38 protein-coding genes and 2 pseudogenes (1 of these 40 running past the window's edge) are annotated in these 56,261 nt (G+C 40.4%); 10 read left to right on the plus strand and 30 right to left on the minus strand.

The window, feature by feature from the left end:
• On the minus strand, positions 1-508 hold the start of the coding sequence (locus LEP1GSC185_RS08060) for a Kelch repeat-containing protein (protein WP_008589298.1). The gene continues 914 nt to the left of window position 1, outside the view; 508 of the gene's 1,422 nt are visible here — the first part of the coding sequence; its start codon is at positions 506-508; the stop codon falls past the left edge of the window.
• Positions 509-743: 235 nt separating this feature from the next.
• Here LEP1GSC185_RS08060 and LEP1GSC185_RS08065 point away from each other — a divergent pair, with 235 nt between their 5' ends.
• From LEP1GSC185_RS08065 to LEP1GSC185_RS08080, 4 genes are read left to right on the plus strand one after another with little or no spacing between them, the layout of a single operon-like run.
• On the plus strand, positions 744-1,079 hold the full coding sequence (locus LEP1GSC185_RS08065) for an ArsR/SmtB family transcription factor (RefSeq protein WP_008589324.1): 336 nt from the start codon (positions 744-746) through the stop codon (positions 1,077-1,079).
• Between the two features lie 2 nt (positions 1,080-1,081).
• Positions 1,082-1,558: an SRPBCC domain-containing protein gene (locus LEP1GSC185_RS08070; RefSeq protein ID WP_008589293.1), complete on the plus strand. Its 477-nt coding sequence runs from the start codon at positions 1,082-1,084 to the stop codon at positions 1,556-1,558.
• An 11-nt stretch (positions 1,559-1,569) separates the two neighbouring features.
• Positions 1,570-2,463 carry an alpha/beta fold hydrolase gene (locus LEP1GSC185_RS08075; protein WP_008589336.1) on the plus strand — a complete coding sequence of 298 codons (894 nt, stop codon included), beginning with the start codon at positions 1,570-1,572 and terminating at the stop codon, positions 2,461-2,463.
• Between the two features lie 60 nt (positions 2,464-2,523).
• Positions 2,524-2,994 (plus strand): ankyrin repeat domain-containing protein, encoded by a 471-nt coding sequence (locus LEP1GSC185_RS08080; RefSeq protein ID WP_008589292.1) that lies wholly within the window; start codon positions 2,524-2,526, stop codon positions 2,992-2,994.
• Positions 2,995-3,243: 249 nt separating this feature from the next.
• Here LEP1GSC185_RS08080 and LEP1GSC185_RS08085 read toward each other — a convergent pair whose 3' ends face one another.
• Together LEP1GSC185_RS08085 and LEP1GSC185_RS08090 are read right to left on the minus strand one after the other, a co-directional pair.
• Entirely contained in the window at positions 3,244-6,222 is a 2,979-nt protein-coding gene (locus tag LEP1GSC185_RS08085; RefSeq protein WP_008589283.1) for a SpoIIE family protein phosphatase, read from the minus strand.
• A 325-nt stretch (positions 6,223-6,547) separates the two neighbouring features.
• The gene (locus tag LEP1GSC185_RS08090; RefSeq protein WP_008589329.1) at positions 6,548-7,399 is read right to left on the minus strand and encodes an NmrA family NAD(P)-binding protein; all 852 of its coding nucleotides are present in this window, start codon (positions 7,397-7,399) and stop codon (positions 6,548-6,550) included.
• A gap of 129 nt (positions 7,400-7,528) precedes the next feature.
• Here LEP1GSC185_RS08090 and LEP1GSC185_RS08095 point away from each other — a divergent pair, with 129 nt between their 5' ends.
• Both LEP1GSC185_RS08095 and LEP1GSC185_RS08100 read left to right on the plus strand, forming a co-directional pair.
• The gene (locus LEP1GSC185_RS08095; RefSeq protein ID WP_008589311.1) at positions 7,529-8,434 is read left to right on the plus strand and encodes an AraC family transcriptional regulator; all 906 of its coding nucleotides are present in this window, start codon (positions 7,529-7,531) and stop codon (positions 8,432-8,434) included.
• A gap of 112 nt (positions 8,435-8,546) precedes the next feature.
• Positions 8,547-11,711, plus strand: a complete 3,165-nt coding sequence (locus LEP1GSC185_RS08100; RefSeq protein ID WP_008589286.1) for a SpoIIE family protein phosphatase — start codon at positions 8,547-8,549, stop codon at positions 11,709-11,711.
• 36 nt (positions 11,712-11,747) lie between these two features.
• Here LEP1GSC185_RS08100 and LEP1GSC185_RS08105 read toward each other — a convergent pair whose 3' ends face one another.
• The 3 genes from LEP1GSC185_RS08105 to LEP1GSC185_RS08115 all read right to left on the minus strand — a co-directional run bounded on the left by LEP1GSC185_RS08105 (position 11,748) and on the right by LEP1GSC185_RS08115 (position 14,018).
• Entirely contained in the window at positions 11,748-12,509 is a 762-nt protein-coding gene (locus tag LEP1GSC185_RS08105) for an ABC transporter permease (RefSeq protein ID WP_008589309.1), read from the minus strand.
• Positions 12,506-13,441, minus strand: coding sequence for an ABC transporter ATP-binding protein (locus tag LEP1GSC185_RS08110; RefSeq protein WP_008589301.1), 936 nt, complete (start codon positions 13,439-13,441; stop codon positions 12,506-12,508). The genes LEP1GSC185_RS08105 and LEP1GSC185_RS08110 overlap by 4 nt, the downstream gene beginning before the upstream one ends.
• Positions 13,442-13,694: 253 nt before the next feature.
• On the minus strand, positions 13,695-14,018 hold the full coding sequence (locus tag LEP1GSC185_RS08115) for a DUF2834 domain-containing protein (protein WP_008589322.1): 324 nt from the start codon (positions 14,016-14,018) through the stop codon (positions 13,695-13,697).
• Positions 14,019-14,393: 375 nt separating this feature from the next.
• On the opposite strand from LEP1GSC185_RS08115, the gene LEP1GSC185_RS08120 reads away from it, so the two are divergent.
• Positions 14,394-15,833 carry a RecQ family ATP-dependent DNA helicase gene (locus LEP1GSC185_RS08120; RefSeq protein ID WP_008589333.1) on the plus strand — a complete coding sequence of 480 codons (1,440 nt, stop codon included), beginning with the start codon at positions 14,394-14,396 and terminating at the stop codon, positions 15,831-15,833.
• A 73-nt stretch (positions 15,834-15,906) separates the two neighbouring features.
• On the opposite strand, the gene LEP1GSC185_RS08125 is transcribed toward LEP1GSC185_RS08120, so the two are convergent.
• Both LEP1GSC185_RS08125 and LEP1GSC185_RS08130 read right to left on the minus strand, forming a co-directional pair.
• Positions 15,907-17,883 (minus strand): sensor histidine kinase, encoded by a 1,977-nt coding sequence (locus tag LEP1GSC185_RS08125; RefSeq protein ID WP_008589331.1) that lies wholly within the window; start codon positions 17,881-17,883, stop codon positions 15,907-15,909.
• 66 nt (positions 17,884-17,949) lie between these two features.
• Positions 17,950-18,891, minus strand: a complete 942-nt coding sequence (locus LEP1GSC185_RS08130) for an LA_2444/LA_4059 family outer membrane protein (RefSeq protein ID WP_008589315.1) — start codon at positions 18,889-18,891, stop codon at positions 17,950-17,952.
• Between the two features lie 236 nt (positions 18,892-19,127).
• On the opposite strand from LEP1GSC185_RS08130, the gene LEP1GSC185_RS08135 reads away from it, so the two are divergent.
• Positions 19,128-19,484 (plus strand): LA_3696 family protein, encoded by a 357-nt coding sequence (locus LEP1GSC185_RS08135; protein ID WP_232298396.1) that lies wholly within the window; start codon positions 19,128-19,130, stop codon positions 19,482-19,484.
• Positions 19,485-19,628: 144 nt separating this feature from the next.
• Positions 19,629-20,585: an NAD-dependent epimerase/dehydratase family protein gene (locus LEP1GSC185_RS08140; protein WP_008589285.1), complete on the plus strand. Its 957-nt coding sequence runs from the start codon at positions 19,629-19,631 to the stop codon at positions 20,583-20,585.
• Between the two features lie 10 nt (positions 20,586-20,595).
• Here LEP1GSC185_RS08140 and LEP1GSC185_RS08145 read toward each other — a convergent pair whose 3' ends face one another.
• Positions 20,596-20,940, minus strand: coding sequence for an ArsR/SmtB family transcription factor (locus LEP1GSC185_RS08145; RefSeq protein WP_008589282.1), 345 nt, complete (start codon positions 20,938-20,940; stop codon positions 20,596-20,598).
• Positions 20,941-21,105: 165 nt separating this feature from the next.
• On the opposite strand from LEP1GSC185_RS08145, the gene LEP1GSC185_RS08150 reads away from it, so the two are divergent.
• Positions 21,106-22,455 (plus strand): hypothetical protein, encoded by a 1,350-nt coding sequence (locus LEP1GSC185_RS08150; RefSeq protein ID WP_008589317.1) that lies wholly within the window; start codon positions 21,106-21,108, stop codon positions 22,453-22,455.
• An 85-nt stretch (positions 22,456-22,540) separates the two neighbouring features.
• Here LEP1GSC185_RS08150 and LEP1GSC185_RS08155 read toward each other — a convergent pair whose 3' ends face one another.
• The 21 genes and pseudogenes from LEP1GSC185_RS08155 to LEP1GSC185_RS08260 all read right to left on the minus strand — a co-directional run bounded on the left by LEP1GSC185_RS08155 (position 22,541) and on the right by LEP1GSC185_RS08260 (position 56,250).
• A complete protein-coding gene (locus LEP1GSC185_RS08155) occupies positions 22,541-23,416 on the minus strand; it encodes a hypothetical protein (protein WP_008589299.1) in 876 nt (291 codons plus the stop codon).
• A gap of 2 nt (positions 23,417-23,418) precedes the next feature.
• On the minus strand, positions 23,419-24,828 hold the full coding sequence (locus tag LEP1GSC185_RS08160; protein WP_008589340.1) for an MBOAT family O-acyltransferase: 1,410 nt from the start codon (positions 24,826-24,828) through the stop codon (positions 23,419-23,421).
• Between the two features lie 58 nt (positions 24,829-24,886).
• Complete coding sequence (locus tag LEP1GSC185_RS08165) at positions 24,887-26,101, minus strand: adenylate/guanylate cyclase domain-containing protein (RefSeq protein ID WP_008589313.1); 1,215 nt, start codon at positions 26,099-26,101, stop codon at positions 24,887-24,889.
• The gene (locus tag LEP1GSC185_RS08170) at positions 26,098-27,174 is read right to left on the minus strand and encodes an ATP-grasp domain-containing protein (RefSeq protein WP_008589280.1); all 1,077 of its coding nucleotides are present in this window, start codon (positions 27,172-27,174) and stop codon (positions 26,098-26,100) included. The genes LEP1GSC185_RS08165 and LEP1GSC185_RS08170 overlap by 4 nt, the downstream gene beginning before the upstream one ends.
• Positions 27,174-27,719, minus strand: a complete 546-nt coding sequence (locus LEP1GSC185_RS08175) for a hypothetical protein (RefSeq protein ID WP_008589281.1) — start codon at positions 27,717-27,719, stop codon at positions 27,174-27,176. Before LEP1GSC185_RS08175 ends, LEP1GSC185_RS08170 begins: the two co-directional genes overlap by 1 nt.
• A 99-nt stretch (positions 27,720-27,818) precedes the next feature.
• Positions 27,819-28,583, minus strand: a complete 765-nt coding sequence (pstB, locus tag LEP1GSC185_RS08180; protein ID WP_008589287.1) for a phosphate ABC transporter ATP-binding protein PstB — start codon at positions 28,581-28,583, stop codon at positions 27,819-27,821.
• A 34-nt stretch (positions 28,584-28,617) separates the two neighbouring features.
• Complete coding sequence (gene pstA / locus LEP1GSC185_RS08185) at positions 28,618-29,562, minus strand: phosphate ABC transporter permease PstA (protein ID WP_008589296.1); 945 nt, start codon at positions 29,560-29,562, stop codon at positions 28,618-28,620.
• 24 nt (positions 29,563-29,586) lie between these two features.
• A complete protein-coding gene (pstC, locus tag LEP1GSC185_RS08190) occupies positions 29,587-30,669 on the minus strand; it encodes a phosphate ABC transporter permease subunit PstC (protein WP_008589303.1) in 1,083 nt (360 codons plus the stop codon).
• Between the two features lie 61 nt (positions 30,670-30,730).
• The gene (locus LEP1GSC185_RS08195; protein ID WP_008589291.1) at positions 30,731-31,570 is read right to left on the minus strand and encodes a phosphate ABC transporter substrate-binding protein; all 840 of its coding nucleotides are present in this window, start codon (positions 31,568-31,570) and stop codon (positions 30,731-30,733) included.
• 173 nt (positions 31,571-31,743) lie between these two features.
• On the minus strand, positions 31,744-32,199 hold the full coding sequence (locus LEP1GSC185_RS08200) for an LA_3150 family lipoprotein (protein ID WP_008589288.1): 456 nt from the start codon (positions 32,197-32,199) through the stop codon (positions 31,744-31,746).
• A gap of 19 nt (positions 32,200-32,218) precedes the next feature.
• Positions 32,219-33,895 (minus strand): hypothetical protein, encoded by a 1,677-nt coding sequence (locus LEP1GSC185_RS08205; RefSeq protein ID WP_008589289.1) that lies wholly within the window; start codon positions 33,893-33,895, stop codon positions 32,219-32,221.
• A gap of 210 nt (positions 33,896-34,105) precedes the next feature.
• On the minus strand, positions 34,106-35,434 hold the full coding sequence (locus LEP1GSC185_RS08210; RefSeq protein WP_008589320.1) for a spinster family MFS transporter: 1,329 nt from the start codon (positions 35,432-35,434) through the stop codon (positions 34,106-34,108).
• A 173-nt stretch (positions 35,435-35,607) separates the two neighbouring features.
• Positions 35,608-36,198: an energy transducer TonB gene (locus LEP1GSC185_RS08215; RefSeq protein WP_008589302.1), complete on the minus strand. Its 591-nt coding sequence runs from the start codon at positions 36,196-36,198 to the stop codon at positions 35,608-35,610.
• The gene (locus LEP1GSC185_RS08220; RefSeq protein ID WP_008589306.1) at positions 36,195-36,614 is read right to left on the minus strand and encodes an ExbD/TolR family protein; all 420 of its coding nucleotides are present in this window, start codon (positions 36,612-36,614) and stop codon (positions 36,195-36,197) included. Before LEP1GSC185_RS08220 ends, LEP1GSC185_RS08215 begins: the two co-directional genes overlap by 4 nt.
• Positions 36,615-36,617: 3 nt before the next feature.
• Positions 36,618-37,037 carry an ExbD/TolR family protein gene (locus tag LEP1GSC185_RS08225; protein WP_008589295.1) on the minus strand — a complete coding sequence of 140 codons (420 nt, stop codon included), beginning with the start codon at positions 37,035-37,037 and terminating at the stop codon, positions 36,618-36,620.
• 33 nt (positions 37,038-37,070) lie between these two features.
• A complete protein-coding gene (locus tag LEP1GSC185_RS08230) occupies positions 37,071-37,889 on the minus strand; it encodes a MotA/TolQ/ExbB proton channel family protein (RefSeq protein WP_008589338.1) in 819 nt (272 codons plus the stop codon).
• A 175-nt stretch (positions 37,890-38,064) separates the two neighbouring features.
• Positions 38,065-40,122 carry a cellulase family glycosylhydrolase gene (locus LEP1GSC185_RS08235; RefSeq protein WP_008589327.1) on the minus strand — a complete coding sequence of 686 codons (2,058 nt, stop codon included), beginning with the start codon at positions 40,120-40,122 and terminating at the stop codon, positions 38,065-38,067.
• A gap of 2,400 nt (positions 40,123-42,522) precedes the next feature.
• Positions 42,523-43,374, minus strand: a pseudogene (locus tag LEP1GSC185_RS20140) (RHS repeat-associated core domain-containing protein); the annotation flags it as partial.
• 716 nt (positions 43,375-44,090) lie between these two features.
• Positions 44,091-44,567: a hypothetical protein gene (locus tag LEP1GSC185_RS08250; RefSeq protein ID WP_010514891.1), complete on the minus strand. Its 477-nt coding sequence runs from the start codon at positions 44,565-44,567 to the stop codon at positions 44,091-44,093.
• Positions 44,557-51,995, minus strand: a pseudogene (locus tag LEP1GSC185_RS20145) (SpvB/TcaC N-terminal domain-containing protein). The gene LEP1GSC185_RS08250 and the pseudogene LEP1GSC185_RS20145 overlap by 11 nt, the downstream one beginning before the upstream one ends.
• Before the next feature lie 76 nt (positions 51,996-52,071).
• Positions 52,072-56,250: an LIC12048 family lipoprotein gene (locus LEP1GSC185_RS08260; protein WP_275450192.1), complete on the minus strand. Its 4,179-nt coding sequence runs from the start codon at positions 56,248-56,250 to the stop codon at positions 52,072-52,074.
• Positions 56,251-56,261: the final 11 nt, after the last annotated feature.

Consider the following 56,261-nt stretch of genomic DNA (forward strand, 5'->3'; position numbering starts at 1 on the left):
AAAGCCAAAGATTTCCAGAGGAGTCTACCCAAGTAGTGCCGCCCATTCTGGCTCCTGGAGTATTTGTAGGATCGGTAACACCTTTCGTTCCATAGATACCGTTTGCATTGACTGTGTTGGATCCTTTTACCCAAGTCCAATTAGTCCCATCGAATTTCCAAAGATCGTTCAATCGTCCGAAACCTGTCCCTGGATCCCTTCCCGTACCGCCGAATAACCACAATTGATTGGAGGAATCTGTCCATTGCATTGCGTCCTGGCGTCCACCGGGAAAATTTGCTGGGTCTGTGATTCCTTTTGTGCCATAGACACCTATACCATAACCGCCGCCTACTGTATCGGAAGATCTTCCGCTGATCCAAGTCCATGTGGCTTGAGAAATACTCTGAGTCCCACCTAATAATGCGAGTAAGCCAAGAGAGTTATTTCCTCCTCCTTCCGAGCAGGAGAGAAGGGATATAACGAAAATAGAATATAGAATTTTTGTTTTTCGAATAGAAGAAATCATACGCATGTTCCCAAAAGAAATGAGACAATAATATCAGATCTTCCTGAAGAGTGGTATTCGTACTAATACGAATTCTGTTACGTAAATAAGTAGTTATACGGTAATTTACGCTCTGTGCTAAACCGGATCAATTCTTCAGAATATCCCCCGTTCCTTTTCGAGAGGAGTCCGAATTCGCGGAATAATACTTAAGTAAACGCTTGACTATTTATTGCCCTCGATTATACTTAAGTAAATGCTTAACAATTCTTCCCTGGACAGGATCTTCTATGCTTTGTCGGATCCGACTCGGCGCGATATCGTAGAAAGACTGAGTAAAAAATCCGCTTCAGTAAGTGAGCTCGCCGGTCCTCTGGATATGAGCATGGCTGCGGTAGTCCAACATATACAAATTTTGGAAGAAAGCGGCTTAATCAAGACCCAGAAGATAGGTCGTGTTCGTTCTTGCAAGGTGGAGATGAACTCATTGGAACTGATCGAAAGCTGGGTCCAGCAACGCAGAAAATTCTGGGAAAGGAATTTGGATCGATTGGGAGAATTTTTAGAAAGATCGGAAAAAGGAAAGAAGTAACTATGGAAACACTGAAAGTCGCTCACGAAATTTTTAGCATAGAAAGGATATATCAATCAGATCCGGAATCCGTGTATTCTGCATGGAGTAATGCAGAAGTTAAGGCGAACTGGTTCATAGGTCCTGGAGATTGGTCGGTAGTACAAAGGAAATTGGACTTCCGAATTGGCGGAGAAGAAATATTGCATGGTCGATTTCCTAATGGAAAAGAGACCTTATATAAAGCCAGATTTTCCGATCTTATTGAAAATCGAAGGATCGTTTTCGTTTACGATATGATCTTAAGCGGAAAGATACACTCAGTATCCATTGCTTCCGTAGAAATCGAAAAAGTAGACTCTTCCAACACAAAATTAATATTTACCGAACAGGTTGCATTTTTGGACCAAACGATCGGTAGAGAAGGTGTTGCATCCAGAAAGGAAGGCACCTTGGCCCTTTTGATAAGATTAAGCGATTATCTCGAAAAGGTCAAATAAGGAGAATTAAGATGAAATTTTTTATATCAGTATATTCTATTTTTATACTATTTACGATTGGGAATTGTTGTTCCACCGGACAATCTTTTCAACTCCGCGAAACACTTCCTGACATCACATCTGAACCTATTGAAAAAGGACTCGCTCCTATTAGAGATATCCAGATGTATTATGAGATTCACGGCAAAAAAGATGGTATTCCACTTGTTCTACTGAATGGTGGAGGCTCTACGATAGAAGTGACTTATAGTCGGATTCTTCCCCTTCTTGCACAAAATCGTAAGGTGATCGCTCTGGATGAACAGGGGCATGGAAGAACGAGTGACAGAAATGCGCCTGTTAGTTTCGAAACTTCTGCAGAAGATGTAGTTGCTCTTTTGAAATTTCTAAAAGTGGAACAAGCTGATATTTTCGGTTTTAGTAATGGTGCAAGCGTTGCTTTAAATGTCGTGATCCGACATCCGAAATTAGTGCGTAAACTTGTATTCGCTTCTTCTATCACAAAGAGAGAAGGGGCCTATCCAATGTTTTGGAATTTTATGAAGAACGCTACTTTTGAAAATATGCCTCAAGCATTAAAAGATGCTTTTCTGAAAGTAAATCCTGATCCTAAAAAATTGTATACTATGTATGAGAAAGATGCTGCTAGAATGCGCAACTTCAAAGATCTTAGCGATAAAGATGTTAGAACTGTAGGAATTCCAACTTTGATCCTACTTGGGGACAGAGATGTTCCAAAGCTGGAGCATGCTGTTGAGATGGTTCGAATGATCCCTAAGGCCAGGCTGTTGGTCTTACCTGGTGGACACGGAGATTATCTGGGAGAGGCGATCATGTCTCAAGGAAAAGATCGATACCCCGAATTAACCTCCGCTTTGGTCCAAGATTTTTTGGATTCTCCGTAAAGATAAGATCAAAATCCGGATCTGAACAGTCTATCTTTCAAATATAGAACGGAAATTAGTATGCTAGATTGGATTAAAAACTGGATTGAAAATCGAAAGACGATACAAAGAGGAAAAGAACTATTTTCTAAGATCCAAAACGGAGACAAACAAGGTTTCAGAAAAATCTTAGATCTGATCCCTGATAAAGGTGAATTGAAAGAATGTACAAAGGGGCTTCTCGGCTTTTGCGCTTCTGAGATCCAAGATCCGTTTTATCTGGAAACCTTGTTGAATGCAGGTCTTGACCCGAACCTTCCGGATGGGAATGGGATCTTTCCGATTCATAAAGCTGTGGAAAACGGTAAAGTAAAACCTGTTCAGATCTTATTGGAACATGGTGCAGATCCTAACGTTTCCGATCCGAGAGGTGTGACTCCATTACATATTTCTTATAGTTATGACGGGCTTTCAGAGATCTCGGAACTTCTAATCTCCAATGGCGCGGACACGGAGAAGAGAGATAATTTAGGCAAGAGATATTTAATGTAATTCTTTTCCTGATCTTTAGGTCAGGGGGAAAATTTTTGGAAGTTAATAACTTTTTTTCGAGATAAATCGAAAGAAGGCCTTCTTGTTCTTCTTCCATATTCTATAGGGATATGTATGTTTTTATTAAAGGTGGAAGCGTGAGGGCTTCCACAGAAGTTGCGGGTATAAAAATGATCAGTGCAATTGAATATTCTCACTTCAATAGATTCCGGCTTTTATAAAAGAATGTGTCATTGAAAACGGGAGTATTTAGGATTCCATTTCTAAAAGTTTTTTCAACTTCCGAATATTCTTATTCTCCGGATCTATCTCTTCGGCGGACTTTGTGAAACCGATGGCCTCTTCTCTATTTCCTAAAAGTCGATTTAGATCGGAAAGATGTACAAGGTTTTGTACATTCATGGGTTGCATTCGATTTACCATCATCGCCGCTTCCAAAGATTGCGCTAAGTTACCGATACGTTTTTCTGCAATGGATAGATAATACCAAAGTTCTGCAGTATCCGGGTCTTGGCTTAGATACTTACTCAGTACTTTAACCGCTAACGGATAATCCTTTTCTTTAAAACTAATCAATCCGAGTAGCTTGTTCAATTTTTGGTTATTATTGTCTGTCGCATACGCATCCAGAAGTATGGAGATCGCTTTTTGCGCTTCTCCATTTCGATACAATTCTTTTCCTTCTTTGTAAAGATTTTGTAGAACTACCTTATCTGCGAAGTCATTTCGATCTTCTCTCTGTTCAATCACAGGTGCGTTCACTTCCTGAAATCCGATCCTTAGGATAGAGAGATCATCTATTACTTCTCCTATATTTCTGATATTGTTCTCAATGGATTTGATATCTCCATGAGATCTTTCGACAACATCTAAAAATACGTTTTCATCTTCGTTGATGATCCTTTTGCCATTGTTTATGGATAACAAAAGATCGTCTCTTCCGTCGGAGGCTAGAATGATCAGATCTCCAGGATGAAGTTGGAATTTTTTCACCTTAAATTCGAATTCTGAATCCAATCCTAATTTACGAAGTTCTAATGTGTCCTCTATAAAGGAGGCCTTTCCGTCCCTATACAATACCGAAAATGGGTGCTCTGCATTCCAATAGAACATTTCCCCGGTCTCGTCATCGATCAATGCTACAGTCGCAGAGATGACCATGGTTCCGTCAAAACTTTTGAATACGGAATGTATTTCCATATAGGTCTCGGTCAGCCATTCTTCCGGCGTTTTTGCTAGAACTCTTTTGTTAGCGGCGGATCTTGCCATGATCGAGTTCATTACGACTCCCATAACCAGGGAGCCTCCTGCTCCTTGCATGGATTTTCCCATAGCATCGCCATTCATCGCCATGGTGAATTTTTTGTAATTATCGGGAGTTCCTAGTCTTAAATTTCCAGTTAAGCAGATATCTCCTCCGAGTTCTCCCTGCTTATTACGAAATTCGAAATATTTCTTTTGTCTGATAAGAAAGCTGGTGTTTACTTTAGAAGATTTGTTCGCATTGTAGAACAAAGGTTTTGCAAGTAGAGAAGTTAGGAAATAATCCCCATCCTGTTGGATTTTTAATCTTTGGACTTCTTCCATTTTTTCTTGAACTTCTTTCGTTCGTTCTTCTACTTTTTCTTCCAGATGGTCCGCATGTTCCTGCAATTGCTCTCTTGCGCCTCGGATAGAATCTACCATTGAGTTGAAAGATAAAGATAGGAAACCGATCTCGTCCATTGCCTTGATCGGAACGTTTACGTTTAGATCTCCGTGATTAACCTTCTCCACCCCGGATAATAGGTTATTAAGAGGATGGATCAAGCTTACTCTTAGCAAGATGGGAAAAGCGATCAATATAAAGATGGTAGTACCTAGAATAATCAAGATTAACCAGCGAGCCACATCATGGATCACTTGTCTGAATTCTACATAAGCGAACCCGACTTCGTACCTTGTTTGCCCTATCAAAAAATCATAATGGATATAAAAATCTCCTGCGACTCTATAAAGCCTCGAACCTAAGGGAAGATTTGTCTCTTTCATTTCCTTTAGAGTGATCGTTTCCAGTTCGGATTCGGATTTTCCTTTATGGAGTTTTTTGTTCTTTTCTATAGCTTCTTTGAGCTGTTGATTTTTATAATATTTTTCTCCTTCTTTTAAGATGGATTGATTCAGACCGTCTTTTGAAAAGATAATCTCATATTTATGATCGAATATTCCCGGCCCGACGGGACGGGATAAAACATATCTTACGTTCGGGGGGAAATTCGTATCCCCGTTTCGGATCTCCGTTTTGACCGAATTCATTTCCACTAGGTCTTCTTTCTCGATGGACCTATCTGTGGAGAATAAAGTAATATAACTGATTGCGCCTAATGCTAAAACAACTGTAACTACCGCACTGGAAAGGATCTTACCCATGAAGCTGGTAGGCTCAGGGGAATGATTCAGATATGCACTTTGTATGAAGAATATCGTGACTACCGATAGAATAAAGTATGTGATCGCATACGTGTCGTAAGAGAGAACGCCTGACTTGTTTAATACGTTATTATACGCATTTAAAATATTCAAAATCACGGTAAGTAAAAACGCTCTTAAAGCAATTCCTTCCTTTCTTGCAGGAAGAACGATTCTCATGATATTTAGAGGTAGAAAAAGCAGGGTTTTAACAAATATACGAATAGGGAAAGCTAAAGAGCTGGATGAAGTATTCCATTTTTGGAATATTCCGGTATAGCGAGAAAAATGGAGCGTCTTTCGGATCAGGATGACTGTGCTGATGATGAAACACAAAAGGATCGCAAAACTGGCTTCTTTTCCGTAATCAAAACTATAATGATGGGCTGAGAATAGATATATCTTTTCCATTCCTGCAGTTTTAACAATGAAGTGGATCCAAGCGGCCAATGCGATCACTAAGGATAATGGAATGACTATTTTGGACTCTTTCGGATAGATATTTCTTGGAAAATGATAACAGAAACCTATGAATCCTACAATCCCGAAGATTACAAAGACTGTAAGATATCTATGATATGCGGCTAATGGGTTAAATATTGAGTAGGAGAGGAAGTAACCCAGGAACATAGTCCCATATCCAATATACATTATAATTAAATAATATGTAGGTAAAGTCCTGTTCTTCTTGAATACCAAGAAACCGCTTAGGACGAAGGTTAGAAGGAATAAGGAGAAAACTCCGCTTGCATGGTGGGAGAAAAGAATGGAGGCTTCCATATCGGACTTGTTAGATTTTGCATAAATGACTAAATGTCAAGAGGATTCTCGAATACATGCCAAATAGCAGAATATGAAGTCGTTATTTGGGATTTTTATCGAGCGTTTGATCGACAAAAATATTGGGAAGAGGTAAAAAGAAAGGATATTAGAAAATCATTTCAAATTTGTTTCAGAATTTGTGTTAAATTGCGATATGCACTAAAACTTTCGTGCTATTTTCTTCTTTCAGCTTTTTATGATTAGGTGATTTCTCCGGCATATTACAATCGCTCGACCTTAATCGATCCGAAAGGTCCATTAAGGTCGAACAAGAGAGTCGGTTTTAGTTCATCCAAACCTTTTTGTTTTGTTCCGCATATTCATCAAATGTGATCGGGTCTTTTCCTGTGAGTTCCCGAACAGTATTCAGGATGGGAGAGGAGTGGCCTTCTCTCAATGCTCCTGCGATGAATACCATAAAACTTGCATAATCTTCCGGTACACCTGCTTGCAAAAGATTTGTTTTAAACGTCTCCGGGCTGATATCAGTGTAACTCACCTTTAGGCCAGTATGTTTGGAGATCTTTTCTGCAACCTCTTCGTGTGTGAGCGCCTCTTTTCCGGTCAACGTGATTCCTTTTCCATTGAACTGATCATTCAAAAGTACGGAGACTACGGAAGAGGATATATCATCTGAGTGTATAAAGCTTGTTTTTGCGTTTCCTGCAGGAAAGAATATCTTCCTATCTTTTAATATTCCGGAAAGCCAATATGTTTGGAAGTTCTGCATGAACCAATTCGGTCTTAAAATTGTATAAGGAATTCCGGAGTTTTCCAAACTGATCTCTAATTTTCTAAATGGAGCTTCGGGAGGAGCAAAGTCTACTCCCATGGCGCTCATCAAGACGACTTTTTTCAAGGAAGAGGCTCTCGCTTTTTCGAACCAAGGACTTAACACCGAATACTGATCTGTATATCCCGGCGGGGAAATGAAGAAGGCTCTTTCTACTTTTTCCAAAACTTCAGTACCTTTTGTCGGCTGAGTGGCATCTGCAAATACCCAATGTAGTCCCGGAATTTTTTTGCCTGCACCCGGATCTCTAGTTCCTGCATATACTTCATGTCCTAGATCCAATAGTTTAGAGATTACGGAACTGGAGATCTGTCCGGATCCTCCATAAACGAAAATTTTCATTTGATTTATTCTCCTGTAACTTTTGATGATACAAGATGTCCTGAAATTTGGCTATGTCCCAGGATCTAAAAAACATATCCAAGAGTATAAAGGAATCGACTTTTGGATATTATGGCTTATTCTTAAAGTATGGATATTCTTTCCGAAATATTAACGAACGCAGGTTGGAAGGCGGATCTACTCGCCAGAACTTCTCTATATAAACCTTGGGGATTTCGTTTTCCTTGTGAAAGGAGCGGTGGATTTCATATCCTTTCTCAAGGCTCCTGTTACGGAAGGATCAAGGGAAAACTGATCCATTTAGAAAAGGGAGATATTCTTTTCGTCGCGAAAGGTTTGGACCACGAGTTGGTATATTCTCCGAATGATAAGGTCGTTGACATTGCTAAATTCAGGGATATGTCCGAAAAACAAAAAAGGTCCGAAAAACTTCCTTTAACTACGTTCGTATCCGTTCGTTACGAGGTACCTGATGCGATACAGCATCCGTTCTTCTTAGAACTTCCGGATTATATATTAGTGAAGTCATCCGATGTTTTGGCGCACCATCCCTTAAACACCACCCAAGTGTTGATATCTCAGGAATTGGATTCGGGAATCGGTTCCGATCTAATACTGCAAAGATTGACTGATATTCTTTTGTATTACGTAATTCGACACTGGCTGGAGATCCATCCTTCTTCTTCTCCCGGTTGGAGAAACGCTTTTAAGGATGAAAAGATCTTGAGTGCGTTAGAGGCATTGCATAGAAAAATTTCATATCCTTGGACCTTGGAAAAATTATCCAGAGCAGTAGGAGTTTCCAGAGCTTCTATCGCTAATCGATTCAGAGAAGTTTTGGGATGTACTCCCATGGATTATTTGGCAAAATTAAGAATGGATAAAGGAAAAACTTTGATGGCGATGGAGAATTTTACCTTGGAAGAGATCGCAAGGACAGTCGGTTATTCCTCTGCGTTCGCTTTTTCCAAAGCATACAAAAGGATCTACGGTCTTTCTCCTAGAAATTCCGAGCAGGAGAGACTGGGAGCGTAGTCGGATCTTCGAATGGAATCGTTCTAATCGCTGCTTCTCCTATAACCGGTTCTAATCTACAAACAATCTTCTTGACGGAAGCGGGTTTTGAGATCCTTTTTATGCTGCCGATATGGATCAGTTCTATTTTAATTTTTACTTTTTTGGTTCTCTATTAGCCTGTCTTTTTTCCATCTATGTTACCTTCTTCTTTCTAAGTATCAAGGATAGAAGTAAGGCTGCGTTCCACTTGGGTCTTTCCACTTTGGCTATGACTCTATTCCATTTAGCTTATATTATTGCATTCATTTCTTTCGATCAGTGGACTATCGTGCATCGTTGGTTGGCGATCCCTTCTCCTATGATGGGATTCATCCAGTGTTTCATCTTTTTCTTTTATTTTCCGAATCCCAGGAACGTTAAGTTCGGTTTGACGGTTTATTCCATTTTGTATGCGGGACTTGCTATAGTAACGGCTACATTTATCGCGATAACGTTACAGTCGGACCATCGTTTTAATATAGGGAGTAATTATTGGGACTTTGAATCTCATAAGTTCTATAAAATTTTCTCCATTATAATTTTGATATATAACTTTTCATTTTTGGCATCCGCTACTTGGAGGGCAATCGTAGAAAAGGGAAAAGAAAGAAGGTGGATTATCTATATCGCGATCGCTTACTCTACGATCACGATCATTCCCGGTATCTTGAATGTGATGAGCAGAGACGGTTCCATCTCTAGAAAGGTATTCCAACATACTACGGATATAGCGCTTGTGGTCGGCCTTTTTCTGGTACTGATCATTTATGCAAATGCGACCAAGGAAAGGACTACCATTCTAAGTAAGATAGTGGCTGTTACCATGGCTACTTTTCTTTTGGCATTCCAATTGGTAGGTTATGCAATATTAAACGGTTATGATACTTCCTTTGATACGTTAAAGGGACAGGCATCGGAACTTGCGGCTTTCCAGGGAAAAAGACCGGAGGGATTTGCTTACCTTCTTTCTTTTGATCCGGATTCGAATGAGTTCGTTTTGGAAAAAGGAGAGAAGGACCCCAGGTTCGATTCTGAAGATCGTTTAGAGATCAAATTTTTTAATGTGACTCGCAAACTTACTAGTATGGGAACATTGAGCGCAAAAGAAAGATGGGAAAGGTCCAAAACGATCCTTTCGGATTCTCCGAAGGAATTTTACGCCTATTCGGAAGGGATAAAGAATTTTTACGAATCAAAAGGAGAAGCAAAGGTCTCAGACGCTGATCTTATTGATTTCTTCCGATTTCTGAATCGAAAACTGAATATTATAAAAAATAAATTCTCTAATCTACCTTCTAAAAACGACCCGGCAGCGGTGGCTAAACTTTTTAATTCGGAAGAGATAGGTCTAAAGTCCGTATTGGAGCAGGTTCGTATAAAAGTTGAGAAGGATATTTCTTCCGGGAAGTCCGAGTTGGAGGTGAGATCTTCCGTTATTCTTCCATTAACTTCTCTGAGAGAAGTGGGGGAAAGGATGTATAGAGGAGCAAAATTCAACAAAGCAAACGAAAAAACCCCGGAATTCTATCTAGCATATTTAGTGACCCATCCTCAAAGCGAAAAAATCTACGAAGTAGGGTTCACTTATAGATCGTTCAGAGAATATCTTCATTCTCCTTCTTTAGTAATGGTGATTTGTCTTTTGGTGATGATCGTTACGATTAGTTTCGGTTTCAGATTATTCTTTCATAACGCAATCGTAAATCCGATGGAAGAAGTTGTAGTTGGATTGACCGAGGTAAACTCCGGAAATTTGGAATATAGATTAGTTCCAAGAGTTGAGGACGAGATAGGTTTTATCGCCAGATCTTTTAATCGAATGGCAAGATCCATCCAAGCTGCCAGAAAAAGATTGGAGCAATATGCTAACGAACTTGAAGAGAAGGTAAAAGACAGGACCAAAGAGTTGGAGCAAACTTTAAACGAGGTCCAGGAATTAAAGCAGCAACAGGATGCTGATTATTTTTTAACTTCTCTTTTGATCAAACCTTTAGGTTCGAATAAAGCGAGTCAAGAGAACGTAAAAGTGGAATTTCTTTTAAAACAAAAGAAACGATTCACTTTTAGAAAGCACGAAGATGAGATCGGGGGAGATCTAAATATTTCCAATCATATAGAATTGCAAGGCAGGTCATACACCGTCTTTTTGAATGGAGACGCAATGGGTAAGTCGATGCAAGGGGCGGGAGGGGCTTTGGTCCTCGGATCTGTTTTCGAATCCATTATAGAAAGAACAAGAGTAGTAGATACGGTCAAAAAACAATCTCCGGAAAGATGGTTGAAAAACGCTTTTATAGAATTGCATAAGGTTTTTGAAAGTTTTGACGGGTCGATGTTGGTCTCTTCCGTGATCGGCCTCGTCGATGATGAACTAGGAGTATTATATTATATTAATGCAGAGCATCCTTGGACAGTGCTATATCGGGATGGGATAGCGAGTTTTATCGAGAACGAGTTCATGTTCCGTAAATTAGGAACAACGGGAGTGGAAGGCACTATTTTTATCAAAACATTCCAATTAGAGCCTGGGGATTGTCTTTTTGTAGGGTCCGACGGTAGGGACGATATCATCGTAGGTACGGATTCGGACGGAGATAGGATCATCAACGACGACGAAAAGTTATTCTTAAATTCCGTAGAGAAGGCAAGAGGAGATCTTCAGGAGATCTATTATGTTATTCTAAATAACGGTAAATTGAGTGATGACCTTTCTCTTATTCGATTGTCTTTTATAGGGAACGGTCAACCTCATTTTCTTCAGGACGAAAAAAGGCAAAGGATCAAAGAATTGCTTAGGAATGCAAAAGAAACTTTCTTAAATAAAGATACCCAAGAAGCGCTTAGCTATTTGGAAGAAGCGGAATCCTTGGACAGTAGAGTTCCCGAAGTAAAGAAAAACTTCATAAAACTTTTTCTGAAGTTGAAAGATTACCAAAAGGCCGCCAGATATGCGGAAGATTATTTTAGGATGAATCCGATAGATAGCGAGATCTTGTATGTGGCTTCTTTTGCGGCAAGAAAGGCCGGTCAGATCAGAAAAGCTTTAGATTTTGGCGAACGTCTTCGCTTGAGGGAACCTTCTCATATCAAAAATCTGACTAATCTTGCCGAGATCTATATTGCTGTCAAAAATTTCGAAAGAGCGGATTCAATTCTAAAAGATGCGGTACGTTTAAATCCGTCCAATGAATCCGTTTTAAAAGTGAAAGACCTTTTGAAAAAATACTCAGGTCGTTTTGAAGGTGGGAACTTATAGCCGAAGGAGTCTTATGACCTTCGGCTAAATACTTTATTATTTTTTAATGTGATATCCCGTCCTGAACATCCAGGCAACGACTCCTAAGCAAGAAACCAAGAAGAATAATATCATTGCCAGACTGATCTCGAGACTTACGTCTCCAATCTCATAAAAACTCCATCGAAAACCGCTGACCAGATAAAGGATCGGATTAAATAGGGTCACTGTTTGCCAAAAAGGAGGGAGCATATTTGCGGAGTAGAAACTTCCCCCAAGAAAGACCAATGGTGTGATGACGAGCATCGGGATCACTTGCAGTTTTTCGAAATTATCCGCCCAAATCCCTATGATAAAACCAAATAAACTGAAAGAGACACAGGTCAGGATCAGGAAGAATACCATTAAGAACGGGTGAGCGATCTTGATTTCCACAAACAAAGAAGCGGTTGCAAGCATGATGGAGCCCAAAATCAAGGACTTGGTTGCAGCGGCTCCCACAAAACCGATCACAGCTTCCATGCTAGAGACAGGAGCTGATAAAATTTCGTAAATAGTTCCCGTGAACTTAGGGAAATAGATCCCAAACGAAGCATTGGAAATACTTTCAGTCAATAGGGAAAGCATAACAAGTCCTGGAACAATAAAGGAACCGTAAGACACTCCGTTCACTTCTTGTATCCTGGATCCTATCGCAGAACCGAAAACGATAAAATACAAAGAAGTAGAAAGAACCGGTGATGCGATACTTTGCATCAAAGTCCTTCTTGTTCTTGCCATTTCGAAAAAATAGATGGCTTTGATTGCGTTCAGATTCATTTGGATTCCTTCACTAATTGTACGAAAATTTCTTCCAAACTGCTTTGGGTTGTATTTAGGTCTCTGAATTCTATTCCGGATTTTTTTAATTGTTCCAAGAAGTTTGCGATCCCAGTTTGTTTTTCCTGGCCGTCGTAGGTATACAATAATTGTTTTCCTTCGTTCTTCAATTCCAGTTCATAACCGTTAAAATTATTAGGCAAACTTTGGAGAGGAGAAACAAGATCCAACAAGATCTGTTTTTTTCCTAACTTATGCATGAGTTCCGTTTTTTTCTCTACAAGGACCAATTCTCCCTTGTTCATGATGCCGACTCTGTCTGCAATTTCTTCCGCTTCTTCTATATAATGTGTAGTGAGAATGATGGTAACTCCTTTATCCCTGAGAGCTCTTACTACATTCCACATATCTTTTCTGAGTTCTACATCGACACCCGCAGTCGGTTCATCCAAAAATAAGACCGATGGTTCATGAGATAATGCTTTTGCGATCAGAACTCTTCTTTTCATTCCACCGGATAAGGTCATGATTGTCTGATCTTTCTTTTCCAAAAGTGAAAGTGACTTTAGAAGTTCATCGATATAATCTTTGTTAGGTGATTTTCCGAATAGACCTCTACTAAAATTTACCGTAGTCAAAACGGATTCGAACGCGTGAACTGTCAGTTCTTGCGGCACAAGACCGATCATGGATCTGGTCTTTCTATAATCTTTGATGATATCGTAACCGCCCACGGAAACGGAACCGGCGGTTGGATTGACTATTCCGCAGATGATTGAGATTAGAGTGGTTTTTCCGGCCCCATTCGGACCTAAAAGAGCGATGATCTCTCCTTTTTCAATATCCAAGTTTATGTTCTTTAAGGCTTGGAATCCGTTAGAATAGGATTTGGAGAGGTTCTGGATGGAAACAATGGGAGAGTTGGAGTTCATACGATTCCTTCAGGCCGTTCAATAAATTATAAGAGGCTGTCCCAGAGGTCCAGGCTCCTGATGTCCTAGGTCGAATACTTATCAATAACCTAAGTTTTCGAACAGACTATAAGATTATCCAAAATACAAAACTCGAGTTGAACGGCCCACACCAATTTTGGAAGATAGAATGGTTTTATAGGCCCATGGAGATTGGTCGGTTTCCGGCAAGTAGAAACCGAATGTTGGATTTCCTACAAAGGTAAAACTAAGATCAGTTACGACTTTGTTTCTCTCTTAGATAAATATAATAGGCTGCCCCAACAGCTACGCCAGGAACTACGCCGAGTAGAAGCGCAATCCAACCGTTTTTGATCCCTTTTGTTTTTGCTTCGTATACGATCCAAGCGGCGAGAACGAGCCAGGTAAAAATTATATCCAGAGCATAAGCGCTGGAGAACGGATTTACAAATCCTCCTAAAAACGCAGCAATCACATCGAAGTTTTGTGATAAAGGTGGAAGCACTAAATACAGAAAACCTGCGGTGAACACAGTGCCTAAAGCGATCAGAAGATTTCTAAATGTTGAAAGATTCATTTTTGTACTCTTGGTGAAAAGTTTAATGGCAAAGAATGAGAACTTTTGTAGGGGACGCTACAAGAAATTATGTCCAAAACGGGGAAAAAAATCCGGAGAAGTCTTCCTCGTTCATAATTTTTTTCCAAATTTAATCTAAAGGGGATTATTACAGAATACCGTCTGAATTTCTGTATCTTTGCTTGCGATGATGTTGGAAACAAAGGTTCTTGGACCCTATACAAGGTTAGTCTCGCGGAATTTTTGTAAGAGAGGATCCAAACTTAAATCAAGTTAGTTACTATAGTGGCTCCTTCAGTGAAAGTTCTACGACTTTTTTTATTTAAAAACCGGATTGGCAAAAATCGGATCTGATCCAGAAAGGAAACTGTCCGAATGTCAGATCTACAAGAATTAAAGAAGAAGTTCGGAATCTCCGAATTCAGATCTTCTCAAGAAAAAATCATCGGAGACGTTTTAGAAGGCAAAAACTGCTTAGTTATCATGCCGACCGGTATGGGTAAATCCCTATGTTACCAATTGCCTGCATTAGCCTTAGAAGAATTGACGGTGGTTATTTCTCCATTGATCGCTCTCATGCAGGATCAAGTAGATAAGTTGAAATCTTTGGGGATAGATGCTGAATTTGTAAATTCCGCGCTTGCCAAAGAAGAACGTAATCTTCGTTATGAAAATCTAAAGAACGGAAAATACAAAATTCTTTATGTTTCTCCGGAAAGATTTCGTAAGTCTTCCTTTTTGGAAATTTTTAAAACTAGAAAAGTTTCCTTGCTGGTTGTGGATGAGGCTCATTGTATCAGTCAATGGGGGCACGACTTTCGACCGGACTACACTAAAATTTCGGAATTTAGAAAGATCTTAAATTATCCTAGGATCATCTCTTTAACTGCCACTGCTACGAAAGAGATCCAAAAAGACATTATCAAACAGATCGGATTATCTGAATCGGAAGTTCAGATCTACAATGAAGGGATTTCTAGACCGAATCTTCATCTGGAAGTTAGGACTTTTGTAGATTCCTCCTCTAAAGCAAAGGAACTTATCTCTTATCTAAAAGATCTGAAAGGAAATACTATCGTATACTTTAATCTGATCAAAAATATAGAAAGTTTTTCCCAAACATTGGACATAGAAAAGATCCGGTATAGAGTTTATCACGGGCTACTGTCTTCCGACAAAAGAAGAAAAATACAAAACGACTTTCTAAATTCGAAAGATACTTTGCTTTTGGCCACGAATGCGTTCGGAATGGGAGTGGATAAGGCAAATATTAGGACGATCATTCATGCAGAATTACCTTCTTCTTTAGAATCCTATTACCAAGAAATAGGAAGAGCAGGAAGGGATGGGAAACCTTCGAATTGTATTTTGTTTTATAATCAGGACGATCTAACCGTACTTATGGATTTTATCGAATGGCAGAATCCGGATGGAAATTTTATCAGTCGTGCGTATCAGGTTTTTAAGACTGTTGGAGAAAAATTATCCTCTCTCGATTATGAGGAATTACAATCCATGTTGGTGCATAAGAATCGAGGAGATCATCGTCTACAGACGGTGTTAAATCTTTTCGAAAGACATGGAGTTACCTCCGGAGATTTGGAAAGAAGGTCTCTCGTTTTGCGAGGAAAATTGCCCGAAGTTTTAACGGATCCGAAAGTTTTGGAAGAACGAAAGAAGGCGAGTTTGAATCGATTGTATCGGATGCTTATGTATTTAAAGTCCGAAAAATGCAGAAGAGAATTTTTATACGAATATTTCGATGCAACATTTCATTCTTGCGAAAATTGTGATAATTGTTCGAAAGTTTCTTAATGTCCGCCTTAAAAAGATTCTAGATCAATACTTGGTGTCTGGCTTCAGGAGCCTGGGTCTTTAGGATAGACTTTTATATTCTAGGGATCCTGAACGTAAATTTGCTTCCTTTTTTCTCCTCAGATTCCACTGAAATTTTTCCGTTATACGCCTTGATAATGCTATAAACTAAAGGTAAACCTAAACCGGTTCCGGATTCGTTCTTGGTCCCCAAGCGAGTTGACTTTATCTCGGTTAGGAATAAATTCGGGATCATATCTTTGGGCATTCCGATCCCGGTATCTTCCACAAAAAATTCAGGATCATTCTTCTCGTCAGAAAATCCAATACGGATCAAATCGTTCTCTCTGCAGAATTTTATAGAATTTGAAACTAAGTTGATAAATATTTCGGAGAATAAGGTCCGATCCACGTTTAACTTCACATCATCCGGGATCTCGTTTATGATCCGGATCTTCTTAGCTTCCGCTTGCGGGAGAAGTTTGGCCAATACACCTTCTACTTCCGGATATACATAGATCAAGTTATTGTCCAAAGGAAAAGACCCGGATTTGAGTCTGTTCAGGTCCAAAAGTGTCGCTATCATCTCCAAAGATTGGGAAGATGTGTATTCCGCTCTAGAAACCCATTCCAATAAAGATTCATCGTCCAAATGTTCGTAATCGTTTCGGATCAATTGTAGGATACCGATCACTGTGGTGATCGGAGATCTTAAGTCGTGAGTAACTAAGGACAAAAATGTATCTTTGAGTGAATTCGCTTCTTCTGCAATATGTTTTGCCTCAGCCAATTGTTTGGTTCTTTCGGATACTTTTTGTTCCAAGGACTTTTGGAGTTCCTCTAATCTTACGAAAGCATTCGAGAATCTGACGGATAGCATCACGGTTTGGGAGAATAAGAATGCGAGAAGACCCCAGCTAGCCAAATATTCCGCTTTTATGATCAAACTTTGGTTCAGAATATCGTTCAAAGTGGTTAGGAAAAGTATCAAGGAGCCTATTGCGAATAGAATTGCACCTTCTCTTCTTCTGAAAATGCAAAGAGCGATCATTATAAAAAAGTAAACTATACTGGCTCCCACAAAAACTTGAAAGATCCTAATATAACTCATGTATTCCGTAGAAGGAAGGGCAAGTACAAGGACAAAAAATACCGAGCTCACACCTATGAATAGATTATTGAAATAATAGTGGAATTTTTCGTCTGGGAAGACCGCTTTTAAAAAGACTGAAAATAAGGGAAGGGCTGAAACGAAAGTCAAAATATCAAGTTTATGGATGTACACCCAAAAGGAATCAGGCGTAACCTCGTAGATAAATACCGATCCTGTAAAAAATCCTCTTATACTTAGATCTATACAGAATAATCCGAACCAAAGCGCGGATTTGTCCACTCTTCTCATTAAAAATAGGATCAAATGATATAATCCCATAAAAAAAGTTGCCCCGAAAACGACCCATCCAAGCGCTACTTGTCTTTTTTTCTCCTCAAATACCGCTAATGTATTTCCTAACTTGATGGATTTTCTAAGTCCACCAGTTATATGATAAAAATTTGATATTTGTAAAGTTAGTTTTAATTCTTTAGATTCTTCGTCTATTAGAACGATAGGATGCTTGTAGGAAGGAAGCATTTCCTCTCTGGAATTTCCGATCTTACCATTTTCGATCAGCAATTTCCCATTCAGGAATAGTTTGAACGCTGTGGAAACATCTCCGATTTGAAAAGCCAGATCCTTTACTGGTTTGTCGAGTAGAACTGTCAGTCTATATGTTCCGAGACCTTCTCCCTCGTGACTTTTGTTATTTTTTATGAATGAGTTCCATGCTCCAGGAACGGAAATAAGTCCATCCTTTGTAAAAGTCTCCGGAGCCAAGATTGTGTCGGCAAATTCCCAATCGCCATCCAGAGCGACGGTAGAAAAACGGTCCCTATCCCAATCTCTCAGGTCTAAAATCCCATCTTTTGCTTGTGGAGAATAGACATCGGCTTTTTGAGAACATCCAATGAATGCAAAGAGAAATAGTAAATGAAAGACAGACAACCTCATTCTTATATCTGGTCTCCAGTTTATTCCTCGCCTGAACCCTGTATAGAAAATTGCATGAGAATGTTTTTAAAAAAAGACTGAAAACCCCAAGAAGAATCCTCTTAAAATCTCATAGTTCCCGGATCTGGAACCATTACTGAAGGAGATAGAAGAAGGAGAGGAAAGATTGTAACTCATATTCCATTGATCGAAGTGCAAATAACTAAAATATGAAAAAATTTGGTTATATCCTATATGAAATTTCATATTCTCATGGAATTTATATTGGAAAGAGATTTCCGACTCATAACCCCTGAAAATCCCTCTGGTCCCGGCGCTTCCATTCGTAAAAACCAATGTATCCGTGGAAATGATGGGAGTTTTAAAAAATCTAGTCCCTTCGGTATAGAACGTATCTAAGCCGATATAAGCCGAAAAATTCTCGGAGAATTGATAGGAAGATTCAATAGAAATTTGAGGCCCATATGTGTAAAAATATTCTTGGAAAGCACCGTCTAACATGTATTTGCCGTAGGTATATTTGTTGATATTGCGAAGTCCTCCGCCTAGGTATAAGTTCCAATTCTGGATCGGAGAAATGATTTTATAAAAATTCGCTTCAAACTCGGATCTTGCCAATGGAGAGTAATAGGATCTTTCCACAGATAGACCTGTTGAATTAGATCGGATCACATTCGAATTCGGATTTACCAATTCTATTTCGTAATAAGAGATCTCGGCTCTGTAGTTTTTCTCATAATTTTCGAAGCTGAATACCGCAGGTACTAATACTTTTCGATTTTGTTGTAAATGATTCGTTTCTATAGATTCATTCGGATCCGTTTTTTCGGAGTAAGAAGTGAAGTTATAAGGTATAAAGCTGTAGGTTTGCCTCTTTAATAATAATTCGAATTTTTGTTTTTTCCTTTCCGGGGTCCCGTTCTTTGGGGTATCTTCCGAAGATTGTAAATTAGAAATTAAGAATATATTCAATAGAATGAAAACATAATATTTTTGATAAAGATCCATATTCTTCCCTACCTTAAAAGAATGTTTAAAGTTTTCTTTTAAGATATGAAAAGGTCAACGACTATAAAGTTACTGATTCGAAAAGAAATATTATACGTCGGAATACATATTCCGCGGAATTAACTTTCTATATGAAGGGCTGAGAAATTCTGAAAAAGTATAATCGGAAACAATCTTCCGATACACGTGTATGGAAAATGGGAAGAATAGTTGCGGTTCTTTTCTAAGAGGATACAGTGGAAATTAATTACATACACCGAGTTTCTAAGTTGTTAAGAGAAGTTTTGGGAGAGGACGCTTCCGAATCTTTATTGGAATTAACTTATAATATTCATGAAACAGGGAGGAAAAATATGGAAGAATTTCTTTCTCAAAAATTCGATCTGAAACTTTCTGAGGAATCCAAAAATTTACACAATAAGATCACGGAGTTAAAAGTGGAGATTTCGGATTTTCGAGCAGAATTGAAATCTGAACTTTGGAAAGCGGTTGCAAACCTGAATTCTTCGATCGTTTCTCAAACGAGATGGATGATTGCTTGTGTTTTTGCCGTAGGAGGATTCTATTTTACTCTAGCAAAAATTTTCTTTTAAGACAAAAAAAATGGGAACCAATTGGCCTGGATCTTTTGATCTAATTTGTAGATTTACACGGTCCTAGTTTCTTAAAGGTATAGTTTCGGATTTTCTGGTATACTTCCATATCTTTCCTTGGGAGAATTGTATCTTGGAGAAGATATGAATCTATTCATCACTGGAGCTTCCGGCTTCGTAGGCGGTGCGATCGCTCGTCATTTGAAAGAAAAGCATAAGGTAAAAGTGCTGTCCAGATCTCCCAAGACGGACTCCGCCTTATCTCAGCAAGGTTTTGAAATAGTGAGTGGAAGTTTAGGATCTATCACTCCGCAAGATCTCGCAGGTATTGATATCGTAATCCATTGCGCGGCATTTGTTGGTCCCTGGGGGAGTTACCAAGATTTTTGGAAAGGGAATGTGGACGGAACGACTCGATTATTAGAAGCTTCACAAAAGGCAGGAGTCAAACGATTTATACATATGGGAACAGAGGCCGCTCTCTTCTACGGACAAGATATGGTCCAGATAGACGAGACTTATCCGTATCCTAAAAAAACTCCTTATTACTATAGCATTAGCAAAGGAGAGGCGGAAAGAAGAGTAGTTTCCGCAAATCAACCAGGTTTCGAAACGATTGTATTAAGACCGAGATTGGTTTGGGGGCCTGGAGATACCTCAGTTCTTCCTGTTCTCAAAAAAATGGTGGCCGAAGGAAAATTCATGTGGTTGGACGGGGGAAGAGCAAAAACTTCCGTGACATGTATTCCGAATTTGGTTCACGCAACTGAACTTGCTTTAACCAAGGGTGTTCCCGGCCAAATATATTTTATTACAGACGACGAAGATAAAACGGTAAAAACGTTCTTAACGGAGATGATGCAGACGCAAGGAATTACACTTCCTCAGGCTACCATACCGTCTTCTATCGCGGGATTTTTGGCGATGATAGTGGAGGGAATCTGGAGAATATTCCGAATTCGTAAAGAACCTCCAATGATGAGATTCCCTGTAGATATTATGGGAAAAGAATGTACTATTAGGATCGATAAAGCAAAAAAGGAATTAGGATATAAACCTGTGGTTAGCGTGGCGCAAGGTTTACAATTAATGAAAGCCTAACTTTGTAGTTTTAATTTTTGATCTCGGACATTTCTTCTTGGTTACTTTCTATCTTTGCGCTTTTTAAAATTGTATCTAACAAGCCCGGAAATTTCTTTTCCAGGTCATCCTTGCGGATAATGGAAAATCTTTGAGTTCCTTCGTACCTAGTAAAAATCATTCCTGCGTCCCTTAACTTTCCCATATGATACGAAAGGTTGGTTTTCGAGGTATATGTTAGAAAGGTAGAGCAATTGGATTCTCCTTTTTCTGAAAGGTCCAATAGTATCTTCCTTCGGATCGGATCGCTTACCGCCTCGAAAATAGAACTCAATTCTATCTGATCTAAATTGGGATGAGTCGGCTGCTTAGACATTTGAATTTTTTTTCCAGTAATACCTATAAAGTTCAATAATATTTGAACAAAGGATTGACAAGCACTTTCTAAGTTTTGTAGTTCAATAATTGTTGAACTAATGGGAAAGATCCTGGTTTTGCCTTTAAATCGAAAGGTTGGGCAAACGGGACAAAGGAGATTCCTATGATAGAGCTTAGGTCGATTCAGAAAACCTACCAAAGTATTCCGATTTTGCTGTTTTCTTTCTTTTTGATCACTCCTATTTTCGGGGATGAGGTTAGATTGAAATCAGGTAAAATCCTGAAAAATCTGAAGTTGGAGAAGGAAACGGAAGAATATTATATTTTCAGTTTGGAAGATTCTATTCCGGTCCGGATTCCCAAGTCCGAGATAGAAAGTGCTCAGACAGAGAAAAATATCCAAGACTCGAAGGATCATAAACAGGTCCCTCAGAAGAGGAATTACGATCTGATCTGGACCCAATCTTTAACGAATGATGTGTTCATTAACGGAAATAGTCTTTTCGGAAATGCATTCGATAGAAGAGGAGGTCTTCATTATTCGGAAGTTCCTAAATCTTTGATACTGGATACGATGGTGAATATCCCTACGCCAGTGGAAGGTTTGCAACTTATCATCAGGGATTATTCCCCTTTAACCGGAAGAGCGAATCGAGATGTGGATGGAGTTTTTCAATCGCATCCATACGGACCAGGAGTTGATTTGGAGAAGGTTGCGGAAGATCCCAATACGAACAGATTGAGAAAAGAACCTAACGGATTGAGGGAAGGTCTCGCTACTCTTCTAAATTATAGATGGTCTACCAATCGTTTAGGGGATTGGAATGCAGGTTGGATCTATTATGCGAATAACCAGCCTAGTTTTGCTCTAGGGCTTTTTACTTTCGGTTGGGCATTGCCTGTATTGAAATATATTCATCCGACTTATACTTATAATGTGAGAGTAACTTCGGAAAGAATTGGCGGTTCAAGTGTCGCAGGAGAGAAAGACCTGGAATCCGGATATCCTACTAACGCGTTTAATGGTACAACTTTTCATAAATTCTCGATATTCCACGACTATGAGATTACTGAAAATTTTAAGATACAACCAGGGATAGATTTCGGATACCAATACTATAATGATAATATAGATAGAAGGTCCGGATTCAAAAATATAGACTATAAGGTGACCGTAAAGTATTTAGGATTCTCTTTTGCGCTCACCGATGTTTACAGACCGAATACATACATGATAGATAATAATTATTATTATCCAAATAACGTAGGAGGCCAAACGGTCGGAACTGTATCCGGTGCCACCTGGGTAGGTCCATTAACTGGAAACACGAACGATGGCTTGACCATAGATCCTTCTAAGGGGTACGGATTAGTGAATGATTTTATATTAAGTTCCATCCAGAATTCAGGATTGGATCCTAATATAAAACAAGCATTGGTGAATAAACACTTGGAGCAGAAGATCCCACTTCATAGTATTATCTGGTCTTTCGGATATTCAATTAGGATCTAAATAAAAACCGGAAGAGAATATTAGAAATTATGGATCTAATTTTTCTTCCGGTATAAAGGCCGACCCTGGAGTGGTAGGAACTCCTTTAAGGCAAGGATTCGGCGTATTTTTTCAATTTAGTAAAAAATCGATCAGCTTCCGGATAAGTAAGGTGTAAGGCATCGCTATCTTCGTAGATGTCTTTACTATCAATAAACCAAAGGTATTGAGACGGAGGAAAGTTTTTCAGAACAGTTTCTCTTGTCCGTGTTTCTTTTGCGGAAACTAAAATTTCAGGATGCATAGGCATTTCAAAGAATATCGGCCGTACACCTCTCGCCTCTAAATCTTTCAGAGCAGACATTAGATACGTCATTCTCTCATTTAGCTTTTTCTGATCTACCGCAGCTCCATACCAACGTTTTACTTCCAGAAGATGCTCCTGCTTTAATCGTTTAGAAATCTCTATAGCTTCTTTTTCAGACGTAGGTTCCGGTTTTTTCTCCGCGGCAAAAAAACGATCCGTAAATTGTATAACAAATCCTACCGCATAATTCAAGGGTTGTTTTTCAGATCTGAGAACAGGAAAGTTCCTTCTTGTGAAAACGAAATACGGTTCGGTATTTTCCCGAGAGAATTTTTCATTTTCCTTTACTGAAAGCTGGTTAACTTCGATTAGAACAAATTTGGGAGAAGTATCCGAATTCGTTAATATAGACAGTCCGGTTAGGCCACCTTCTCCCACTAGGGAAAGATTGAACCAGCCGGTGTCAGCCTTTGGCAACATCCTATCCGACATGGAAGATCCGACGATCACGAATTTGGAATCTTTCCCTTCCGTTAAAAAACTTTCTACCCGAACCCTATTATGTTGCCACCAACTTTGTTTTGGGATTTTCTGCGGCGAAACAAAATACACAAAACCGGAATATAGTCCGAAAAAAATCAGAAAGAATAGTGTGAGTCGGATAAAAAAATTCATAATTAAAACTGAAAATAGATGAATGCGGCAGAAGGCCCCTTGTTCAGAACGATCAAGAATAGAAGGAATGCATAACCTATATTTGAAATTTTCTCCATTGTTTCTTCCGGATATTTTTCCTTGTACCATCCGTAAAAATGATAAAGGAACACGGGAACGGAAAAGAATATTAAAAATATGCAAAGTTCCCAGTCGGTTCCCAAACTTAAATTTGTTCTTAATAGTTTCAGATACTTAATCGCAGTTTCGAAATCGGGTAAACGGAATAGTAACCATAAAAGTGAAACACTTAAGAATACGAACCCGGCCTTTATAAACGAGAAGAAACGATTCTCGGGGAATTTAAACGGAAGATTCTGATCTAAGAATCTTTCTATTAATAACAGAAGTCCGTGGCCTATCCCCCAGACCATATATCTCCATTCAGCTCCGTGCCAAAGACCGCCTAATGCCATAACCAAGAATAGGTTTATATAAGTCCTAAAGTTCCCCTTTCTGTTTCCTCCCAAAGGAATATACAAATAATCTCTGAGCCATGTAGAAAGGGATATATGCCATCTTCTCCAAAATTCCGAAAAATTGGAGGATATATAAGGAAAATTGAAATTGGTTGGAAGTCTATAACCGAATAAGAATGCAGTTCCGATAGCGATCAAAGAATATCCCGCAAAGTCGGCAAATATCTGCGCGGAATAACCTAAGATCAGAAGTATCAATGTAAGAGTAGAATGGTGAGAATTATAAGGAAAATCGATAACAAAGGTAAGATCATTCAAATTGTCCGCGATTACCGTTTTTAGAAAATATCCTAGGATCAGGATCTTTGCTGCTTGGATCCAGGGAATATCTTTGAAATCTTTTGTCTTTATCTGGGGGAAAAATTCTTTTGCCTTAACGATCGGTCCTGCCACCAATTGAGGGAAAAAATTTATATATAGGGAAGATTGTAGGATAAGTTTAGGGTAGGGGACCTTCTCCTTGAAAATATCGGAACCGATCCTATAAAAATCAACAACCATGCTGATCCCATGAAAGGTATAAAAAGAAATACCTATAGGAAGGGGAATTAGAAAAATCCAATATAAGTCCGAGGGCCCCGAACTTCCTAAGAAAGTTTTGGCGAATAAGCCGCTATATTTAAAGAAGAATAATACGCTTAAGTTTAGTACTATCCCTAACGCTAAAACCGCTTTTTTAGATTTAAAATCGGGAGTTTGGATCAGATATACTATACTCGCGTTCCAAAAAATGGAGAACAAAAGTAAGATTAATAGCCAAGGATCCGAATATGCGTAGAAATAAAAACTAGCGGCGACTACCGTCAGAAGTTGGAATTTTTTTAGGAAAGGAAGATAGTAAAGAGCAAAGGTAATGAATAAGAATATGAAAAATCCAAAACTATTAAAATTCATAAGAAAGAGAATCTGACTGGTTCAAATTCTTTCCTGGGAACTTTAGGTCAAGAACCTATTATGCTTCTCTGGCTCCTTTCACCAAAAACATTTCAATCTCTCCCTTGTTCTTAGCTTTTATCAATCCCCTGGACTCACAGATAAAATCTTCTCTCACAAAATGGAATGTATCTAGGGAGATATTCACTTCTCCCGCGACTCCGGAGCTTTCCATACGGCTAGCGGTATTGACCGTATCTCCCCATATATCGTAGGCGAACTTTTCGGTCCCGATCACTCCTGCTACTACGCTTCCCGTATGGATTCCCAAACGTAGTTCCCAGGTCGGAAGTCCTAAGTTTTGCCTTTCTTCCTTTTGAGTTTTCATGAATTTTTGGAATTCCAACCCGCAGAAAACCGCGTCTCTTGCATGTGTACGATTCGGTGTCGGAAGTCCGCCGACTGCCATATAAGCGTCTCCGATAGTTTTGATCTTTTCCAAACCGTATTTTCTGGCGATCCTGTCGAATTCAGCGAAGAAGAAATGGAGTTCCTTTACTAATTCTTCCGGACTCATTTTTTCCGCAATCTGAGTGAAACCTGCCATATCCGTAAATAATACGGTAACACTCTCATAACGTTTCGGTTGTACCCGATCGTTCATTTTTAATTCGTCCGCGATTGATTCGGGAAGAATATTACGAAGTAGATTGTCCGATTTTTTTCTCTCTATATTCAGGTTCCTGCTTAGTATGAAGATCAATATTCCCGTCAGGATCTGGACGAAAATATAATTCCCTCCCAAGTCCATGTATTCGGCGTCTCTATCCTTCTGAGGGACGATGAAATTTGGATAAAGATATTCGAAAATATATAGGAAGCCTGTGACAAATGCGTAAAATGCATAAATAAAAAAGATATTATGATTCTTTAAAAGAATCGTGGCGATTACCAAGGCAGGGATAAAATAGTAATGATTTCCTCCGTTCGAGCCTCCATGCAAGAACCATAGAGAGGATAAATATGCGAGTATTGTTAGATTTAAGGGCCAGAAAAGGACGTAATAAATATTCCGAAATCTGGAAAAATAATACATTGCGAGCAGAATAAGTCCGGAAATCAAATTGAGAAGAATGACCCGGTGAGAATATTCCGTTTTCTCTTCGAAGATGGAACCTAATATATTTAGAGTTCCATTTACTAATGAAATTGCATTGAATAATCTATGCTCTAAGGAATTCTTTTTAGGGTCTCCGAAGATCAGGTAAACAAATTGTACAAGTTTCTGTTTCATATGGAAAGATCGGAGACGATCCTAGTGCCGAAATAGAAATCTTGCAACGCTTTTAAAATGGAAAATAAACCTGCACCTTTCGCTTTGGATTGCCTGGAAATCCGGAAGAGTATCTTCCATTGGGAGAATAATATTGAATATCTCTCCTTAAGAGAAAATCTGGGATCGTATATATTCGTAGATTCGGAAGTGACTCCGTTCAATTCTACTATATGCAGATCTTTTCCTTCTAAAAAATCTTTGAGGGAAGAAAATCGAATATCGTATCTTCCGAAATGGAAGCCGGAAAAAGAAGAGGAGATCTCATGGATCTTGTTCTCTAGTTCCGGAGTGATCCATTCCGAACCGTCCAAAAATAGAGTTCCTTGGCAATGGTTGCCCGCTTCCGAAAGAAGAATTTTCTCTCCTAATTTAGGGACCTTATCCCAGATCTCCGAAAATCTTTTTTGAAATGTTTTCTTTTGTATTCTGAATCTAGGATGATCTTCTACTAATTGGGAAAGAGGGGATGTTCCATTTCCGACTACCCTTGGGAATACCTTTCTGGTGATGGAGAATATATTTCCTTGCGCCTTATTCGGATATTTATAATAAAAAACTCCGACTTCGAACGGACCAGGATGGAATTCTTGGACAAGCAGGTCAACGTTCGATTCTAATAAACATTCTTCCAAATGTTTACTATTCTGAATTTTCCTTACTCCTTGGCCTCTTTGTCCCGAATCGGGTTTGAGTATAATTGGAAAATCTAAACCGATCGAATTCATTTTTTCTAAAATGGAACTTACATCTTTGGAACTTTTAGGAACTAAAAAGAATTTTAATACGTGTTCAGGATCCAGTTCTCGCAATATTTTAAATTTAGATTCTCCCACGAGTCCGCCCAGATCTATTCCCGGATTTGCTGCCGCAATGCTCCCGAATCCTAAGGAAGAAACGGAACTGAGCCGAATGGATCGAATGGATTCGAATGCTATATAAGGGATCAAAGGTAGATACAATTTCCAGGTAGGCCAAAATTCCATAGGATCGGACCACCCAAGAAGATCTTGTTCTGTCTGTGTTTCTAACATTAGATGACTGGGTCCCAAGAGAGAATGAGACGATTTGAATTATATTGCAATGTAGAAATTGCAAATCCGAAATTTTCGGGAATATCTTCGAACCCTAAGTCGTGCTCGAGAGCAACTCTTATAATGGCTTCGTGGTGGATCGTATGTTCTTGCACATAGAGTAGTTCTCTTTCCCAGGAGGATCTTACTACATTCTCCAGTCCGGAAGAAGAATGGACCAAGTAAGAAACTTGCACTTCTCCTTCCCAATTCCTGAGCTCGTATTCTTTCAGCAATTCAAGAAGGCGATCTGCCGCCGCTTTGGGTGAATTTTCGTAGAGAGGATTTCTTTCTCTTTGATCATAAGAAACAAGTCCTGCTTCATAACCGTTCAATAACGCTTCTGCAAATTCTAAACAATGGCGGACTTGTTTGCCTATACTCGCGCCTGATAAAAGATGTAAAGGCCTGGTATAATTTCTTTCCGAGATCCTAAGTAGTAAGTCTGCAAATCTCGAAAAAATGATCTCGAGTGAATCTATTAAGTCTGATTTTGTCTGCCTCATCGCGGGAGACTTCGGATTTTAGCGCCTTAGGTTACAGTGTAAAATAAAAAAACGCCTCTGGAAAACAGGCGTTTTGTACAGGGATCCTTAGGCTTGATATCAACCGAATTTTCCGGAGATATAATCCTCTGTTTCTTTTTTAGAAGGGTCGTGGAACATCTTTTTCGTAGTATCGAATTCAACCAAACGACCCATATAAAAGAATCCTGTGTAATCGCTTACTCTGGCTGCTTGTTGCATATTATGTGTCACGATCACAATCGTGTAAGAGTCCTTGAATTCGGAAATGAACTCTTCCACTTTTTTAGTGGAGATAGGATCTAATGCGGAACAAGGCTCATCCATTAGGATCACTTCCGGGTTCATTGCAATCGCTCTTGCTATGCATAACCTTTGTTGTTGTCCACCGGAAAGCCCAAGAGCGCTATCGTTCAACCTGTCTTTGACTTCTTTCCAGAGCGCGGACTTTCTCAAACTTTCCTCGACGATATGATCCATATGGTCTTTGGGAACTCCACCGTTCAGTTTTAAGCCGTAAGCGATATTCTCGTAGATGGATTTAGGAAAGGGGAATGACTTTTGAAAAACCATTCCGACCCTTTTTCTAAGTTCCACAACGTTCATTAGAGGATCGTAAATATTGATACCGTCTATTTCCAGTTTGCCGTTCACTTTGGAACCATCGATCACGTCGTTCATTCGATTGATCGATCTTAAAAAAGTGGATTTACCGCAGCCGGAAGGTCCTATGAATGCAGTGACCTTTTTAGCATGGATCTCTAATGAGATATCATGTAATGCCTGGTTTTCTCCGTAGAAAAAATTGAAATGGCGGGATTTTATTTTTACTTTTGTATCTTTCATCTGCGATTAACTCCTCGCATCTCCAATAAAAACGTTATACATGGGTCTTACCCCTGGATTTCCTGATTCTGTATCTTAAGAATGTAGCGAAAAAACTCATACCGAAGGTAAGAGTCAATAATACAACTGTGGTTGCATATTGTTTAGGCATGGCGGCATCCACATCAGGCGATTGGGTCGCCAATACGAATAAGTGATAACCTAATTGCATGAACTGATCCGATAGATGAGAAGGTAATTCCGGCAAGGAATACACGACTCCCACGAATAAGATCGGAGCTACTTCTCCGGCTCCTCTTCCGATCGCAAGGATTGCTCCAGTCAAAATTCCCGTAAGAGAATTCGGCAGGATCAATTTCCAGATGGTTTGCCATTTAGTTGCGCCTAACGCGAGGCTGGATTCTCTCATTTCCCTCGGATTACTTCTCATGGTTTCTTCGACAGAAATAATGACTACGGGTAAGGTGAGGATTGCAAGAGTTGCCGCGGCCCAGATCAGAGCGGGTTTGCCCCAGATCGGAGTGGTATTGCTTGCAACGTAATCCATTCCCTTTCCGATAAACTGGATAAAGAACCCGACCCCGAATAGACCGAATACGATGGAAGGAACTCCTGCTAACGTATTGATCGCGAATCTAACCGTCATTGCAAACTTAGAATCTCTTGCGGTATATTCCGAAAGAAAGATCCCGGTAGCCGTCCCGATAGGAATACTGAATAAGATCATTATAAAAACTAGATATACTGTTCCGTAAATCGCAGGAAAGATTCCGCCTTCTAAGTTATTATTCCTGGGGGATTCCGTTAGGAATTCCCAATTAACACCGGAAAATCCCTTGTAGAATATATTCCCGAGCATAAGAAGGACCGCCGATAAAATAAGTCCTGTAGCAAGCATGGGAGCGCCCAAAGCTAATATGGAATAAATTTTATCTTGGATGACTCTTTTTCTTTTAAGTCTAACTTTTTTCCATTTCAAAGAGGTTTACCAAATCTTGTTTGTTTAGGAGCCATGAAACTTTTTCATAAGCCGTTTTTTGACGTACAGCTCAGTGATCGCGTTCAAGGAAAAAGTGAATAGGAACAGAAGAACTCCCAGGAAGAACAGAATATTATAATGTTCCGATCCCCAGATAACTTCTCCCATTTCAGCGCCGATCGTGGCGGCAAATGTCCTACTCGGATCAAAAATACCGAAACTCATCATGGGGGCGTTACCGGTCGCCATAAGAGCGATCATCGTCTCACCGAAGGCCCTTCCGATACCCAAAAGTACTGCGGCGAATACTCCGGGAAGTGCAGCAGGAAGCATAACTCTATAAGCGGTCTGCCATTCGGTAGCTCCTAATGCCAGGGATGCCTGTCTATAAGATTGAGGTACTGTGCTTAGAGCATCTTCCGCAACGGTAAATATAATTGGAGTGACCGCTATCGCAAGACCGATCCCTCCTGTTAGAGCGTTTAATCTGAAATCTATATCGAAGGTTGCCTTTACTATAGTGGCAACATCCATCAAACAGAAAAAACCGATCACAACGGAAGGGAAATTTGCTAACATTTCGATTGCCGGTTTTACGATCTCTCGGACTCTTGCAGGTACAAAAAACGTAATATTCAAAGCAGCTAAAATAGCTAATGGGGCTCCGAGTAGAATTGCTATGATCGTAGTTTTCGCAGTTCCGACGATCAAAGGTAGAATACCGAACTTAGGGACGGAAGACACGGGCTGCCATACCTTACTGAAAAGATTTTCAAAAAGAGAGAGTTTTTCAGGTTCGGGAGTAGAGACTGCAACAGGTTTATTTAATTCTAAAGTATCTCCGTCAGGATTATATTCCGTAGGAGCGTCGGAGCTTGAGTCAGGATTGTATTCTGTTGGCGCTCCTGAGCTCTGGATAGAGGAAGTGGCTTGCGGAGAATCCGAGAAGAATAAGGAAGAAGCTTCTCTAAAGACGAAGAAAAAAATAAGAAGAATGATAAGGATGGAAGTTGCAGCGGTTCCTTTAACTAAGGTTTCCGCGAAAACGTCTATTTTTCTTCTGCTCGGATGTAAAAGATATCTCAGCAGAGGATCGAGTTTGCTCATTGAATGTTCCGAATTCTGGATTTAAGAACGGCCCCCGTTCCCGGGAGCCGATCGCACAATATTACTTTTTCTTAAGAGGGAAGTAACCTACGTCCTTCACAACTTTTTGTCCGTCTTTTCCGATCACCCAATCGATAAACTTTTTAGTTTGGTCTTTAGGTGCTTCTCTCAAATAAAAGTATAGATATCTGGAGATCGGATATTTATTGGTTAAAATATTCGCTTCAGTAGGAAGTTCCGGTTTAGAGTTTGCGTCCGCAGATACGGCAACGTCTTTTACTCCGGAAGCGTAAGCTGCTCCACCGTAACCGATTCCCCATTTGTCTTTGGAGATCGCATTAACTAGTGCAGCAGTTCCTACCATGTGTTGTGCAGAAGGATCAAAGTCTTGTTTTTCCAAAACATGCTCTTTGAAGTATTCATAAGTTCCGGAGTTATTCTCGCGGCTATAGAGTACGATTTTATGATCTTCTCCGCCAACTTCCTTCCAATTGGTGATCTTTCCGGTGAAAATTTTGCGAATTTCTTCGATGGAAAGTTTTGCGATTGGATTCTTTTTGTTTACATAAAGTGAAATACCGTCGATTGCAACCTTGATTTCCACACCGTTGGAATTATATTTTTCCTTTAATTGTTGGATCTCTTGAGGTTTGAGCGGGCGAGAAGCGGAGCAAATATCCGTGGTCCCGTTGATTAAAGCTGCGATCCCGGTTCCGGAACCGCCTCCGGTAACTTGGAATTGAGCGGATTTATCCGGGAAGGTTTCGGTCCATTTTTGAACCAGGATAACCATCGTATCGGATCCTTTAATGGTGATTGTCTTTTTCTCTTCCCCGGATACGGAAAATGAAGAAAGAGCGAATGCTAATAAGACAATAAGTCTTAAACCTATCTTTTTCATCTGTATGATATTTCTCCTGAAATATTTTTGAATCATAAACAAGAACCGTTACGAACGGATTTCTCAAATATTACAATCCTGATACACTCTATTCTGTTGCATGGATTTGGCAATTTAACGCATTCTATGCAAACGAGCCCCTGCCTGCAAGAAAGTACAGGGGCTTTTTATCGTTAATTGGTAGGAAATCCTACTGCTGCCTTGATCTTATTCCCACAATCTCCCCCAGCTTGTCCCAGGTTCGGATCACAGGTATAATATCTAAAATTCACAGGACTTGCATTTGTAGGAATTCCGGAACCCAAAAAACCCAAACTACTACAAGAAGAAGTAGAGAGGGCCGATTTCCTAAGTTCCGTATCCAAAGAATGCCCGAACATTACATAAAGGTAATAATTTGTCGGGGATATCGTAGAATTGGAAACTCCTAAAACGGTGAAATGGTCGTAACATTCTCCCGTATAATCCGTGAAATTGCCTGCAACTTCCGCTACTACGATGGATTTGTTTCCGTCGTCAGGAGTTCCTACTAAGGCTCCCAATAGAGCTGAATCATCCTTTGTGTCGGAAGAGCAAGAAATTGCTAAAAGTACCAAAAGTGGAAGTATGAATTTAAGTTTAGATTTCATAATTTGCCTTCTCCTCTTCTTAATCTAACCTGGTGTTCAATTGGTCCGGTGTAACGGTCCCGGTCCAGAAAGTAGCCTGGAGCTGGAAGTATATAGTTTGATTGTTTATCGTTTCGGGTTCTCTTGTTATAGGATCGATTCCCAATTTGAGAACAGGGATTTGATAGAACAACTGTGCTTTGAATAGGTGCTTATCCCCGAAAAGATTTAGACCCACCCAATAGTATTTTTTCAGATCGGTATCTTCTATCTTACCGTTACGATTGAAGTCCCCTTTCAGGAAATCATATCTGAAAACAGGCATAATATAGTATTTATCGAATATCTGGATATTATATCCGACGGTTGCCTGCCATCCGGAAAGATTATTGGAAGCAGCTCCGGTATAAGTAGTATAAGCTCCACTCAGATAAATACCGTTCCAAGTCATGGTTCCGTCGTAGGTATAACCTCTTAGATCCAGATTTTTTTGGCAATAGCTGGTTTGGTAGCTTGGAGCAGTGCAATCTCCAGTGCTATTGTCTGCAGTGGTTTGAGTTGTAAGAAGATATTGAGTTGGAGCTCCTCTAGGAATAGCGCCGTCCACAGCAAGAGTGGATGCAGGACCGGAACTAAAACTTACGTTCTTAGTTTGCATTGCTGCAGCACCCAAGGAAATTTTCAGATCTTTTTGGAAGATCTCTTCTCCTTCTTGCCAACCTACGTTGCTACCGTTCTCTTTTACGATACCGCCCAACACGTTCCATTGAACTCTGGCAAAGTATAAAGGAGAATTCAAAATAGGTTGGTTCGGTCTACCTGCAACAGTAAGATCTTGGCGTCTGCCTGTTCCATAGTCGCCACCGGCACCATGACCGTTACCCGCCATAAGATCGATGGTCAGATATTTTTCGTATTTCCCTTCGAAGAAGTCTTTCAAAGGAGAAAGTCTTAAGTTCACGCCCATATCGAACTGAGGATAAGCGTTTGTCATATAAGAACGTTCCAGTGCGATGAAGTTAGCGGAAGACATCAGATATTCTCTGTGGAATTGAGTAGGCAATTGACCGAAACTCAATCTTGCTCCTAAGATCGGAATATTCACAAAAAGGAATGCTTCTTGGATGTAACCTCTATTCTCTTTAAGAGAGACGTTTGTTACTTCTCCGGTTGCGTTCTTGGTTTGGGTGATATAAGGAGCGTTCAACATGTTCTCTCCCCTTAAGTTCACTGCCATTCCCCACCAGGAACCGCCTTGGTATTGTAATCCTAGACGAAGGCGTCTAAAGTTCCAATCCACGGAATTAAAATCTTCGTTACCGTTATTGTAATTGGAACCGGTCTGAGCGGAAATACCTCTGAACTGAACCCTACCGGTGATGGTAAGTCTTTCTTTTTGAGGTTCTTCCGGTCTACTTGTGAAATGGTTCGGATAAGGATTGAACTTAGGATCGTTCTTGTTGATCGCTTTGTCCATCTTACTCTTAAAACGGCCCGGACCAGGTTTGGTGAACAATTGTCCGTCCTGATCCTCATAAATAGTGAATTCTTCGGGTTTAGGTTTTTCCACTTTTGGAGGCTCGTTTGCTTGCGCAAGTTCCGCTCCAGCGGACGTCCCCTGGGAGAAAATCGCCTGGGAATAGATGACAAGTCCTAGAATAAGAAATTGAGATTTTATCCCTTCTAAGTTCTTTCTCTTTTTAGATTTCTGCTTCATTCAGAGTTACCTTTTCGATTCGCTTCCAGGATTTTTTCCGCTTAGCGAATTCTGTTTTACGTTCAGGTAACAGAATGGCTCTATTTGGTTACAAAATGATTACAGTATGACGAGGATTTGGTTACAAGCCTCCTTTGGCCAAGTTTTATGCAGGACTGGTATCATTTAAGTTACAGAAATAAGACTACATAATCTAATCATATGATTAGTTTATTGTGTTTTTCCTTCCAAACTTCTCTTCATCTCGGATGCGTCCTTGGCGAAACTTTTGGAAGCCAGGAACACAAATAGGGAGGTTAATAAGACCGTGACGGGGATCAAATAGAGAGAATCATGAAGACCGATTGCCTTAAATTGTTCCGTCATTTCCAAACTGCCCGAGCGAAGCATTGCGGACCGAGTTAAATAATCTGAGAACCAACCCACGACTGCCGGGCCTGCCGCACCACCCAACAGGTACATTGCTGCAAAATAGATCGCCATCGCAGTGGCTCTGAGTCTCGGTTCGATCACGTCCTGTATGGCAGGATAAACGCAGGTATAATAATTATAAGAAAGTAACCATCCGAAGCCTAGTAGAAGAGAGAAGAATAAGACCAATTCTTCCGATTGCAGCAACGCGAGAAGGATCAGAATTCCAGACAAAAGCAAATTGGATGCTCCGAAAAGAAGCCGGCCTCGTTCGGATCTTTGGTGGATCTTATCCGCGATCCAACCGCCAAGAGTCAGACCGATCAGACCCGTAATCCCTACTATAAATCCGGTAGTGATAGCCGCTTTTACCAAAGTGAAATGATAATATCTTTGTAATAAAGAAACCAGGAAACTATTAACAGCGTAAGCCGCAAAGTTGAATGTCAGACCGGATAATATGATCCACCACATAGTAGGGATTTTTAATACTTTTCGGATGGGGTGTGAGGGAGTTGCCTGAGATATTTGAATGGATTCGGCAGCTCCTCTTTCAGGTTCTCTGATAAAAAAGAAGAATATAGAAAGAAGTATTCCGGGCAAAGCTGCGATGAAGAATGGCGCTCTCCAAGTTCCAAAAGTTTTTACCATTGCCCCTACTGTAAAAAATGCGAGAACTAATCCTAAAGGAAGTCCTAACATAAAAATGCCGACTGCTCTTGCTCTTTTATGAGAAGGAAAAAGATCTCCAATGAGAGAATTTGCTGCAGGAGCATAGCTTGCTTCTCCGATTCCCACACCCATACGAACGGAAACAAAAGACAAATAATTCCACGCGTATCCGTTCAAAGCGGTGAATGCGCTCCAGATTGCGAGTCCCCAGCCGATGATCTTTTTACGACTCCAGGAATCTGCAAGTCTTCCCAAGGGTAGACCTGCTATCGCATAAATTACGGTGAATGCAGAACCTACTATACCTAATTGAAGATCGCTTAGATCCCATTCGTGGCGGATAGGTTCTATGATGATTGCGGGAATCGTTCTATCAAAAAAGTTGAGAAGGTTTGCCAAGAATAGAAGGATCAGAATTCTCCATGCATGTTTGGCTTGATTCGAGTTCGATTCCATAGGTTTATATCTCCCGAGGGCCGTAATTACCTCCGGCAGGGAATAAAAAGCAAATCATAAAATTATAATTCGAACGATTGTTTTGGGATAAATATATAAAATATAGTTAATGAACTAGTGTTAGGTGAGTAATTAGAACCTCTTCTTCTTCCAAGCGGAAGAAGAAGATTATATTAATAGAGAGAGAATCGAACTGGAACGTAGACTTTTACAGTGATCGCTTTTCCTTCTAACATAGAGGGAGAGTAACGTTTTTTGTAGAAAGCTTGGATTGCGGATTCTTCTAACCCGTATCCTAACGTTTTGCCAATATTGCGCACTCTTAAAACTTCTCCCGAGTCGGCGATGATCACTTCTAAGGTAAGGGTTCCACCCACACCTGCGGACTGAGCGTCTTTCGTATATTCGGGTTGAACGTTAGGAGAAAGATCGACTGGAGCGGTAGCACCGGAAACGATCGCATCCTGAGCGCCGGCAATCCTCGAATCCTCTTTTTTCTTAAGAGTATCGGTAACTTCGAATTCTCCGTCATCCGGAGCTTCTCCCACGTTCGGATCCTGGATCACAAGATTCTCCACGAAAGCGACCTCGTCGATCAGCTTGTCTAGATGATCGTAAGTATTAGGAGGAGTGTACCAGAAAAGAAGTGCCGCGATCTGTAGAATAGCAGAAGAACCTAAGAAGGTTTCCATCCTATAACGATCGACAAACCTTCGAAGACCGGAGCGTTTTTTGGACGAAGGAGGAGAAACAACTTGGTTCATTTTAATCCTCCTCCTTGAGTCGTTTTAGTTACCAGAGAAACTTTTAATGCGCCGGCTTCTTTCAAAAGTTCGAACACATTGTCCAGATCCGCATAATCCAGTTCTTTATCCGCGTGGATCAGTACTTTTAGATCCGGAGTGGTTGCAAGCTTAGCACGAACGTTATTGATTGCTTCATTCAAAGGCATCCTTACTTGGTTAAAGTAAATGGACTTCTCCTTATCCGCGCTTAAATATAAATTCGCGATTTTCTTATTAAGCTGCTCTCCGCCGGGAACATCCGGAAGAGCGATGGGAAGATCGGGATCCGTGTCCAGGACCGAAGTCACCATAAAGAATACCAAAAGAAGAAAGGCGATATCGGCCATCGAGCTGACCGGAATAGAAGGTGGAGCTTTTTTCTTTTTAAGTGCCATATCTTATTTTAATCTTTTTACGGAGACTTGTTTGAAACCTCTTAACTGCACCGCAGAAAGAGCATCCAACATATTTCCGTACTTCGTTTCGCCGGTCGTTTTGATCAAAGCGACTTTTTCGTCTAGATTAGGTATCTCCAGATCGTTCAGATCTTTTCTGAATTCTGCCAGATCCTTGTAATCACGAGTGCCGAGGACTTTATTCCTCATCTTGATCGTTTCGCCGGCTACCAATATCTCGTAGATGTTCTCTCGTAAAACTAGGGTGGGGTTAGAGTTTTTGCGGGGAAGTTGTATATTCAAACCTTCCTTCACGAAAAACACCGCCGTCACCATAAAAAATACGAGAAGAAGAAACGCGATATCCGACATAGAAGAGGCCGAAATTTCTTCTAAACCTCTTTTTTTCTTAATCTGAATCATATTCCGAATTCCTAATAAATGGAAGAGTTAGGATTAAGCTCTTGCGTTACGTTTCAGGAATTCTTTATAAATTCTGTTTGCTGCTTCTTCCACTTCGGAAGTAAATCCGTCGATCCTTGCAGTCAGGTATTGGTGGAAAGTCATTGCAGGAATAGCGATGATCAAACCGGCAGCAGTGGTGATAAGAGCTTCTTTGATACCGCCTGCTACCACTTTTGCGTTCACTTGGTCGGCGTTTGCGATCGCGTCGAATGCGTTGATCATACCGGAAACTGTTCCTAAGAACCCGATCAAAGGAGCGATAGTCGAAACGGCAGCTAAGATCACGAGCCCTCTTTCAAGAACAACGATCACTTCGGCGGCCTCTCTCTCGATACCTTTTGCGAAAATCTCAGCGTTACCTGCAGATACATCGATACCGTTTTTCAAAATATCGGAAATTTTATAAGAAGGATTTGCATCTATGAATTCTTTCGCGCCTTCGAAACCTTTTTCATCTACCTTCTCCCCTAAATCGATATTAAAACCTTTTGGGAGAAGTTTGGAAGTAGTAAGGAAGTATATCCTTTCGAAAATAATTCCAAGAGCGATGATAGAAGAAAGAGCTAATGGATACATTGTCCATCCACCCTTATTGAAAAGATCTACAAATCCCCAAGTCCCGCTTTTTTCAGCAGGAGCAGGTGCGGATTGTTCTGCAGGTTTTTCTGCGGAAGGTTGTTCGGTTTTATTTGCGTCGGTAGGCGCAGCATCTTGGGAAAAAGTAGGTAAAGTTGCAGTAAGAACGAATCCTCCTACAAGTGCAATGGCGATCCATTGGCGTAGAGAGAGATTAGTATATCGATTATGCATAGCTTTCGGAAGCTCCATAAGAAGTAATGAGACATTTTTACGTGATTTGAGTTACATATATATTACGAAGCGATTACGGGTTGGTTAGTTTGGGGAGGGGGAGGGCCGCACTCCGTTTTAAAGAAATACTTTTTGATTCCGTTTTGTAACGAAGATCGGAATACGGCCCTGGTTGTTATTTGGAAGGATAACCGCTATATGTCATTTTTCCTATAAGATAGATTGGACTTTTCTTTTGGACACAAACTCTAGATTTAAGTTCATTTTGTATCGAAGAAAGAAGACTATCGGAGTAGGTCACTCCTGCACCATCGACCGCTACTATAAAGTGTACCGAACTTTCAGGATCTTCGTCCGTATCTAGGTCGTCCCAAACAGTTAGAATATTTCCGGAACCGCTAACTCGGTTTGGATCAGATATCAGGATCGATTCGTTCGATCTATTCTGAGGCGCTGCGGGAATTCCCTTATTGTAAATTGTTTTATCGGTGATCAGGACAATATCTTGCCCTGAAAAATGGGAAGGAATGTATACTTCTGTCGGAGCATCAGAGCGTTTGCCTGTCCAGATCACTACGATGAATCTTCTATCCCCAAAATAATTCGTGCCGGTATCAGTGGTTCGGATTGAACCCCATTGGAATACGTTGTTCCATGTATCGTATCCGATCGTATTATAATAAAAACTCATCAGAGAACCTTGGACCTTTCTCGGATAACCTCTTTGAAGAACATGATAGTCCATATTAAATTTGGTCCCATAGTTTCCGATAACTGAGAAGTCTTCGTCGTTCCAAGCGTCCTTAGCCGTCAATAATTTGGAAGTATTGCCGTTCATGTATTCTTTATGATTATCGTAATAATAGTCCCAATGCCATTCCGTGCCGGAAACGACCGGATTGTAAAAATCGGCGAATCTAGTCTTTTTAGCTTGTTGAACGTCGGAAATTTCCATGGCTTGGTAGACTCCGCTGATCAAACGTGCGGTGTCCTGAGCTCCGGCCCCTTTTAATTTCATTCCGAATTCGCTTAAGAAGACCGGAATGTCCAAAAATCGAGCTTCATTTCTTATTTCATCTAACGCTTTAAAATAAGTTCCGTTATCGATTCCAGTAAGATCCAAACTTAATCTACCTGCATCGTAGAAATGGGAATTGAATACGAACCCATTGCCAGGTTTGGAAGTTAAATAACCTCCTCCGGTAGCGATCCCTCCAAAGTTGGTATTCCAGAAAACCATAGGCTCGGCATAAACCCATTTGTCGTTCCATCCGCTTTGGTCTAAAGTTTGTCTTACTTTCTGATAAAAAGGCCAAAGTTTTTGGTTGTCCCATTGGGCAGGAGTAAGACCTTCCATTCCCCCGTCGGCTGGTTCGTTGAAAGGATCCAATCCTAAAACATAATCGAATTCCTGACTAGATAAGTTATTTTTAATATAGGTTAGAGTTTTACCCATTTGCCATAGATATTCTGTCTGCAAATTCCTAGTCCCAGCAGGAACCGTGAAGGGTGCATTATTCCAAAAGTTGCGAAATCCTCTGCGAACCGCCTCATTGGAAAAAAGATTTTGACCCCAAGTGAAACAAATTCCACAGGATTCTTGAGGATAGGAACCGCTGGGCAGGACCCAAGAAGGCGCTCCGTTTCCAGTATACCATGAACCTTTGTTGAACAAATGGCGGGAGAATAGATCCTGATGGTAGTCCAACAAGATATACATTCTACGTGCAATCGCGGCTTTGATCTGAAGAATAACGGTATCTAAATAGGCGTAATCAATCGTATCTACATTTGGATGGACTCCTTCCCAAGCGATCAGATATCGAACCATATTTGAGCCGGCAGTTTTTCCTAAGAGGGAGAAGGCGTTTTCTGCATCCGCAGTATTTCTAAACGGTTTAAAACCGTCGGAAAGCATTTTAGTATTACCGGAAATATTAAATCCCCTGAAGTAAGCCTCACGCCCAAAACCGTCCACAAAGATCCGGTCCGTTTTGCCCGCGTAAGATTTTGATCCTAGCAAGATTTTCCTGTCCGGTTCCGACCCAATATAATCCAAAGTGTGAGACACTGAATTCGGTTCCGATACGGCGATGTTTGTAGAGTATTCGTTTGCCTGTTCCTTAGAGACGGAAAGGTTTAAAAGAGAAAGAAGAGAATTGTTTTTGTTTGAACGATCCTGATTTTCGCAGGAAACAAGACAAAGGAACAATATCACAGAGAAAGTTTTCATATAGGGTGAGCGAGTCATGCGTAGTGATCAAAGATTAGATTTTTTTATTGGAAAGTAGATTTTAAAAGAGTATAAGTTATTTTTAATGAAGGAATATTATTTATTTTCGTTTTTATTTCAGAAGATAAGCGAATTATAAGAAGAAGGTTTTGAAGAGGAGGGGAGGGGAAGTAGTGATTTTGAAATTAGGACTGGGGCCGGGGAGATACTATTCACTCACAATTCCGATCAAAGAAGGGGAGGTTCTCCCCCTCGCTCCAGCCGCGTTACACGCGTCTTCCGCTACCCAATCGAGCAACCCATAGGGAGCGAGATTCCCGAAGGGTGACTGAACGAAGTGAAGTCAATTTTTTAATCAAACAAGCTGCACTTGAATCAGCTCCATATCTCCGGGAATCCTCAGCTCCGAACCCCGGACCGGTTTTGTGTTATACTCAGTTTTTTATTCTCACGCAGAGGCACTAAGACACGGAGGGTAGAGTGAACGGATTTGATTAATGGGTTCGATTCAGAATTCGTTAATTCTATGATATATTACGAATCAGTTTGAACCGCCTCTGCCTGGCATGGGCGAAGGTTCGCAAAGCTGCCGGCAAATAATATACCTCCTCACTTGTTGGAATTCCTACATGGGGAAGGTGAGGGAAATTGATTGTAAAATTTGAAATCTGTGATACAGGATTTTTTGAGTAATTCATAAAACCGCCACCAACTCCCACCCCTTCGCAGCGCCCCTTAGGAAGCGAGAAGGCGACTGCAAAAGCAAGTCGATGACCGTAGGTCAAACGAGTCGGCCATTTTCATTTCGCACTCCGTTAGATCGAACGAATTATATGAAGACCGTCCCCCACCGAAAAGGGCGGGAATTTACTCATCACCTTCAAGCGGAACCGAATTTCCGTTCCACCAAATCCCTTACGAGTTCACTCAAGGTCCTTCTCAAGCTTAAGTGTTATTCACTTGGAAACCTTTCCGAGGCGAGTTTTCTTCGCCTTCAAGGGAGGCTTTGAAGAAATTGTTTGGTACAATCTTAGGTCGGCAAGGAGAGCCTTTCTGTTTATTTTTTAAATGTGCAAAAGAATTGGGACGTTATCCACGCTTCTTACATTACTCAGGTTGCGATAACCCGCTTCGCAACAATTCTTCAAATTCGAACGACCAATCGATTCCTGTCTCTCTCATTTGAATATTCTACCCGTTGGAGCAAAAATTGAAAAGGGGCGGGTTGTTGGGTGTGTATGATATTTTTGCCAAAATTGCTTATTCTTGCAATTTATTGGCGAAGTTCCTTTTTTTGATCTAATAAATATTTTTTTAAAATTTCATAAAGGTCTTTCTGGAAAAGGTTGGGAGGGATGAGAATTTCTTTTTTTTCTTTTATTTTAAGTAAAATAGATAACGGGCCTCTTTTTGAATATGAGCCTTTTTTTAATATCGTATAAATATCATTTTTAAGAATGAATCGGTTGGGAAAAATTCCTTTTTTATAAATTATGAATTTGGAGCAGACAGTAATCTTAATATGTAATTCGCGATGTATCCATATTGTGGACAATATGCAAGAAGTTGCGAATAGAATATTTATTATAGTAACAAAGTTCTCACCACTTGAGAAAATGTGAATTTCTAATATTGTAAGCATTATAATTGGCAAGGGAATGACGAGAATTTGAACCCAGAAAGAGCTCTTAAATATTATTCTATTTGTTTTGCTTGCCATTTTTAGTTAAAGTATCATTTTGATATTTTTTTGGGAATAGGGGATACATTATACATTCGCAAAATTTCTACTTTAGGGGTCCCGCCTCTTTTAGAAGATTGAGTATTTGATGTTTTTGATTTAAGAGGAGGTAGAACAATTTTGCGTTTTCCACTTTTTAGTGATTCATCGAATTCAGCCGATAAGCCCCCTTGCACTGTGGAACCAGGCACTTCTTGAGTTAACTTTGCTCCTAGCATTTTTCCAAATGTTTTTAATTTCGTATTTAAGATATCCGCTGTTCCATTTTTATATTTTGTCATCATTTGATTCATTACTTGGCTCCAACTTCCGCGCCCTCTTGTAATTCCTTGAAGTGCAGGCGAAGGAACCATGCCGAAGACCGCACCTAAGGATGTATCGAACAATATTTGCGCAGCAATTTCTTGCCCATTCTTGTTGTTCTTATTTAGTTTATAATTTTTAAATTCAGTAAGACCGCTTGCAATTCCTCCGGAAAGCCCTCCGGCAAAAATAGGATTTCCAGTGCGGTATAATACTTCTCCTTGAATTCCCCCAGCCAAACCTGCGATAGCATAATCCCAATTATCGCTTGGGTTGTCCATGGCTTTATCTACCGCGTATTTTGAAGCTACCCCAGCCGCGGCTCCAAGTCCGAATGCAAGTAGGTCGTCAACGAAATGTCCAGTAGGATCTTTGTATTGAATCGGATTTCCCTTTACATAAGAAAATCTATTCCAACCTTGGGTATTCTCAGTCCCATCAATCACACTATCCGCACTTGTAAACCTCGCGATCTGCGGATCATAATACCTTGCATTATAAAAATAGAAATTAGTCTCTCTGTCTAACTCCTGAGAGTTATACTTCGGAGCAAAATCTAACGTTCCTCTTTGTACAAGAGTCTCCCCATAAGGCTCATACTGCATTCGAGATAGTGTATGAGCGCCTTCATCTAGTACATGAGCAACAGAATCTACTTGGTCTGTTAAGAAGTAAGCAGTAACTCCATCTTCATTGAGTGCTGCAATTCGAACTCCGTTCAAATAAACGTTGTTAATCGAGCTTAATATATTTGTTTCTTCGGAGTATTCTAAACCATAGAATTTACTTGGATAGAGTATCTCTTGGTTTTTGAAACTCGCTCCGCTCGGAACTAAGGCTTTCTTACGGACTCTAAATCCACCTTCGTCATAATAATAATTTCCGATTGTTGTGCTTAACGCGTCTTGGACCTGTGTGATCCTATTCTGGGAATCGACTGTGATCGTCTTAGTCAGGTCTTTGAAATTATCACGTTGGTAAGTCATGTTCCCGGAGGAATCGTAACTCATGACCAGTCGATTATTCCCACTTTGGGTGGAATCTATATGAGTGACTTGGTGGTTGGAATACTGGTAATTCCATTCGTCTATGAGTGTATTATCGTTAAAGTTATGATTTCGTTTTGCGAGTAGGTTCCCGTTCTTTGCATAAGCAAAACTTTGGCGGAAGGTTTTTGTATAATTGTCTGCTGATTCTTGGTATTGATGATACGTTGGGGGAGGTCTCCCCCTCGCTTCATAACGAGCACGCCTTCCTTCTAATTTAGAGAATCATGATTTACTACTTGCTCGTTATTCCGCTACCCCCTCTCCGGGAATTTACTAGCTCCGGACCCCGGACCGGATTTTTTCTAATTCATTAAAACCTGAATTTAAAAAGCTGCGATTCTCACGCAGAGCCGCTAAGACGCGGAGGATAGAACGCCGGAATTAGGCGGCTATCACGAAACGGATTTTGCGACATGGTGCTGCATGGGCGAACATGCGCAAAATCGCCCGCAAATAACAAGCCGCCTCATTTGTAGGAGCTCCTACATGCCACACTTGAGAAAAATTGTTTGGCTAAAATCTTAGGACGGCAAGAGCCTTTCTATCTATTTTTAAATGCGCAAAAAAAATGAGACGTTATCCACGCTTCTTACAGTATTCAGGCTACAAGAACCCGCTCCGCAATAATTCTTCAAACTCAAACGACCAGTCAATTTCTGTCTCCCTCATTCGAATATTCTTCCCGTTGGACCAAAAATTGAAAAGGGGGTGGTTTGTTAGGCGCTTACGAAACATGAACGGAAGAACTCCATTTCAAATCTTCGTCGAAGGCAATACGACAAACGAATTTGAAGGTCAACCAAGAGTAAAATTAAAGCAAGCGTTTAGGAGAAGTGTAAAGCGAATACTATCTCTGTACATATAAAAATATAGTGTCAATAGTTTACATTAGACCAATTGGGACCAAATAATTCTATCTCCAACTTTTTCTTTTTATCAAAATCATCGTAAAAATCCAAAATCATCTCATCTGTTAGATTTTTAGCCATTAATACGATGACTCCCTCATGATTAACGGTAAATGGGAATCCAAAATTGAATCTGATTACCGAGCTAATTTCATATATTCCACATGTGTTACTTCTTTCTGTCCAAATGTATATTGGACTTTTATTATGCTCATGAAGATTATTTACGAAACATCGGAATCTTTCTGCTTCTTTTTCTTCGAAAAATATTTCAATTTTCTTCTTAAGCTCTGATCTTTTAACTTCTTTCCTAATTTTTTCCGTAACTTCAGGTGTCGCTAAATATTTCTCGTCGAATTTATCAATAGAGAGCTGAGAAAGTTCCTTGAGATAAGTCGGCATCAGCTGGTTGAATTTAAATTTATCATGTGGACTATTCATCATAATATACTTTCGACTTGTTATTTTCTAGTTTTGGGCGCCCATAATCATTATAACGTATTTCGCCAGTAACGGGGTCAGTTTTAACTTTTCCAGCTTCCCAATGTTTATCATTCGTATGGCTTCTGTCCATAGTTTGTTGTTGCACGGATTTTACATCTTTGCCTCCGCCCGATTTTGGGACAGTATATCTATATTCTCTGCCAGAAGCATTTTTTGATTGGGAATCTGGCTTCTGACTAGTCGGAATCTTGTCTCTTCTCATTGATTCTCGGCGTGCATGTCTATCGGTCTGGACTCTAGGCTCATTGCCGTTATTCTTATTATTACTGAACTTACCGCCCTTGTTTCCAGAATTACCGTTTCCTCCGCTTTTTCCACCCCCTCGGGAAACACCAGATCCACCACTACGTGTGCCAACTCCGCGTCCACCGGATCCTCCGTTACCACCATTGCCAGATCCATAAGATCCACCTCCCTTATTGGTCGGTCCTATTTGTCGACTATCTCCTCCATCAGAGATTGGAACCTGTACCGGATGGCTTGGCATCCAAGGCCCATGTCCAGTTGGATCCGCTAAGAAAATCGGATCGCCAGCTAGGTATGAGAATCGATTCCAACTTTGCGTTTCGGCCCGATCATCTGGAATCACACTATCTGCACTTGTAAACCTAGCAATCTGCGGATCGTAATATCTTGCATTATAAAAATAGAAATTAGTCTCTCTATCTAACTCCTGTGAGTTATACTTCGGAGCAAAATCTAACGTTCCTCTTTGAACAAGAATCTCTCCATAAGGCTCATACTGCATCCTGGAAAGAGTATGAGCACCTTCATCCAGGACATGAGCTACAGAATCTACTTGGTCAGTTAAGAAATAAGCAGTAACTCCATCTTCATTCAGAGCAGCGATTCGAACTCCGTTTAGGTAAACGTTGTTGATCGAACTTAAGATATTTGTTTCTTCGGAGTATTCTAAACCGTAGAATTTACTTGGATAAAGTATCTCTTGGTTTTTGAAACTAGCCCCACTTGGAACTAATGCTTTCTTACGAACCCTAAATCCACCTTCGTCATAATAATAATTTCCGATCGTTGTGCTTAACGCGTCTTGAACCTGTGTGATCCTATTTTGGGAATCTACTGTGATAGTCTTAGTCAGGTCTTTAAAATTATCCCGCTGATAAGTCATGTTCCCGGAGGAATCGTAGCTCATGACCAGGCGGTTGTTTCCACTTTGGGTGGAATCTATATGAGTGACTTGGTGGTTGGAATACTGGTAATTCCACTCGTCTATGAGTGTATTATCGTTAAAGTTATGATTTCGTTTTGCGAGTAGGTTTCCGTTTTTAGCATACGCAAAACTTTGACGGAAGGTTTTTGTATAATTGTCTGCAGATTCTTGGTATTGTCCATCTGCAGCTACAAGTCTGTTTAATCCGTCGTAGCTATAATTGTATGCTGTTGTGTATTCGCTGGATGTGTTTGTGATCCCTGTGATATTATTTCTGCTATTGAATGCGTAAACTGCGTCTTGCAGTGTTTTTGTGGTTCCGTCTACATCTCCGACTGAGTTGATCCGGACCAATCTTTGTTTTATATCGTAGGTATAGTTGGTTTGGACTCCGTTGCCGAGTCCGAATCCGGAAGTTTGTCCAAATTCGTTATATGTAATATTCTCTACGATTGTTTTATTACAAAATCCTGGAATGATCCCGTTTGTGTTTACTTGGACAGAAATTCCTGTAATATATCCTGCGGTTCCGTAAGTGTAGCAGGCTTTCATCCTGGTATGGCTGACCGGATGTTCCGGATAATCGATGGAGCTGACCCGTCCTAGTAGATCATATTGATATTCCGTAATATAAGGACCGCCTGCCAGTTCGATCGTTAGATTTTTGATGTTCCTGGTTTCTTTTTTAGCTCTTCCTAATTTATCGTAGCTGAATGTTTTGATCTGTACATTATCTTCTACTCGGACGAGTTTTCCGAGTGCATTCTCAGATCCGGAGCTGCTGTCATAATCGAAGTATACGGTTCCTTCAGGGGTGTCTTTTGTAAGCATTCTACCGAGGGAATCATAAGTGAAACTTGTGGTGATCCCACGTGCATCTACTGTTTGTGTAGTGTCTCCGAAGGCATTATAAGAAGCTGTGCTTACCCCGAAATCTGGATCGCTGTTTTTCTTTAATCTTCCGAATGCGTCGTAAAGCCAATAGACTTGGTTTTGGCCAGAGGTATCTTTTGTATTGATCCCGCTTGTATCGCAGGATAACGCTCCTCCGTACATGTCGGACTTTTTGATCATTTTGCCTGCAAAATCGTAACAGAATCCGATCTGTGCCTGAGTGCCGTCCGATCCAAAGTCCTCTATATAAAGAACCTGTCCTCTTCCGTCTTTTACAGTTCGTTTGCTTGTTCCGCCGCTATGAGTCTCAATAGTCTCGAAAGGATCGTTATATGTGACGGTTAACGTGGTTGCTTCTGTTTCTCCGGCGGCGATTGGTAAGATCGTCTTTTTTGCCCTTCCGATCGCGTCGTATTCTATATAACTCGGATTTCTTTCTTGGGAATGTAGTACAAAACTGTCTATCTCACCAGCATCTGCCCAGTCCAGCTGTCCGGATCGTACGACCTGTCCATTCCCGTTGTATGTGATCTTTCCGGACCTTACGAATTGTCCGTTAGATCCTGTTTTGACGGTATGGACCACTCTTCCCATCCCGTCTTTGTAACTTCTAAGTGCAAAACTCGGATCTGCTCCGCCTGTGGGGAATGTGGTTTTTGCACTGAATGGAAAATTGGAACCGTATTCGTAAACTGCAAGCACCTTGATCCCAGAATCCGTGTCCGCACTGGATTCCACTAATCTTCCGAAATCATCATATTCAAAATAACTTTTATTTCCGTTCGGATCAGTGGAATCGTCTGGTGATCCGAAAGCTTTTCCATAATTCGTAGTGTATCTGGTCTTAAGTTGGAGAGATCCACCGAAACTTGTCTGCTCCTTTACGAACTGATGAAGTTGGTCGTCATAAACGTAGGAGGTCCCACGAGCAGGACTTGAACTTACATTTCTTTCTTCTGTTTGGTTTCCGTAAGTATCGTATTCGTATTCCGTAATGTTCGCTGGAACAGAAGGAAGTCCGCTTCCGGTATAGGTCACTGCATTACGAGTCAAATTTCCCTGAGAATCATAAGTAAGATTGCTTGTGGTTTCATGAGAAGAAGCCGACAATGAAACAGTCTTTTTAGGACGGGTCTGGTTGGTTGTAGAATCCGTCTCAAAATCGGTTACACTCGTAAAACTTTGGGAAGAATGTGCCGAATCCGCATAATGATCCGTGCTTACATCCGTCTTCTTAGTGAGATTATATCCGTTAAATACCACAGAACCTTCGGAAGTAGTGGTAGCAGTTCCATTGATAAAGTTCTGGGTTTTACTTAATCGAGCCAGATAACTGATCTTTCCCGGGACCGCTTCTATTTGTTGGATCTCATACGTTATTTTAGAAGATCCGTAATCTTGGTTATCCGAACCAATGATATGCATTTCTTTTTCTGCACCTGCAAGTGCTCTGTTATGCATAAAATTGGAATAAGGCCGGCTGAAATAAGAATGAACCGTTCTAGATCCGGTTGCATCCGTCATTGTAAAATCCGTAAATCCGAACGCGTCTGTTTCTTTTTTGCCGTTTATGAATGCAGAGAAAGAAACTCCATTTTTATAACTATAATTCTTAAAGATCGTATTCCCAAGCCCGTCATCTAAGGTAATCTTTGTGCAGACCCTGTAATTGATCGAAAGATCCGGGATATTATCTCCACCATTATTATCAAACTTGGTAGAATTATCATATTCTAATGTATAAGTCCCACCGATCCCGTTCTTGATCTGTTCGATCACATCCGGAACGGTTCCTGTTGACATCGCAAAATACCAAGTTGGTTCTTTTAGGTGAATGATCCCAATATCTGTTAGTCCATCTCCATTATAATCTCCTTGGATCCATTGGAAAGGATACACCTTAGTCATTAGATCCGGGCGATCCATGGACAATACAAATACAGGAGAAGCAGCAGAGATAATTTTACTTTGGGAGAGATCATAGATCTTATTTTCTCCATCAGAAACTACAATTGGATTTCCTCTATGATCGAATTGGTTCGAAAATCCTACAAGTCCTGGGTTAAAAACAGTTCGTACAACAGTAGTTGCAGTAATTCTAATTTTAGAAAATACAACAGAAGCAGTGTCTGTCGGATCCTCATAAACGATCGAATTGCCGGATACTTCCGGAAAGAGCGCGTATTGGATCCCGGCCTGACTTGTTTTATCATAAACTGTAGTAGATACGGGAACATTCACAGAACCGGTCAGAAGTTTGAAGTTGATCGCAGTAGAACCGATGGTTCCTAAATACCATTTATGAGTAGTCCCGGTTCTATCTACGAGTAGGATTTGGGCCTTTCCAACTCCAGCAAAGTCTCCCGAAAAAATACTGAAACTTGTTCTTCTGTTCCGATTGGTCTCACTTCCTACTTGGAATAGATTCTGTAGATAAGAATCCAACACATCACCCGAAACTGTTAGGTATTTGGTTCCACTCGGGCCTGTGAGTAAAAATCTCTGAGCGCTTGTGCTTGTTTGGTCGTTCAAGACCAAAGCAGATTTAGAAGTGGTTACGTTAAAATAATCGATCGCATACGCACTGGAATTGATATCAAAAGAAACAACTTGAGAATCAGCAATGCTAGCAAGATCCGTTCTTTTGAAAGCATTTCCGCTATCTTGGGTCACTACAAAAAACTTGCTAGTAGTTCCAAAATCTCCGAAGAATAAAACTTCGTCGCGAGTGTTTACTGTGTAACGATCCGCCTTGCCGTTATTTACAGTTACAATTCCGGTTGTTTCCGGATTAAAACCTGTAAGAACTGCTTCTGTAAATGCGGAACCTTTCTTAAAATCGAAAACCCCTGTTTTTCTATCAAAAAGAAGAAGTTCGGGAGAAGCAGAACAATCGTTTGTTGTAAAACATCCCGGATATGCAATCTCTCCCTTTCCAGGGTTGGAGTTCCCATCGTATTGGTAATCTAAAAGAACTGTTTTGGTGTCAGTTGAAGTGGAGAATACTCCGAATCCTTTGATTGGTTTTACTTCATCCAAAGGAAGGGGAGTCTTCATCACTCTCTCTTGGTTCGGACCATAGCTCATATCGCTGTAAACTTTGTAGCGGAATCCGTTAGATGTTGCCTCTCCTATCCAGAACTTTCCGTCCGTCTCAGAGAAAAACCCTACGTCAGTTGCACCATCTCCATTGAAATCCCCTTGGAGCCAACGAGTGATCGTTTTAAATTGAGGAGCTTTGGACCAGATCTTAAAATTGATAGTCCGATTAACAGTTTCTCCTAAAGTCCATTCTCCCGAAGAACGATCGAATAACAAAAAGTCAGAAGTTCCATCTCCGTTAAAATCCCCGGAGAACCGGTCATTAGAAAATAAAGCCTGCTCAGGTGCAGTGAATACTTTGTATAGTACCCAGTTGGTAATAAAATAAATAGGACTCGATTTGTCCGGATTTCTGAGATTCTCTCCTACAAACCATTTTCCACTTCTTTGGTCATAAAGGGAAATATCCGTAAGACCGTCAGCGTTGTAATCTCCGCTTAAGAACTTAACTTTGGCTCTATCTTTTCCATCAATACTCGTATCGTTTGTGCTAACACTATCCAAGTTTGCATTGGGAGAATAATCTCCCCTAAACACGTTCTGGAACTTTTTGCCTACTTTTAAGAATTCGAAACTTCCACCCTTATTCAGCATCAAAGTCCAAAGACCGGTAGGTTCGTCGAAGAGTAAGGAATCGGAGAGACCGTTTCCGTCGTAATCTCCAGGAAACCATTCCATCCGGAAAATATCCGGGATCCCACTCATCAATCTTCCATAATTACGAAATTGGAATACTTGCCCGTCATGTTCTGCAACAATGAAGTCTTTGGTTTCAGGAAGATAGAATGCGATATCGGATCTTCCGTCCCCGTTAAAATCACCGCTAACGTTTCCTTTAAAGAATCGGATCTTAGAAGGGCCGTCATAATTTTTATAACGATTCGCATAGGTCTTAAAATTATATCCGCCTTCTTTTCGGCCTTCTGCTGCTTTCCAATTTCCTGTTTGAGGATTGAAGAATACGATATCAGAAATCGCATCTCCGTTAAAATCTCCCTCAAAATATTCGGTGGAATTCGGAAGAACTTCCGGTTCGCTGGACGCTTGGTTTACTATATTCTGCCAAGTTAATATTCGAGAAGAACTGCTATATTTGAATTCGGGTTTTGTAGTATGGCGATCGGATTCTACAGTTTTGAGAATAGGTCTTCCGGAATCGAAGGAAGTATCGTATACAAGAGAATAAGTCCAAAGTTTACCGCCAGTCCAACCGACCTCTATCTTATCCAAAAGTCTGTCCATGGTCATAGTAAAACAGGAGCCATACTTACATAAGAATCGCCCCTTGACTTTGTGATAAACTTAACATATTGTTTTGCAGGAAATCCGCTTTTGCTATTCCCGGTATACTTGATCTCTTGGACATATAAATTCCGTTTTTCGGAGTAGTTAGAAGTGTCGTATGTGACCTGCATATAGTTTCCGTTCCGATCTTCCGTTTTGGAAAGATACCAACTATATGTTCTGGAAATTTGGTTTGGATCGTAGATCCGATTGGAAGCAGAGTCCCCAAAGATCGTCTTGGTCCCATCAGAGTCCAGAACCTCCCAGGTCCCCCCATTTTCTATATTCGTTAATTTTAATAGTGCAAAATCTTCTTCCGTGATTTCGGGTCTATACACTCCGTTCTCGTTAGAAGTGGAACCTGAGACTTTGATTAGTCTTTTTCCGTTCCAAGTAAATGTGTCTCTGGAATCATAGAACAAAGCCCCATATTCCGGAGTTCTTGTGATCGCTCCCAGTCCTATACTCCAGCCGATCCCAGTCCATCCATCTCCTCCAGTGGAAGAATACGATAACGCTAGGCTTGGCTGAACTCCTGCTCTTCCTGCGGGAACTTGGATTGGATAATTTAAGGAAACTGCACCGAAATTATTCGGTTCAGGTGGTGCGATAAACATGGCTCCGGCTAATGCATCTGCCTTTGTTTCCGGATCGTCTATCGCTTCGCTGTAGTTTGTAGAAATGGAAAATAGATCACTTCCTTCCGGTGCAGGTGCAGAACCGGGAGACAAGAAGGAAGTTCCAGATGGAAGTATTCCCGCTGCCCTAAACAGCCTATCTAAGGGACTGCCTCCGTTTCCACAGGAAGTAAAAAAGAACGAAAAGGCTGCGGATAAGATCCAAAATTTAAAAGAAGCTTGTGCTCTAATAAACGATACAAGTTTCTTTTTTTGAGCTGAAGATCCTTTTGACAGCATACTTTTCCCGTTCTCTTATATTCTATTTTCTTAATGGGAGTGAGCGGCTCTTTACGAAAGAACCGCCCTCGATTTGTTACGGAACGATTTGAACGCTAAGCGTATAATCTCTCTCGATCAAAGGAGCGATAAAGAAGTTGTTCAAACCGAACTGAAGAGAACCTGGATATACCACATCCAAATTGAAGCCTCGAATTACTTGTTGACTAGTATCCTGAGCAAACCAAACAGGTAGTGCTTTTGTATCATAAACACCAAGTGTCACACCTGATTGTGTTCCTTGATTGGTCGTGCTTAAGAAGAACTCTCCACTTCCTTTGAGAGCAAAAGGACTTAAAGAGACAGTTCGCCCTCTAATTGTTCTTTTACTATTTTCATAATGTTCCCATACGGAAAGTATCGTATTTCCTGTAATTAAAGTAGCTCCTGGTTTCTGTGTTGCATTAGCAGATACTGATCCGATTTGTAATGCATTCGTATACAAAAACTGACCGGTAGCAATATCCAATACTTTCAGATACATACCGCCATTTTGTGAATAAGTCACAAAGACTTGACCTCCCGAAAGTGATGCTTTTAGTGCATTTATATCGGACAACCCAGAAACAAGAGTTAGGTCTGACGATCCTAATTTCGATCCGGTACTTAAATCAACCCCTCTGGCATACCAAACATCGTCCATCGCTTTCCACACTACCATTCCCTTGTTCCCAGAAGCTTTAGCGAAAATAGGTCCAGGAACAACAGAAGACTCAGCGTCTAACAACATATCGGATATCGAAACGGCTGCTCCAGTAAGTATATTATACAGCTTAAAGTTTAGGGCTTTGTTGTATGTTGCTCCATTACGATAATGAACAGCTACCAAAACATTCGGATTACCTGAAGTGCTATCTACTCTACCCTCATATCGTCCATCACTATCATCTGCATGTACTACACTGCCAAGATTAAAGTAATCAATAGCTACAACACCGGTCGAAGTGTTGTAGATACGTCCCCTAAGGACCTTGGTAAAGGTGCTACCGCTTTGTAAGGTATCACCCCATACTACCATTGCCCTATCGGAAGAAGCGGTTGCATCAATCCTAGACCAATCACCATGATCAAAACTTCTAGTAACAATCTTTGTCTCGGCTAAGATTGCCGAGTAAGTCCCACTCATATTTCTTATAGATAAATAAATATCTTTCGCATTCTCCCAAACGATTGCCACTTTACCATTATCCAATTTAGCGACTAGTTCACCTGGAGAAGTGATTGCAGTGGTATTGATTTGGAATTGAGCACCTAACACAGTTCCTGTAGAGATTTGGAATACTTTACCATAAAGGTTTGTATCTCTTCTCCAAATTACCATCGTTACGTCACCTTGGGTAACGGAAACTGGTTCTCCCAAAGGAACGGCTGTTCCTGGGTCACTAACAATATAATCGCTATTTAAAGTCCCTACTTTATAAGTACGACCACTATTTGTAGTAAGTTGGAACATACCACCAGAAAGGAAGCTTGTGAATCCTCCCGCATCTGTCCAAGAGTTCCAATAAGGAACACCTTTGTTATAATTCCCCATCCAGTTAACTGCTAAATAATCAGGAGTGTATCCGAGACATCCGGAAGGATGGAAAAGATTTGCTCCCGAGCAAGATACGGTCGCGGAGGTTAATAGAGGTAGATATTGTGGGAGAGAATAGTTAGAAGCAGGAGTTCCGTTTGTTTGAGTATTCCAATCCGTTACGAAAGAATTGTCCACAATCAAACGTGCATCGGGTGCAGCTAATGCTCCCGGAATAGTTACCCCTGTAGTCTTGATATTCTTCTTCTTCATAGCGGTATCAACAACTACCGTAAAAGAACCATCCGGGTACCCGGGAGTTGGAGTGCTACTTACTACTGTATATGGATACGTATCCCCACTAACGTAAATGGAATCATTTACTTCTATCGTTCCATACACTCCTGAAAGATAAATTGTATTATCTCCAATACTTGTTGGAGAACTTAATACCCCTCTCATTTTTTTCACATCGGTGTATTTTAACGGCCAAATAGTTCTGCGATATGCACTGTTTAAAGCCGGACGAACATAGATGTTTACTAAACTATTTTCAGGATCTACAACTGTGCTAAGCTGAGGCATACGGAGACAAATTCTGAATGTTTGGTCTGCATAACCGGAAGTGTCTATCCACATCTTTTGTATTTTATAAGCGTCCACGGCATCCGTGTCTTTATAGACATGGACCCAATCAGTTCTTTGTCCACCAAAGCCTAAGCTGATCTCAAAATCCATTACTTGATCAATATTGAATCGTTTGGTCGCAACCACAGGAGAATATTTGAAATCCGTAAAGTACTGGTAAGAACCACCATTTTCAGGTAAGCCAAAGTTAGGATTCAAATATTTAGTTTGGTCCAACTTCACAGTAAATACTACTTTTTCATTAAATCCAACTTTTCCTACATAGAAAGATTTTTGATCCGGCTCATAAGGGTTTTCACCGAACTGAGATAGATCCCATTGAGTATTTAATTTAAAGAAAGAGTTTGGATCATTTGCGTCGATGGCTCCTCCAGTAGGAGTAGAACCAGAAGACCCAATCGGAGTAGCTCCATAAGGAGGATTTACTTCATTTTTAGCTAAATCCTTTACGGAAATATAAACTATATCGTAATAATCCCCTGCCCAAATGATAGAATCCACGCCCTTTACCATCTGTGCTTTTTGAATATTGCCCGGATCGAAGATGCGGATATTAGAACCATCTACCCAGAACTCAGTTGGATCATTATATTTTCCGTTAGAATAGATCGCCCAAACCCCTGCAGTTCTCTTCTCTTCGTCCGTCCAGGCAGAAAACGGTTTTTGAACACAAGCAGTACGGCTGACTCCATCGCTACCTGAGAATGTTTGGTTTTCACAAGGTAATGTAGTAGATACTCCGGCAAAGGACTTGATTCCCTTTAAATGGATTTTGGATTGGCCGAGAGCAGGAGCGAACTCGCTAAAGTCGATAACATAGTCTCCGTATTCAATCTGAACTCCAGAACAAGCAACTCTCTCCAAAGCTTTTTGCAAAGTTACTCCTGGAGCAAGAGTTGTCGCAGTTTTAGTAGTGCAAGGATTTTCTACACTTAAGTCATCAAAGGCAGCAACTCTATATTTTTCACGTATTTGAGGGCCAAACACTTTAATAAGGCTTGTTCTTCCTTTTGCGTTCTCTTCTACAATTCTTAGATTATCTCCAGTAAAGCTCAAAAGTGCAGATTTATAATTAGAATCTGCGACATGAGTCATTGTATAATCAACAATGAAAATTTTAGGAGTATAGCCGGAAGCAATTGCATTTTCAATTTCTGCTGTGTTTAAATTAGGAAGTTCCACAACATAAGGTCCGAAATCGTCTCCCCCATAAACTTCAACCTGAAATAAACTATAGTCATCATTTCTTAATCGGAAACTTTGGACTGGAATTAAATTCCCTCTCGCGTCTTCAAACATCAGTGTGCAAAGTATATTGCTCAGTTTTACCGGCATATTCACTGATCTGTTCTTAATATATAATGCTGCTCTTACATAACCAGCATTCGCATCTATTTTGGAAGTTTCGTTAATCTTAGAACTTTTTTCGGACCTATATTTTCTGGCTTTTTGGCTGGCAGAATCCGATTTAACCGTCTTTGCTTCTTTATCGATATTGTTTTTAAAAGGTTTGTCTGCCCATTTAGTAGTAGTAGCTTCTTCTAAGAATCTTTTAGACCAGCTATTTGCCTGTTTATATGAAGTGGCAACTGAGCCAGACATGGACACTCCTGTTTCCGCAGGACCTTTTACCTCCATGCTAGTACTTACACTTAAGCTGCCTTCAGTATCGTTAGACTCGCTCATTTCCGCTTCTCTTTTATATTGGTCCTGAAATTGAACTGTCCTCAGATTCAATTCATTTTGGTGAACCGATTCAGATCCTTCATTTTTATTGGATTCGATATCGTCAGAATTGATCTCACTTACGATCTCATCGCTTTCGCCAGTACTACTCTTTAAGATTGCGACCTTCATTGTGATAGGAGGAGCTACAACTGTGTCGATTTCCGGATAATCAGCTACCCAAACGTTCGTAGTCGTTTCATTGATATTTAATATTCCATCTCCATCGAAGTCATTCAGGATGGTGGTTCCGGTTGGATCTATTGCTCCACCTAAAGCCTGTGCACTTACCTTTGTTCCCGGCTTTAAATTAAACAAGTTATTCACCGGCGTAACCG

Origin of the sequence: Leptospira licerasiae serovar Varillal str. VAR 010, from assembly GCF_000244755.1 — a bacterium.
GTDB classification, from domain to species: Bacteria; Spirochaetota; Leptospiria; order Leptospirales; family Leptospiraceae; genus Leptospira_B; species Leptospira_B licerasiae.

Coding starts and splice junctions, on each gene's coding strand:
- LEP1GSC185_RS08065 (WP_008589324.1), top strand. CDS start 744: ATGCTTAACAATTCTTCCCTGGACAGGATCTTCTATGCTTTGTCGGAT.
- LEP1GSC185_RS08070 (WP_008589293.1), top strand. CDS start 1,082: ATGGAAACACTGAAAGTCGCTCACGAAATTTTTAGCATAGAAAGGATA.
- LEP1GSC185_RS08075 (WP_008589336.1), top strand. CDS start 1,570: ATGAAATTTTTTATATCAGTATATTCTATTTTTATACTATTTACGATT.
- LEP1GSC185_RS08080 (WP_008589292.1), top strand. CDS start 2,524: ATGCTAGATTGGATTAAAAACTGGATTGAAAATCGAAAGACGATACAA.
- LEP1GSC185_RS08085 (WP_008589283.1), bottom strand. CDS start 6,222: ATGGAAGCCTCCATTCTTTTCTCCCACCATGCAAGCGGAGTTTTCTCC.
- LEP1GSC185_RS08090 (WP_008589329.1), bottom strand. CDS start 7,399: ATGAAAATTTTCGTTTATGGAGGATCCGGACAGATCTCCAGTTCCGTA.
- LEP1GSC185_RS08095 (WP_008589311.1), top strand. CDS start 7,529: ATGGATATTCTTTCCGAAATATTAACGAACGCAGGTTGGAAGGCGGAT.
- LEP1GSC185_RS08100 (WP_008589286.1), top strand. CDS start 8,547: ATGGATCAGTTCTATTTTAATTTTTACTTTTTTGGTTCTCTATTAGCC.
- LEP1GSC185_RS08105 (WP_008589309.1), bottom strand. CDS start 12,509: ATGAATCTGAACGCAATCAAAGCCATCTATTTTTTCGAAATGGCAAGA.
- LEP1GSC185_RS08110 (WP_008589301.1), bottom strand. CDS start 13,441: ATGAACTCCAACTCTCCCATTGTTTCCATCCAGAACCTCTCCAAATCC.
- LEP1GSC185_RS08115 (WP_008589322.1), bottom strand. CDS start 14,018: ATGAATCTTTCAACATTTAGAAATCTTCTGATCGCTTTAGGCACTGTG.
- LEP1GSC185_RS08120 (WP_008589333.1), top strand. CDS start 14,394: ATGTCAGATCTACAAGAATTAAAGAAGAAGTTCGGAATCTCCGAATTC.
- LEP1GSC185_RS08125 (WP_008589331.1), bottom strand. CDS start 17,883: ATGAGGTTGTCTGTCTTTCATTTACTATTTCTCTTTGCATTCATTGGA.
- LEP1GSC185_RS08130 (WP_008589315.1), bottom strand. CDS start 18,891: ATGGATCTTTATCAAAAATATTATGTTTTCATTCTATTGAATATATTC.
- LEP1GSC185_RS08140 (WP_008589285.1), top strand. CDS start 19,629: ATGAATCTATTCATCACTGGAGCTTCCGGCTTCGTAGGCGGTGCGATC.
- LEP1GSC185_RS08145 (WP_008589282.1), bottom strand. CDS start 20,940: ATGTCTAAGCAGCCGACTCATCCCAATTTAGATCAGATAGAATTGAGT.
- LEP1GSC185_RS08150 (WP_008589317.1), top strand. CDS start 21,106: ATGATAGAGCTTAGGTCGATTCAGAAAACCTACCAAAGTATTCCGATT.
- LEP1GSC185_RS08155 (WP_008589299.1), bottom strand. CDS start 23,416: ATGAATTTTTTTATCCGACTCACACTATTCTTTCTGATTTTTTTCGGA.
- LEP1GSC185_RS08160 (WP_008589340.1), bottom strand. CDS start 24,828: ATGAATTTTAATAGTTTTGGATTTTTCATATTCTTATTCATTACCTTT.
- LEP1GSC185_RS08165 (WP_008589313.1), bottom strand. CDS start 26,101: ATGAAACAGAAACTTGTACAATTTGTTTACCTGATCTTCGGAGACCCT.
- LEP1GSC185_RS08170 (WP_008589280.1), bottom strand. CDS start 27,174: ATGTTAGAAACACAGACAGAACAAGATCTTCTTGGGTGGTCCGATCCT.
- LEP1GSC185_RS08175 (WP_008589281.1), bottom strand. CDS start 27,719: ATGAGGCAGACAAAATCAGACTTAATAGATTCACTCGAGATCATTTTT.
- pstB (WP_008589287.1), bottom strand. CDS start 28,583: ATGAAAGATACAAAAGTAAAAATAAAATCCCGCCATTTCAATTTTTTC.
- pstC (WP_008589303.1), bottom strand. CDS start 30,669: ATGAGCAAACTCGATCCTCTGCTGAGATATCTTTTACATCCGAGCAGA.
- LEP1GSC185_RS08195 (WP_008589291.1), bottom strand. CDS start 31,570: ATGAAAAAGATAGGTTTAAGACTTATTGTCTTATTAGCATTCGCTCTT.
- LEP1GSC185_RS08200 (WP_008589288.1), bottom strand. CDS start 32,199: ATGAAATCTAAACTTAAATTCATACTTCCACTTTTGGTACTTTTAGCA.
- LEP1GSC185_RS08205 (WP_008589289.1), bottom strand. CDS start 33,895: ATGAAGCAGAAATCTAAAAAGAGAAAGAACTTAGAAGGGATAAAATCT.
- LEP1GSC185_RS08210 (WP_008589320.1), bottom strand. CDS start 35,434: ATGGAATCGAACTCGAATCAAGCCAAACATGCATGGAGAATTCTGATC.
- LEP1GSC185_RS08215 (WP_008589302.1), bottom strand. CDS start 36,198: ATGAACCAAGTTGTTTCTCCTCCTTCGTCCAAAAAACGCTCCGGTCTT.
- LEP1GSC185_RS08220 (WP_008589306.1), bottom strand. CDS start 36,614: ATGGCACTTAAAAAGAAAAAAGCTCCACCTTCTATTCCGGTCAGCTCG.
- LEP1GSC185_RS08225 (WP_008589295.1), bottom strand. CDS start 37,037: ATGATTCAGATTAAGAAAAAAAGAGGTTTAGAAGAAATTTCGGCCTCT.
- LEP1GSC185_RS08230 (WP_008589338.1), bottom strand. CDS start 37,889: ATGCATAATCGATATACTAATCTCTCTCTACGCCAATGGATCGCCATT.
- LEP1GSC185_RS08235 (WP_008589327.1), bottom strand. CDS start 40,122: ATGAAAACTTTCTCTGTGATATTGTTCCTTTGTCTTGTTTCCTGCGAA.
- LEP1GSC185_RS08250 (WP_010514891.1), bottom strand. CDS start 44,567: ATGATGAATAGTCCACATGATAAATTTAAATTCAACCAGCTGATGCCG.